Source organism: Dongia deserti, assembly GCF_003574735.1.
Taxonomy (GTDB): domain Bacteria; phylum Pseudomonadota; class Alphaproteobacteria; order Dongiales; family Dongiaceae; genus Dongia_A; species Dongia_A deserti.
The window spans coordinates 57,672-104,900 of record NZ_QORW01000021.1; the positions used below are offsets into that span (position 1 = coordinate 57,672).

A 47,229-nucleotide genomic window follows, 5' to 3' on the forward strand; every position below is an offset into this window, starting at 1 on the left:
ATCAAGGTGATGTATTCGATGGGCGAGCCGCAGGTGCCGGCGCTCAAGAAGAAGGGCATCAACGCCGCGCTCACCATTCCGAGGGAAGGTGCGCCGGGCTGGCTCGATTGCTGGACCATGAGTGTGGGCGCCACCGACCCCGATTTGGCGCACCAGTGGATCAACAACTGCCTCGCCGCTGCGGTCGGCGATATCCTGACCAACAAGGCCGGCTACGGCAACACGACCAACACCGAAGTCAACAAGGCCGCGGGCTTCACCTACGGCGACAAGCTCTCCTGGCTGCAGCAGGCCGAGAACTACGAGAAGCGCGTCGCCGTCTGGAACGAGGTCAAGGCCGGTTAGCATCTGACATTATCACCGCCGGCTGGGGCGTAACCCGCTCCGGTCGGCTTCACGCCACGTCATCCGCGGTCACATCATGCCCTTCACAACCGTCTCGCCCCAGTTCAGCGGCCCGGCTCCCCGCCTGAAGATCACTGACGTCGAATGCCATGTCCTGCTGGCGCCCGACTACGATGCCAGCTTTACCTCCTCCGCTCAGGACAGCATTGTCGTCGTCATCCGCACCGATGGCGGTGTCGCCGGCATCGGGGAGTGCGATGCCAACCCATGGATGGCGAAGGCCTGCATCGAGGCACCGGGCACGCACACGATGGGCCTCTGCATCAGGGAGATGCTGATCGGCGCCGATCCATTCCAGATCGGCGCGCTGTGGAAGAAGATGTATCTCGGCACCGCCATGAACGGCCGCCGAGGCATGATTATCCACGCCATGAGCGCCGTGGACATGGCGCTCTGGGATCTGTGTGGAAAGGCACTGGGTAAGCCGGTGCACGAACTGCTCGGCGGGGCGACTCGGTCCCGCATCACGCCCTATGCCTCATTGCAACCGGCAGGCCACCGCTTCGAGGAATATCGTGATGCGCTCTGCGCTTCCGCAGAGAAGGCGAAGAGCCTCGGCTTCAAGGCGATGAAGACCGAGATCACCATGAACGGCCCCTATGCCCATGGCGGCATGCGCGAGAGTTACGAGCGCCACACCGAGGTCTTGGCCGCGGTGCGCAAAACGATCGGCCCCGACATCACCCTGATGGTCGACGTCCAGTATCTCTGGGAGGATGCGGCCACATGCCTGCAGACCGTCAAGGATTGGGCGGAATTCAACGTCTTCTTCCTGGAGACGCCGCTCTGGTCGGACAATGTGCGGGAGATGGCCAAGCTTGCCGAGCAGGCACCGATGCCGATCGCGTTCGGCGAATGGCTGGCCACCCGCTTCGAGTTCGAAGAGCTGCTGGACGTAGGCAAGGTGCAGGTCGCGCAGCCCGATGTGGGCCGGGTCGGCGGCATCGGAGAGGCGAAGATTGTTTGCGACATGGCCAAGGCGCGTGGCCGCATCATCGTGCCGCATTGCTGGAAGACCGGCATTTCCATTTCCGGCACCGCGCATCTGGCGTTCGTCACGGACCATTGTGCCTTCATCGAATACCTCCCACCGCAGCTCTGTCATGAGCGCCTGCGCCGCGAGCTGGCGCAGGAGGAGCTGGTACTCTTGCCTGACGGGACCATTCCCCTGCCGCAAAAGCCGGGGCTTGGCGTCGAGGTCGATTGGGACGTGGTCAAGCGCTACAGGGTCGCCTAGCCGGAGCACGCGATGAGCCTTGAGCTCCGGAAGGTCCGGAAGGTCTATGGGTCGATCGAGGTTCTGCCGTCTTTCTCGCTCGAGATTGCCGATGGAGAGTTCCTGACGCTGCTTGGTCCGTCCGGCTCCGGCAAGACCACCGTGCTGCGCCTGATCGGCGGCTTTGCCGCGGCGGATGGCGGCACCATCCTGTTCGAGGGCGCCGACATCACCCGCCTCCCCGCCAACAAGCGGCCATTCAATACCGTGTTCCAGGACTATGCCCTCTTTCCCCACATGACCGTAGCGCAGAATGCCGGCTACGGGCCGCTGGTCCAGCGGCGCGACCCGGTGAAGTCCAAGAAGCTGGTCGACGAGACCCTGGAGATCGTCGGGCTGACGGAGTTTCGTGATCGCTATCCGGCGCAACTCTCGGGTGGGCAGCGGCAGCGCGTTGCCCTGGCCCGAGCAATGGTCTGCGAGCCAAGAGTCATACTGCTGGACGAGCCGCTTGCGGCGCTCGACGCCGGATTGCGGCGGCAGATGCAGCTGTTCCTCAAGCAGACACAGCGGCGTATCCGCACCACGTTCGTCTTCGTCACGCACGACCAGGATGAAGCGATCACCATGTCCGACCGCATCGTGGTGATGGACCAGGGCAGGCTCGAGCAACTCGGGACTCCGAAGGAGCTCTACTACCAACCGCGCACGCGGTTCGTGGCGGGCTTCTTCGGCGACAACAATCTCATCGGCGGCACATTATCGGTCGCTGCACGGGTAGAGACGCCCTTGGGCTCGTTACCTGTCGCAGCAGCCGACGGGCTGTCACCCGGCACCAGCGTGCTGTTGGCAGTACGGCCGGAAGCACTGCGCCTCGGTAATGGCGAGGCAGCTATTGCCGCTGACGTGGAGGAAATCGTTTTCGGCGGTGCCTCCACGCGCCTGCTCCTGCGGGCGAGCGCCGCACCACATCTCCGCCTCGACGTGCGCCTGGCAAGCGACTTCCGCGCACAGATGCCGGAGGTCGGCCAGCGCGTCACCGTCACCTACGACCCGGCGGATGCCGTGGTCGTGCCGGCTTGACCATGCCGACGAGGGGCCTGCGCGGGCTGATCTTCGCCGCGGTCGCGGCGCTGCCCGCGGTCGTCATCCTGGTGCCGCTGGGCTCTTTCCTCGTGATGTCCGTGGCGCGTGCCGAGAAACACCGGATCATCTATGACTGGACGCTGCAGAACTATGTCAATTTCCTCGGCAACTGGACGTATCTCAGCACATTCCTCGGCACCCTGTGGCTGTGCCTGGAAGTCGTGCTGTTGTCGCTGATCGTCGGCTATCCCATCGCCTGGTACATCTGGCGGCAGAAGAGCTGGAAGCGCTACGCCCTGCTGCAACTTGCGGCGCTGCCCCTCTTCATGAGTTACATCGTAAAGCTCTACACGCTCCGCTCCATGCTGGGCCTCAATGGCCTGGTCAATCAGGCGCTCGTGTCACTTGGCATCCTGGAGCAGCCGAGCCAGGTATTCCTCTACAATCAGAGAGCCGTGCTGATCACCATGACGGTGATCTACCTCCCCTATGTCGTGCTGCCCATCTTCCTAAGCCTCGAGCGCATTCCACGCTCGCTGCTTCAGGCATCGACCGATCTTGGCGCCGGCGGATGGGATACCTTTCGCCGTGTGGTACTTCCGCTGTCGATGCCGGGCACCATCGCCGGCGCCCTGTTCGCCTTCGTCCTCGCGCTGGGCGATTTCATCACACCGCAGATGGTGGGCGGCACCACCGGTTTCACCATAGGCCGTGTCATCTTCTCCCAGTTCGGGCTTGCTTTCGACTGGCCGTTCGGCGCGTCGATGGCTGCGATCCTGCTGCTGGTAGCTCTTCTGCTCATCGTCGCGGCCGGCTACGCCGCCAGCAGGCGCCGGGTGTAGTCATGCTGCGTACGCGCGGAGACCGCATCGCCGAATATGCCACCTGCGCCGTCACGGTGCTGGTACTGCTGGTGCTTTACGCGCCCATCCTGGTCAGCGCCGTGTTTTCCGTGGTGGAGATCCGCCGGGGCGAGATCCTATGGGAGACTTTCACATTCCGGCATTATGTGACCCTCTGGTCGAACGCCAGCGTGATCGATGCGCTGGCGAACACCGCAATCGTGGCGATCTGCTCGGCGGGGATTGCTTCGATCCTGGCGGTCCTGCTGGCGCTCTACACCGAGTGGCATGGCGCGATTGCCCGCACCGCATTGACGCTGCTGATCTACCTGCCGTTCCTGTTGCCGCCGATCGTCACCGGGCTCGCCCTGCTCGTCGCCTCGGCCAATGCGGATATGGATCGCAGCGTGCTGACCATCATCATCGGCCACACGATCTTCGTGCTGGCGGTGGCGTATCGCCTCGTCCTGACGCGGCTGCAGGCCCTGCCGCCGACGCTCATCGAGGCCTCGTTCGATTTGGGGGCGAGCCGGTGGCAGACCCTGCGTTACGTGCTGCTGCCGCATCTGGCCTCCTCGATTTTGACCGGCGCGCTGCTGGCGCTGACCTTGTCGTTCGACGAAACGCTGATCAGCAGCTTCGTGGCCGGCAATGAGATGACCTTGCCATTGCGCCTGTGGGCCATGATGCGCGTCGGCTTCACGCCCGAAATCAACGCGCTGGTCACACTCGTTCTGCTGGTTTCGATGGCGCTGGCGCTGGCCGCCGCGTCCCTGCTGCGCCCCAAGGGAGAGCCTGAGGAGGATTAGACATGAATACGAACGCGGGACAGAGACTAAAAGGCCGGATCGCCGTGGTGACCGGCGGCGCGCAGGGGATCGGCTTTGCCATCGCCAGCCGCTTGGCACAAGAGGGTGCGACGGTCGTAATCGCGGATATCAACGAAGCGCTTGCGCGCGAGGTGGCACAGCGTATCGCACAGGCCGGCGGAACCGTCGCCGCCCACCGCGTCGATATCGGCGACGACACCAGCGTCGCCGCCCTGGCCGCCGCGATCGACGCGCAATACGGCCGGTGCGAGATCCTGGTCAACAATGCCGCCATCTCTGACGGGACGGGCATCGAGAGGATGACCATGGCGCGCTATCACGAGGTGATCCGCGTCAACCAGGACGGCGCCGTGCGCATGTGCCTCGCCTTTGTGCCGCTCCTCAAGAAGGCGAAGGACGGCAAGCGGATCGTCAACATCGCGTCGATCATGGGTGTGCGCGGCTGGCCCGACGCGATCCCTTATTCCACCGCCAAGGGCGCGATCGTCAATTTCACGCGCGCGCTCGCGGCCGATCTGGCGCCGCACGGCATCATGGTCAATTCACTCGCACCGGGTTTTGTCAACACACCAATGTCCATCCTGCCGGATGGCTCACATGAATACGATTCCGACTGGTTCCGCGATATCTACGTGAAATATGGCCGCATCCCCCTGCGGCGGTATGCGGAGCCGGAGGACATGGCAGGCCCGGCTTTCTTTCTCTGCTCCGATGATTCGCGCTATGTGACCGGGCAAATCCTCATGGTCGATGGCGGAACGTCTGCCACATTCTAGCGGCGGACCGCTGCCGCCGGCCCTTCCCTTGGTGAACTCTCGACAACGCCGCGGTGAACGGCGCGTTCTAAGCACGTGAACTAGCCGCAAGACAGTGAACCCTGATCTAAGATGCGTTTTGGTCGATGCGCTGGATGGCACCCAGCCGCGGAAACATTGTTCGAAGACGGCTGTAGCTCTCGCGCCACAGATCGAACTTCTCAGCAAGAATGCCTGCAGCACTTCGGTCCGGCTGGAAGACCCGACCGGCCGCGACGTAACGGCTCACATCCGACCAGTCTTTGAGAATGCCGGCGCCCATACCCGCCACGAAAGCGGCGCCCAGACTGGAGCCCGGATGTCGGTCGATGCGGGTTATCGGCCTTTGCAGGACATCGGCGGCAATCTGCAGCCACAAGTCGCTCGCAGCGCCGCCATCGGCAGCGAAGATCTGCCGCACCGTCAGCCCGCGCTCGGCGAATACCTCGACGTGATGCCGGAAGCCAAACACGACGCCTTCGAGCGCGGCACGCCAGACGTGCCGCAGGTCGTGGTGCAACCCCAGTCCCACCAGCGTTCCGCGCGCATGAGGGTCCATCAGCGGGGTCTTCTCGCCCAGCACGTAGGGTAGGAAGAGCAGCTCGCTCTCCGCCGGGACATCTGCTGCCTTTCGATCCAGCCACTGATGGATCCCGAGACCGGCGGCGCGCGCGGCTTCGAGCTCGCCGCCCGCCCAGCTTCGGACGATCCAGTTGAGGAATGTCCCACTCGCCGCCATGCAGCCGTTCGGGAAGTAGAGTCCCGGAACGATATGGTAGTCGATGAACAGCCGGCGATCCGAGATCGGCCGATCCGAAGACAGCAGGATGTCCCCTGCTCCCCCGAACTTGATCACCAGATCGCCGTTGCGTGCGGCTCCACAGACAAATGCCGACGCGACATGATCGGCGCAGCCCGCGACCACCGGCGTTCCGGCACGCAGCCCGGTGTGACGCGCCGCTTCCGGCGTCACGGCACCCACAACTTGGTGACTCTTGCGGATCGGCGGCAGCAGCTCGCGATCAAGCCCAGCGAGCTGGACCAGGCGATCATCATAGGCACCCGTTGCGATGTTGACGAAGCCCGACTCGAGTGCCCAGTTGTGCTCGACCTGCAAGCTGCCCGAGAGGCGATAAGTAATGTAGTCCGAAGCACCCAAGACATATCTGGCCTGCGCGAAACGCTCCGGCTCATGAGCCCGCAGCCACATCAGCTTCGGCCCGACGAGCTGCTGGCTGTATCCGGTCCCTGTCAAGGACAGGAACTCGGCTTCCTCCATCATATTGCGGCAGCGATCAAGTTCCGCGATCGCGCGCGCATCGTTCTGCTGGATGGAGCGCCGCAGGGGACGTCTATCCTGATCGAGCAGAATGACGGCGGGCAACATGCCCGTGACGCCCACTGCTGAGATGTCTCCGCTGCGGCCAATCCGGGCGGTCAGGGCGCGGCAGATCTCGCCGACATTACGCCACCACTCCTCCGGATCCTCTTCCGCCCAATTGGCCTGATCGGAATGGAAGGTAACCGGCCGGCTCTCGACCGCGCGCGTCCCACCCTCGTCGTCAATAATGATGCCGATCGTCGAGGTCGTCCCGATGTCGAGCCCGAGCAGCAGGGCCATGGCGGCTATCGCAGCTTACGCACTTTGTCCATGAAGCGCTCGACACGCGACCGATCCACCGCATTCCAGGTATTCCCATCAACCTTGAAATGCGTCCCGATAATCGCGCCGTCCGCGATCCTGAGCACGTCGGCCACGTTGTCGATATTGACGCCGGTATTGGCAAAAACCGGCGTCGTCGGGATGGCATCCTTGACGAGCTTGAGATCGGCCGTTTCTGCCGCCTGTCCCGTCATCGGGCCTGAGACCAGGATGATGTCCGCGAGCGATGAGAACACGGCGCTCTTCGCGCGCTGCGCAATGGGACGATCTCCGATCGGCGATGCGAACTCCGCATTGATATTGTACATCAGCACCAGATCCTGGCGATGGCAATCCGTGCGCAGGCGCAGCGCACTCGCGGCATCCGGCGCCCACAACCCCATGTCGGAATCATAGATGCCAGTGAAGATCTCGCGCGCGAACTTGGCACCACTGGCAACGGCAAGGGCGACGGTCGCAACCGGATCCCACAGATAGTTGACGCCAAACGGCATCTTGATGAGCCGCTTCAGCTCGCCGATCGCGAAAGCCATCGCAGCGAGGGTCGACGGCGAGGCCTTCAGAAGATAGGGGCGATCGCCCTCATTCCCGAACATGACCGCGTCGACTCCGCCCGTCTGCAGGGCTTCGAGATCCTTCGCGCAGGAATCCACGATCTTCTGCATGCCACCCTTCGGGTCATAGAGCGGCGAGCCCGGCAGCGGTGGCAGATGGACCATCGCGACAATCGGCTTGTCGTGGCCGAACACGGCCTTCAATTCCATGAGTCAGTCTCCAATCAGATGAGGCTCGGTCGGCTAAGGACCTTGCCCGTGGTCTTGTCGAACAGGTGAATCTGGCTGAGATCGTAATGCAGGGTGAGCGGCTGGCCGGGCGAGGCTGAGAAATCACGCGGGCAACGGACCATGACCTCGGGCCCGCCGTTCCCGCCCAACTCGCAGACCAGAATGACTTCAGGCCCCAGCACCTCCGTCGCGACCGTGGCGACAGGCACGGCTTGGGACAGCTTCACATTGCCGCGGGACAGATGGAAATCCTCCGGCCGCAGCCCGAGCGTAACCGCATTGCCGGACTGCGCGGCATAGCCATCGCGCAAGGCGGGCGGCAGGACGAACCGCGCAGTACCGGCAACCGCGGCGAGGCCGGCCTGATCGTGCTCGAGCCTGCCCGAAACCAGGTTCATCGGCGGGCTGGCGAGAAACCCTGCGACGAAGGTGTTGGCGGGGTTGCGATAGACCTCCATCGGCGCACCGACTTGCACGATCTCGCCATCCTTCATGATGCAGATACGCTGCCCCATGGTCATCGCTTCGACTTGGTCGTGGGTCACGTGGACGATGGTCGTGCCGAGCTTCTGATGCAGCTTGATGAGTTCGGTCCGCATTGATGCTCTGAGCTTGGCATCAAGGTTGGACAGTGGCTCGTCCAGAAGGAACGCCTTGGGATCGCGCACGAGCGCCCGTCCGAGGGCAACGCGTTGCCGCTGGCCGCCGGACAGCTGTGCCGGCTTCCGGCTCAGCAGCTCCGTGATGCCGAGCATCGTGGCAATGTCCTTGATGCGCCGGTCGATCTCGGCTTTGGGCACATGACGCAACTGCAGTCCGAAGCCGAGATTGCCAGCGACACTCATATGTGGATAAAGGGCATAGTTCTGGAAGACGATGGCGATGTTCCGGTCCGCAGGATCGACATCGTTCATCCGTTCTCCGCCGATCGATAGCTGTCCCGCCGAGATCGATTCGAGCCCGGCGATCATGCGCAGGGTCGTGGACTTGCCGCATCCGGACGGGCCCAGAAAGATCATGAACTCGCCATCCTTGATGTCGAGCGACACCTCGCGCACGGCCGGAACGCCGTTCGGATAGATCTTGCTCACGCGGTCTAGGACGATGTCGGCCATGAGACTTTCAGGTCAGTGAACGCATATAACGGTAGAGGTAGACGGTCAGGGCAAGAATGATGCCGAGTAGAATGATGGACATTGCCGAGGCTTCGCCGATATTCAGCGACACGAAGGCGGTCCGGTAGATGAAGTAGCTGATGAAGTCGGTGGAGATCCCCGGTCCGCCGCGCGTCATGATGTAGATGAGATCGTAGGTCTTGACAGCGAAAATGAGCCGGATCAGCAGCGTCACGATGATGACCGGCCGCATCAATGGAACGGTGATGCGCCAGAAGCACTGCAACGGGCTCGCGCCGTCGACGCGCGCCGCTTCATAAGGCTCCCTCGGCAGGGCCGACAGACCCGCGAGCAGCAGCACAATCATGAACGAAACCTGGTGCCAGATATCGACCATGATGACGGTCCAGATCGCGATCTTGGTACTGCCCAGCCAGTTGACCGGCGCGATCCCGACGACCGACAGCAGGTAGTTCACGATACCGAGATTCGGATGCAGGAACATGCGCCAGATGAGGCCCACGATGACGGGGTTCATCAGCAGCGGGCATAGCAAAATCGCGTAATAGATCGCCTTGAAGCGCTCCACTTTGTTGAGCGCGAGGGCCACCAGAAACCCAAGCAGGAATTCCAGCAGGACGACAGCGACGACGAAGAAAGTCGTCAGCCACAGCGAATGTCGGAATTGGCCATCCTCCGCGGCTTTGATGAAATTGGCTGAACCGGTAAAGGTGTCGAAATTGGGACTGATCAGCGTGTAATCGTGCAGGCTGGTGTAGAATGCCCAGAATACTGGAAAAAGAATCACCAGGAACAGCAGTGCGAGACTCGGCGAGGCCATCAGCCAACCGAACCGCCGGTCGCGGCGGTCGGTCAGCGTGAGGGCATGTGCGCTTTCAATCATGCGCGCTCCTCCTCGTCATGGCTGGCCCACAACGACGGGAGCGCGCGGATCTGGAGATCGCGGCTCGTCACTTCAGCTTGCCGTCCTTCTTGGCGAGGTCGACGAACTCCTTCTCAATCTGCGTCAAGGCATCCTGCGCGGATTTTTCGCCCGCGACGGCAAGGCTCAACTCGCGACCCAGGACTTCGACCAGTTGCGGCGTATAGGTGAAGACCGGGAAATTATGTGACGTCAGCAGCATGCTCTTCAGCGCCTGGGCGTAAGGGTATTTCTGGTTCAGCTCGGGATCTTCGAATACGTCGGTGCGGGTCGGCGAGCCTCCCAGCAATGCACGCTTCTTGGCGATTTCCGGGCTCTCGACCCACTTGATGAACTCCCAGGCGGCGTCGGGATTCGGCGAGGATTTGGGGATGGCCCAGCCCCAGGCGCCATTGAGGCTGCCGCCCGTGTCCGCCGTCGGCCCCGGCACCGGCATGATCTCCACCTTCCCCACCACGGAGGATTTCGAAGGGTCGTCATAGGCAGTCCGGAAGAAATTATAAGTGATGTAGCTGTAGGCCTTGCCCTGCGCCATAACGTTGAAAGCCTCGTCGAACGAGAAGCTGGCCGAGCCAACCGGGCCATACTTGTCGATCGCATCGGCATATTGCTGGACGGCCTTCACGCCCTTCTCGTTGTTGAAGGTCGGATTCCAGTTGGCGTCGTGGTACTCGGCGCCGTTCGCAAACAGGTAGTTGGACCATTCCATGGCGATCGGATCGGGGCGCAGGCCTTGATTGACCACGCCGTGCATGCCGTCCCTGGTGAAGAACTCCATCTGCTTTAGATATTCGTCCCAAGTCTTCGGCGGCTGCAGGTCCATGCCGTATTTGGCTTTGAAAGCCTCTTGGTTCTTCGGATCAGCCAAGAGGTCGGTGCGATAGGTGAGGCCCATCGCGTAGTTGTAGAAGGGCAGCATGTAGGTGACGCCGTCGACCTTGCCGACCAGATCCATGAGCGCGGGAATGTAGACCGACGTGTCAACGTTGTCGGCCTTGATCCGGTCATCGAGCGGCTGCAGCCAGCCGGCCTTGGTGAATTCGCCGACCCAGTAGAAGTCGACGACAATCACCGAATAGCTGCCCTTCGGCGCCACCAATTGCGGCACGAGCTTGGTGTGCATTTCGGCGTAATTCACGACTTCGAGATTCACCTTGTGACCGGTTGCAGCCTCGAACTCCGGCAGCACCTGCTTGACGAATTCTGTATCTGGCACGCCCTCCATCAGGACATTGAGCGTTTCGGCATAAGCCGGAAACGCAAAGCCGATAGCCAGCGCGCTGCCCAGCAGCACTCGACGCGTAATCATGGTCATGCCTCCTCTAGGTTGTTCGTTTTTTTTGATCACTTCAGAGCCCCCAGCGACAGCCCCTTGATCAGGTGCTTGCGCAGGAAGGGCAAAAGCAGAAACACTGGCAACAGCGATACGACCGTTGCCGCTGCCAGAGGCGCGATCTCCACGCCAGCATGCGTCTCCAGGCCAGCGAGACCGACCGGAAGGGTCTGCGTATCCGGGCCGCTCAAGACTAGGGCGAACAGGAACTCATTCCAGGAGAGGATGAAGCCCAGCAATCCGGCCGCGAGCAGGCCTGGCGCTGCTACCGGCACCGCAATCTTGATGAAGGCCTGCCAGCGCGTGGCGCCATCGACCCGCGCCGCCTCCTCCAATCGCGCGACATCGCCTTCGAAGAAGGAGACGAGCATCCAGGACAGAAACGGCAGACAAATCGTCAGATGCGCAATGATGAGGCTGATGCGGCTTTGCATGAGACCCGCCATCAGGAACATGGCAAACAGCGGCAGCACCAGGATGATCGGTGGCAGCATCTGGCTTGCCAGCACGCCAAGCCGCAGAGCCACGCCGCCCGTGTTCCATCGCGCAAACACATAGGCGAGCGCCGTCGCCAGAGGCAGCGCGATCATCGTGGTGATCAGCGCTACGATCAGGCTGTTGAAGAACCAGGTCGTAAAGGGATAGCTGGTGAAGATGGCGGAGTAGTTCATGGACCCGATCGAGCCGATTTCCGGGGGTATCTTGTAGGCGGTCAGCTTGTCTGTCAGGCTGACGCGTACCACCCAGAGGAGCGGCAGCACGATAATCGCCGAGAACACCACCAGCACGAGATGAGGGGCGATTGAACGGGCGAGGCGCTTCATAGGGTTCAATCCATCCTCACCCCTCCGGTGACATTCAGCGCTTCACCGGTGATAAATCCAGACAGATCGCTGCACAGAAACAGCACAGCCGCCGCGACGTCCTCAGGCTCCTCCAATCGCCCAAGCGGTGTCTGCCCAATATAGTCATCGATCACCTGCTGTGGCGCCATGTTGCGAAGCTTTGCTTCCCACTCAACTTCACGCGACTGCATGCCCGTCTTGACGAAGCCGGGGCAGACGCAGTTCACGCGGATGCCTTGGGCCGCGACTTCTCGTGCCAGAGCCTGCGTGAATCCCATCACCGCAAACTTGCTGGCCGAGTAGTGGGCAAGCCAGGGAGCGCCCCACTTCGCGGCGAGCGAAGCAGTATTGACGATCGCACCTTTCGTGCCTGTCTGCAGGAAATACCGGACGGCGCACTGATTTGTCAGAAACACACCGCGCGCATTGACGTCGAAATTGAAGTCCCACTCCTCGTCTGTCAGGTCGACGACCAGGTTCATGGTCGAGACGCCTGCATTGGCGCAGAGGATCTGATATCCGCCGAACCGTTCCACGACCGTCGCGAACGCCTTCTCGACACTCGCCCGCTGGCGCACATCGATAGGAATGCCGAATGCGCCACGACCGATCTCCGCCGCGGCCCGCTCCGCCCCGGCATGGTCGATATCCGCGATGGCGACCCTGGCACCCGCGCGCGTCAGCGCGCGTGCAATTCCCAGCCCGATGCCCGTTGCGCCTCCGGTCACGACCGCGCTCTTTCCGCGGAGGTCAATCAACTGCGCCTCCCTCTCGACCTTATGATCATTTTCGATCATTATGCTGAGCGCGCGATGTAGTGGCAAGCTAGAACATTGAGTAAACGGCGCGGAAAGGTCTCCGATCGAAAATGATCAAACCGGGTTCGAGTGGAGAGAGGTGATAGACCCCGTGGGACCCATTCATCAGCCTGGGCCCCGGCAAGCGCGCATTCTGGAGTTGCTCGCCAGCCGTGGTTTCTTGACGGTCCGCGAGATTGCGGCCGCCACTGGCGTATCCGAGATCACAGCACGTCGCGACCTCGTGGAACTGGAAGAGCGGAAGGCACTGAAGCGCACGCATGGCGGCGCAATGAGTCTGCGGAACGGACAGGCAGAGATCTTTGATGCCTATGAGCCTACCTTCGACGCGCGCCGTCGCCGCAATAGCAGGGCGAAGGTGGCAATCGCCCGCGCCGCTGCCAAGCTGGTGAGAAGCGGTGCCACAATTGCCTTGGATGTCGGCACTTCGGCATTGGAACTGGCGCGGTGTCTCATTGATGCGGGCGAGATCAAGATCGTGACGAACAACCTGCGTGCCGCAGGCTTGCTCGCCGACTCACCACACTCAGTGTACCTGCCAGGCGGGCGGGTACGCGGAAAGGAATTGTCGCTCTATGGCTCCGCGACTGCGAACCAAATCCGAAGCTACTGGTTCGATCTCGCCTTCATTGGCGTATCGGGTATCACTGAAAGCGGCCTGTTCGACTATTCGCCGGAGGACACGGAGATCAAGCGTATATACATGGAGCGTGCGAAGCGCGTTGTGGTGCTCTGTGATGCGCAGAAGTTTGGCCATCATTCCATGGTGCAGGTGGCGCCCCTCACGGCCGTCCATTTGCTCGTGATTGACCAGGCGCCGCCGCCAGCACTGGCTGCCGCGCTCGCTTCGGCTGGAGTGCAACTGCTGTACGCTTAGCATTCCGTGAACTTGCGATGACACGGTATGCCACGAACTGTCACGCACTCGTCCCGAAGTGATCGCCGTTTCCGTCCGCTGGGCACGCCGCCCGGGCGACGGGGGCTGCCGTGTCGGGTATTGGGCACTAACCGCTGGCGTGAAATGGTGCTGCCGGTGGCCAGCACCGTCGCCGAAACGCGCACTCCAATCTCGTTCCGCATCGCTTATCCCCGACGTTGCGAGGATACGTTCTTTAGTCGCGGAGTGCCAGATTCTCGCCATTGACCGTTAAGGCGATAGGTCGTCTAATTAGCCATTCGCGCATTTCAGTCGAAGTTGCGCCCTGCTGCTTGGGAGGGCTTCCATGAATTGGCGCAATCTCACCATTCTGCTCGTAGCCTTATTCGTCACGGCGTGCACCAACCATCACGTCGATTTCGAGGAACTTCCCGACGGAACTGCAGTACCCCAGTGGGGCGGCGGCTCCTTGTCACCCAGTGATCCTTGGGTAATCACGACCCAATACGCGTCCCGCGGCGTGACGATGTTTTCCTCCAATGGGCAGGATGGCGTCTTCGTGATCAACGACCCAATGACCGATACACCACCTAATGTCGTTTGTCCGATAGGCGTGCCGTTCGGTCCATCCAATTATACCGGACCAACCACCATCACCCTCCGCCAGTCCACCGACGACGTTTGGGTAACCCTTCCCCCTGGCTACGGCGCAGTAACGGTAACAGCCCATGATTCGAGTGGAAATGCTCTCCGCAGCGAATCGTCGTCTGGGCCAAACTCGAGTGGCAGCGCGACCGGTCGGCGTGTCCACGTCGAGGCGAACAACATAATGAGCGTTAGCATAGACAGCGCAACGCCAGGAGGTCGCTACTGCTTCGACAGTGTCACTTGGCAGGAGCTTTGGTACTAGTTGCTTTATACGGCTAGGCTCGGGCTCAGTATGGTATACGGCCTAGTCGAACAATCCGGCGGGCACGTGAGCATCTATTTGGCGATCGTCATTCGGAGCGATCGCATGTCATGCATCGGACTTTACGCGACAGCTCTGGTTAGATGGACTTACTGCGTCCGGATTGTAGTCCCATGGATGCAACCTGGGGAGGGACGTTCTGCGATCTCTTAACGGATGACACTGGCCGCCGATCCTGGCCTCGACTAACCGCCGGATATGGGTTGCAGAACAAAAGGAACGGCATGCCAGCGCCACATTCGGCGGCTAAAAGCGCTGTGGGACGGCTTCAAGATATAGCTGTCCTGCCCTCTGTGTCGTATAGTGGCCGAATTCCACCAGCGCCAACTCATAAGTCAGCGTCGTAAGCGGCGCGGGCGCGAGGGTTCGTCCCAGAACAGGGAGGCTTCGGACATGAACATCCGAGAGCCAGCGGCAACTGGATCGCAGGTCCTACGAGGGCCGAGCGCCTGTGTGTACGCCATCGCCTGTGCGGTAATCATCATGTCGTCACTGATTTTCGCCAGCCATACGCGGGCTGACGAGTCGGAGGAAGTGGCGATCGCCCTCAGCTTGGCGAAGATGCTTCAGGCCGGCAGAGAAGTGATTTCCAGAAACCAGGCGCTCATTAACGATCCCAACCGAGGAGACAAAGGACTGACCGGCGACGTCGTGCTGGAGGCGGCGGTGGAAAACTACAGAAAGGCGACCGGCATAGATCCGCGGTCGATCTCGCCGGCTTCGCGCCGAGGCCGCCTGCTGCAATCCGAGATGGCTGCCATCAAGGAAGTCGTCAACGAGAACCAAAACTTCATCAACGAGAAAGGAGTCGGTTTCAAGGGTTTCATCCCGGCGATTTTCGCGCGCTTGGTAACGGAGCGGCTGGAAGAGAAGATCGGCACCGAGGTGCTGATCAAGGTTACTGCACCTCCCAAGCTGGTAAGAAATCGCAAATCCAGGCCCGATGAGTGGGAGCAATCAGTCATCGAAGAAAAGTTCCTGGGTCCAAACTGGACCCGCGGTGAAGTTTTCTACCAGGCGCAGCCAAATCAAGGGCGCGATGCCATTAGGGTGATGGTGCCGGAGTATTACACGGCCTCATGCCTTTCCTGCCATGGGCAGGAAAAGGGCGAGGTCGATATCACCGGCTATCCGAAGGAAGGGGCGAGCGAAGGCGATCTCGGTGGAGTCATCAGCATCACGCTGTTCCGCCAGCAGCAATGACAACGTCCTGAATGTTTGGCGGTTTCGGCATGTCGCAACTCTCCATTCCCGCCCGTCTAATGCTGCTCTCGGCAGCCCTGATTGTCATACTCGTCGCCACCAGCATCTATCTGAACAGAGGGATCAAAGAAGGCGCGGACGCGCTTGTCGCCGAGGCCCGCTATGTCGAGGTTCTGCAGACCGCGAGCGCCGCCGAGAAATCGTTCGGTGATCTGAAATACTGGCTCACCGACCTGGCAGTCAGCCTGCTCAATCTGTCTGAGCAGAAAGCGCGGGATGCGAGGCGTCAGTTCGATGCCCACCTGACTACATTGGAGCCGTACGATCCCACGGCCGTCGCAGCTATTCGCCGGGAGGTGGACGGCCTTATGACACGCGCCTTCGAAGCAGTAGACGCTTACACGGATGATCGTCGCGTGATCGGCAACATGCTCATGGCCGATGCGCGCGTGCATGTCACGGCAGTGGATGACCAGCTGGAACGAATGGTTGCCCGGTTGCGCGCCGACGCAGCTCGGGCAAGCGAGGCGGCTCAATTACGGTCAGCCCAGGCCGTTCGGGTGTCCTGGGTGATCGTCGTTGCGGCCGGTCTTTTCGCGCTCGGGCTAACGATTCTCATCCTGCGCTCCATAGTGCTGCCGCTTAGACGGATAGGCCAAGCGATGGCAGCTCTTACGAGCGGGCGCACCGATATCGAGGTATCGCTGCCCGGCCGTGACGAGCTGGCGGCAATGGCCCGCACTTTGGCGCTGTTCCGCGAGAGCCTGGTCGAGCGGAATCGCCTGGCAGACGAGCGCGAGCAGGCATTGAGGCGGCTCGAAGCGGCCCGTGATGAGGTGACCGCGGCGAACCAGATCCTCCAGGTGACGTTCAATCATATGGCCCAGGGCGTCTCGATGTTCGACGGCGACGCAAAACTGGTGGCGTGGAACCAACAGTTCAGAAACCTCCTCGACCTTCCGGACGCGCTGCTCACGCAGGCCACGACTTTCGCCGATTTCATCCGCTATCTTGCGGTGCGCGGAGACTTTGGATCCGGAGATCCGGAAGACCAGGTGCGCAGGCGGCTTGCGAGCCTGGGCGAGCCCTATGTGGGCGCCCGCACCTTGCCCGATGGCCGCGTGCTGGAGGTCCGCCGAAATCCAGTCCCCGCAGGCGGCTTCGTCTCGATGTACACAGACATCACTCAGCAGAGGCAGGCCCAGGCGGAGATCGAGCTGGCGCGAAACCGATTGAGCGATGCGATCCAGAGCATCTCCGATGGCTTTGCCCTGTGGGACCAGGAGGACCGGCTCATCATGTTCAATGAGCGTCTCGGCAAGCTCTTGAAGCTCGAGAATCAAGTTGCGGTGGGCGTGACATCCGAAACGTTGATCAGGGTGTTGGCAGGCCGACGGGCGCGATCATCTGACGCAAGCGATGATGACGACACCTGGATCTCGCATCGGCTCGCTTCGCACCGCAGCGGAGTCGCCGACGAAGATTTGCAGCTCGACGATGACACTTGGCTGCGGGTCGGTTCTCATCGTACGCACGAGGGAGGGATCGTCACGACATGGGCCGATATTAGTACCTTGAAGCATCGCGAACTCGAGCTGGCCGACCTCGTCGCGAGACTCGAGGTCGCCCGCGATCAGGCGACTGAAGCCAACCGTACCAAGAGCGCATTCCTGGCCAATATGAGCCATGAACTCAGAACGCCGCTCAACGCCATCATCGGCTATAGCGAAATCCTGGACGAGGAGGCCAGAGACAAGGGCCTCCAGGACTTGCTGCCGGACATCGATAGGATCGAGACGGCTGGCCGGCATCTGCTCGGCGTGATCAACGACATACTCGATCTGTCCAAGATCGAGGCCGGGCGCATGGACATCTATCTCGAAGATATCGACGTGGCTGCTTTGATCGGAGAGATCCAGTCAATGATTCTGCCGCTGGCGGCCAAGAACGGCAATGCGCTGGAGGTGATTTGTCCGGCGGACATCGGCCGGATGCGATCGGATGTGACCAAGGTCAAGCAGAGCATACTGAATCTATTGGGGAACAGCAGCAAGTTCACCACCGGCGGCCGGATTACCCTGGTGGTCTCGCGACAGCCTACCGCAGTGGGCTCGAACATCAGTTTCCGCGTGTCGGACACAGGGATCGGCATGAGCGCCGCGGAAACCACCAAGCTGTTCCGGGCTTTCACGCAAGTCGACACCACGACCACAAAGCGGTTCGGTGGGACCGGCCTTGGCCTCGCGATCACGAAGCATTTCTGCGACATGCTTGGCGGGAGCATTGCCGTCGAAAGCGAGCCGGGCAAGGGTTCGACATTCACCATCACGCTCCCTGACCGGGGAACCGTCGAGAGCGGGGTGCCGCCCGAACCGCGGGTCGCGAGGGTCGCTGATGGCGCAGGCACCGTCCTCGTGGTCGACGACGATCCGGTGTGCCTTGATCTCCTGAGCATGACTCTGGGGCGAGAAGGCTACCGGGTGATCCATGCCCGCACCGGCGAGGAAGCCCTGAAGCAGGCGCGCGCGCATCATCCCCAGGCGATCACGCTCGATGTGCTGATGCCCAGAATGGATGGCTGGTCGACCCTGGTCGCGCTGAAGGCGGACCCCATCCTGCGCGAGATTCCGGTCATCATGCTGACGGTCCTGAAAGACCGCGGCTTGGCGTTCTCGCTCGGTGCTTCGGATTTCATGACCAAGCCGGTTGACCGCTTTGCCCTGACGTCCATGCTCCGGCAATACAGGACAAACAGCGATGATCTTGTCCTGATCGTCGAAGATGACTCGGGCACCCGGCATGCCACACGGCGCCTGCTGGAGAAACTCGGCCTTAGGGTTGCCGAGGCGAGCAACGGGCGTGAGGGATTGCGGTGGCTCGATGGCCATCGTGCTCCGGCGCTGATTCTGCTCGATCTGATGATGCCGGTCATGGATGGATTCGAATTTCTGGAAGAGCTGCAGCGGAGGCCCAACCTCGGCACCGTACCGGTCGTGGTGCTGACAGCCAAGCAGCTGTCGCAGGAGGAAATTACGGTCCTGACCGGCCGGACAAAACGGATCATGGCGAAACAGGGAACTTCGAATGACGAACTCGTGGCCGCAATCCGCAAGTGCGTACAGCGCCATTTGGATGAACAGACGATACCGCGCCCGCAGGATCAAATAACACCCGGTGGGCGTCAAGCAGGGTAAGGTAGCTATGATGAAGATTCTGTTGGTCGAAGATAACGAGATGAACCGGGACATGCTTTCTCGCCGGCTTGTCCGCAAAGGCTACGAAGTCGTGATGGCGCTCGACGGCCGCCAGGCCGTGGAGATGGCCTCTGGAGAGCACCCTGATCTGATAATCATGGACATGAGTCTCCCGGTCATCGACGGCTGGGAGGCGACGCGGCAAGTGAAGGCGTCGGAGGCAACCCGATCAATCCCGGTCATCGCCTTGACCGCCCACGCCATGGCCGGCGATCGCGAGAAGGCGATCGAAGCGGGATGCGACGATTACGACACCAAGCCCATTGAGTTGCCGCGCCTGCTCGGGAAGATCGCCATGTTGCTAGAGCGAAAGCAACCATAGCAAAGCGTACGGAACTGTTGAGGCCGGAACGAACGATGCTCGACGCGCCAGACCGACGCTCCGACGACTTCCTCAAGGTCGCGCTCCTGGCACATGTCCGTCAGGATTTCAGCGCTCCGGTCAGCGCCATCGTGGGCTATGCGGAGATTCTGATCGAGGATGCGCCCCGTTGCGGCCTGGAGCACTGCGCGGCCGATCTCCGAAAGATGTGCCAGGCGGGGCTCGACCTTCAGAGGCTGGTTCATGATCTGCTCGATCCGGACGCCCTGGGCAAGCGAGCCGGAGGTTCCGACTACGACGAGTTCAAGAGCAAGCTGCGCCACGATCTGCGGACTCCCCTCACCGCCCTCAAAGGCTACGGCGAAATGCTGCTGGAGGACGCACTGGAGGCCCCGGCGGCCGCATTCGCCGACGACCTCCAGAAGTTGCTGAACGCAGCAAAGCGGCTGCTCACCCGCCTTGACGGCCTCGTCGAATTCGCCAGCGGAGAGAGTAAAGAGGTCTCGATCGCCGAGTCTGAGACGTCGCTGTTCCCCGCACTGGGTCGGATCGTCCGCCCGCGCAGCGGTGAACTCATCGCGGACAAGCCGGATGCCTATCGAATCCTGGTTGTCGACGATCATGAATCGAACCGAGATCTGCTCTCGCGGCGATTAACGCGCGACGCGCATCACGTCGTCACGGCGGCAACCGGGGAGAGCGCCCTTGCGCTCATCGAGCAGGAACCCTTCGACCTCATCCTCCTGGACCTCCTGATGCCCGGGATGAGCGGCTACGAGGTGCTCGAGCGCCTTAAATGCGATCCGCGCCACAACGAGATCCCGGTGCTGATGATCTCCGCTCTCAAGGAAATCGAGAGTGCTGTCCGTTGCATCGAGGCGGGTGCGGAGGATTATCTGGCCAAGCCGTTCGACCCCGTTTTGCTTCGCGCACGCGTCAATGCGTGCCTTGAGAAGAAGCGGCTCCGCGACCGCGAGAAGATCATGCTGCAGCAGCTCCGGTTCGAGCGAGATCGATCCGATGCACTGCTTCTAAGCATATTGCCGGCACCGATCGTTGCCCGGCTCAACCTAGGCGAAAGCGTGATCGCCGATCATGTTGCGGACGCCACGATACTGTTTGCTGATCTTGTCGGCTTCACCAATCTGTCCGCGCGGCTCTCCGCGACCAGCCTTGTGCATCTCCTGAATGTGCTGTTCTCTGATTTTGATAGGCTCTCCGTCCAATTCGGATTGGAGAAGATCAAGACGATCGGGGACGCATACATGCTGGCCGGCGGCCTTCTTGCGCCCTGTTCCGATCACGCCGAAGCGGTCGCCGATATGGCTCTGGCTATGCGCGATACCCTGCAAGCGGCGAGCCAACGGATTGGCGAACCGCTCCAGTTGAGAATCGGCATACATACCGGTTCGGTCGTGTCTGGCATCATCGGAACGCATAAGTTCATCTTCGATGTTTGGGGCGACACGGTGAACACGGCGAGCCGCATGGAATCCCACGGCACGCCCAATGAAATCAGTGTCTCTGCAGCCACCTACGCGAGACTCCGCGAGAAGTTCACTTTCGAAGCTTGCGGCACACTCGATCTGAAAGGTAAGGGACCAGTCGAGGCATATTTCCTTCGAGGGCGCCGTGACTCGCACGGCCGGCCGCTCGACTTCTGGTACGGCGGAAGCAGGATGCCCTAGGCAAATCCGAGGTAACCCCACACAAGAGCCGTCATGCTCGGATGCAGAGCCAGGATGAAAGGACAGGTTCAGAAATGACTAGAACGAAATTAGCGGCTCTGAGTCTTGGCTTTCTCTGTGCCTCAAGTGCGGCTGTGGCCCAGACGCCCCAACAACAGGCAGTGGCGACTTTCTTCAACCCGCAGGGCCAAGAGATCGGCAAAGCGATACTCACACAGACAACGAGCGGTGTCTTGATTGACATCGATGTATCGCGCATTCCCAACGGAGAGCATGGATTCCACATCCACGAAACCGGTATCTGCGACAGCGCCGACGGTTTCAAATCGGCGGGTGGCCACTTCGATCCAGCCCAGCAGCAACATGGCTATATGGCTGAACACGGCTCGCACGCCGGGGACATGCCAAACCAGTTCGTTGGTGCCGACGGCAAGCTCCGGGCACAGGTCCTGAACCCCAATGTCACGTTGACCACCGGTCCGACGAACGTTTTGGATGCCGACGGCTCGGCACTAATTATTCACGCCGACCCAGATGACTACAGCACACAGCCGGCCGGCAATGCCGGCGATCGTATCGTCTGTGCCGTGGTCAAGAAGTGACTTAGGTACCGGTGCATCGCAACGCTTCAGCTCGCAAATTAGACACTACAGATCAGCAGCTCCAAAAGCCGACACGCAGCCGATAGGACGATTGCCAATGTGCTGCTTGCCAAGCCGCGCCATCGCGCAGGCTGATGAAATAATCCGGACCGCCCATCTGGCCGCCTTTGCGACGCCGCCGCCCCGAACGGTGCGCGCGCGTCTCGAACTCGACCCTGTCAGAGCTTCCACGTGGCGCGCACACGTCCGATGAGCGCACGAACTGCCAAGAGATCAGCTGAGCTTAGCCATTGCATCGTCGACATGGATATAACGGCGGTCCGCAAGGCAGTCCTTTGAACAAATGATCACGTCGGAAACTATTTTCCGCCGGGCAAGAATCTTCTCTATTTGGATCCATTAGATCGATATGCGTTTCGAGCGAGCCGTTGCACAACTGAGGTTTCAAAAATGTTTCTGGACGGCTGGATGGCGCACTGCATCTAATCCGCTCTTCAGTTGGGAGGCTGAATCTATGAGTGAAATGCTTGCGTATCGCGCTTATTTCCTGACAGTCAGCGACCACATTAGGCATGTGATTGGCTTTAAGTCGGCAGATGATGCATCTGCTCGCGAAGAAGCAGAACGCATGTTGGAGCAATCAGAATATGCAGCAATCGAGATCTATGAAGGATGGCGGCTGGTGTTCCGCAAGGAGAGATTGCAAATAGCTGCATGACGGGCGTTGGATTCCAACCCGCGCAAGTGGGCTTTGGCATGAGGCGACGCAGTCTGCGACCGCGTTGCTTTTGCTTTTTATGAAGAGCGTGTTTTTTGCACGAAAGTTATCCGTCACTGCTTGACGCTGTCTCGCAGGGTTCGTTGCCAGACTCAGCGGTCGGCCAAGTCAGTTCGCCGGCTCAGTTTGCTCGTGGACGTGACCGTGACGGGTTCACACGTGAAGCAGCGCCTCACGTATGAGTTTTGCCGGCGGCGAGCCGATGGGCGGTCGCCACGATCGGAGAGAGCCCATCTTGCATGCGACCGAGGTTCAGTAGCCCTGCCCCAAGCATGGACGCAGGGCTACCCGGACGCTAGCTAACCGACAATGCTACTTGAGACCGGCTTTTATCTTGCCAACTTCTTCGGCGCTCATCTCACCGACAGTCGTCACCTCGCCGTCCTTGATCCGCCAGAGCCGGAACGGGCCCGTAATATCGCCGTACTGATCGAACGCGATCGGGCCGATCACGCCTTCGTACCGGATCTTCTTGCCTTCCTTGAGCAACGCCAGAGCCCTTGCAAATTCATCCTTGCCCGCATGGACCGGCGTGCCGTCGGGCGCAACCACTTCGGGGATCGCGGCCTTGATGGCAGCGGCATCGCGCTTGCCGGCTTTGGCCACTGCGAGCGCGACGATCGCCCCGGCATCGTACGAGCGATCGGCCGCCGGTGCATCGGGCTTGATGCCGCCGGAGAAGGCTTCGTAGTTGGCGTTGAAGTACTCGGTGGATGCCGTCGGATTGGTACCGGAGGAAGTGCCGAACGCCTCATTAAGATATTGCGCGCCAACGCTGTTAATGAAGTCGGTCGAGTTCATGCCGTCGTTCAGCAGGAACTTCTGCGGGCCGCCGCCGGAGATCCACGCGCGTGCGATGGTGGCGCCATCCACCGGATAGCTGACCAGATAAAGCGCCTCGGGATCGCCCTTCATGGCCGCGCTGGCTTCGGAGGCGTAGCTCGACTGTTTTTCGTTATAGGGGGTGACCGAGGTGACCGTTCCGCCCAGCTTCTCGTAAGCAGCCCGGAACTCGCGGACCATGTTCACGCCGAAATCATTGTTGACGTGAATGATGGCGAGCTTCTTCAGTCCCTGATCCAGCGCGTACTTCGCTGCCGCCGTTCCCTGCAGCGCATCGGACGTAATGGTCCGGAAGAAGATGCCATTCGTCTTGCCCTCCCGCCCCAGCGCCGTCAGCGTCGGCGAGGAAGATGCCGGCGACACCTGCACCACGCCGGCAGGCGCGGTAACCGACGTCAGGATCGGGATGGAGATTGAGGAGATGATGCCGCCGATGATGACCGGCACCTTCTTGATGTTGACCAGCTGAGTCGCCTGATCGACCGCAACATTGCCCTGGCTCTGGCTGTCGCGGGTATCCGTTACCAGCTTGCAGCCATTGACGCCGCCCGCTTCGTTGAAGTCGCGGAACGCCATCTCCACAGATTTGGCGCCGGCTTGGCCGTACTCGCCGGCCGGTCCGGTCAGTTCCATCACCACGCCTATGGTGATATCGCAATCCGCCGCGAGCGCCGGCGCCAGAGGCGCAGCCAACGCTGCGAGCAACGTACTCAGCAGTAGCGTCTTTTTCATGTTCCAGTCCCTCCCTGTCCTGGCCGCTTCTCGATGGCCCTTGATTACTACCGTGCGAGCTTTGTCACGCCGCTCCCTTGTTGAGATTGTATTTCATGATGCTGCCGTGGCGCCCCGTCGTGTCGCGCTCGAGCCCGAAGACATCGCCGTCGAGCTCTCTGGCTTCGGCGAGCACCTCATCGATACCTGAGCGATCCTCGGCCCTGAGGGTCAGATCCGAGATCGCAAGGTTGGAAGCCAGGTGCGCGCGATTGCGCGCGCCGACGATGACTGCAGCAACGCTGGGCCATTCCAGCACAGCCGCGGCCGCCACCGTGGCGATATCGCTCTGATGACGCCGCGCAATGTCTCGCAGAACTCGGAGCAAAGCCTGGAAAAGGTCCCAGCCCCCGAACTCCTCGATGATCAGCCGGTATTTGGTGAGCGAGCGGTTTTCCATCACTCCGGTCGGCTCGGGCGCTCCCAGCCATTTCTCGCTCAGGAAGCCGCCGGCGACCGTGCCGTAGCAGAACAAGGCGACGCCCCGTTCGAGCGCCACCTGCACCATGCTCTTCGCCGGCCGACGATCCAGCAGCGAATACTGCACCTGCATGGAGGCGACGGGAACTCCGCTATCAATCATCTCCGTCATGCGCCGCGTGTCGAAGTTGGTCCCGCCGATCTTGTCGATCTTGCCGGCGCGCCGCAGCCCCTCGAGCCAATGCGCCGTCTCGAGCCAGCGCGGCACATCGTAGTTCCACCAATGGAACTGCACGAGATCGAGCCGCTCCATCTCCAGCCGGCGCAGCGAGGTGTCGATGACCTTCTCGACATAGGACTTGCTGATGTGCGGCAGGACGTCGAGGTCAGGCACGAATTTGGTGTGAATCTTGATCCGGTTCAACGCCACTTGGCCGCGCAGATCACGGTAGCGCGCGCGGAACCGGCCGATCAGTTCCTCCACGCCGGTGTAGATGTCGGCGCAGTCGAAGGTGGTGATGCCCGCTTCGGCAAAGGCGATCATGTCGCCGACGGGATCGTCGCTGATGACCGGGCTATGGCTGCCCGAAAGCTGCCACCCGCCGCGGACCACGCGCGAGATTTCATAGCCGGGCGAGAGCTTGAAGCGCTGCACGGCCTTCACGCCTTCGGCCGTGGAACAGCCGTCGTCGCTGCGTGATTGAACCTGCGCAGGCCGAGGCGCTGGATGCGGAAACGTGTCGAGCAATTGGGATCGGGACACGCCACCTCGGCATCGCTGGTCATCCAGTCGTTCGCATGGGTCGGGCGTTGCTTGGCGGGCAGCAGCGGCAACAGTGCAGCCAGCGAATAGATCGAGAAGCCCTGACCCGGCGGCAGATGCAGCATCTCGCCGCGCAGTTCGAAGTAATCGCCGGGCTTGGCGCCGCAATAGATCGCCCCGCCTACCGGTGCCGTCACCTCGACGCGCAGATCATAGAGCTCAAAAGAATCGTCCTGCTTGTCAGTCATCGTTCGCCGCCATTCTCTCAGCCTCCTCCGCATCGAGGCGCTGGCGCACGAGGTTGAAGGAACGCGAGATGTCGTCCCTGAGCGCGCTTATCGCGCCCTGTTCATCGCCGCGTTCCATGGCCTCGATGAGCGCCCAATGGTGGTGCGCACCGGGCAGGTCGCGCTGCTCCTCATGCAAGGCCGCGGCCGCCTGTACATAGGGCCCGGACTGCAGCCAGAGACTTTCGATGATCGGGATCAGCACCGCCGAGCGCGCGGCCCGGTAGATGTAATAGTGGAAGGCGTGGTTGAACTCGGAGGTGATGCGCGCACGGTCGCTCTCCTGCGAGCGGAAGGCCGCTTCGCATTGCCCGGCCAGCTGGCGCAGGTGCGCGAAGTCCGTTGGCTTCAGATTCGGCAGAGCCAAGGCAACGATCTGTCCCTCGATCAGTGTGCGCGCCCGCGCCAGATCCTCCAGCCGTTCGCGCGTGATGACCGGGACGCGCACCGAGCGGTTCGGCAACGCCTCCAGCGCCTGCTCGGAAACCAGACGCGCGAGTGCTTCGCGCACAGGCATGGTGCTGGTCTGCAGTCTCTCCGCCAGTTCCTGGATGCGCAGCGTTTCGCCGGTGGCGAAGACGCCATGGATCAGAGAGCGCCGCAGTTCCGCATAGACCCGATCATGAAGCGTCTCGCGCGGGATCGGCGACAAGGAACGCCGGCGGCCCATCCCGACCACCTTGGGCGTCTCCTCTTCCTGCTCTTGCAGAATGCGGTCTTCGGAGTCAGTCATGGAAACTAAATTTCCTAGACTCAGCTGAATTGCGGAACTTTCTTACTTGCAATTCCGAATGCTGTAAAGTTCTATCAGATATCTTTGATCAAAGTTCGTCTCGATGCAGTCAGCCAACCGCTCCGCGACCACTCAGACTGACGCTTCGGTGGTCGAGGCCCGCGACGTTACCATGCGGTTCGGCGGCCTCACTGCCGTCGGCGGCATGTCGATCGCCCTTCGTCGCGGCGAGATTCTGGGACTGATCGGACCGAACGGCGCCGGCAAGACCACCTTGTTCAATCTGCTCGCGGGCAGCCTGAAGCCGACCGCGGGCGCAATCAGGCTCGGCGGTGCGGATATATCGCACGAAGGGCCGGAACGCCGCATCGCGCGCGGCCTCGGGCGCACCTTTCAGATTCCACGTCCCTTCTCGGAAATGACGGTGCTGGAGAATGTGCTGACCGGCGGCCAAGCCCAGGCCGGCGAACAGATCTGGTCGAACTTCCTGCGCCCCGGCCGGGTGGCGGCGCAAGAAACGGCCGCGGTCGACAAGGCGCGCGCCCTGCTCGACTTCGTCACGCTTTCGGCGCTGGAGGGCGAACCGGCGCGGGTGCTATCCGGCGGCCAGCGCAAGCTGCTCGAGCTCGCGCGCGTCCTGATGGCAGACCCGGACATCTTGCTTCTGGATGAGCCAGCGGCGGGGGTCAATCCTACCTTGCTTGAATTCATTATCGCGCGGGTGATGGATCTCAATGCCAGCGGCAAGTCCATCCTCCTCATCGAGCACAATATGGATGTGGTGGCGCGCCTGTGCAGCCGCGTGGTGGTGATGGCGGCCGGCAAGCATCTGGCCGAGGGCGCGCCGGCTGCGGTCGCGCGCGATCCCGCAGTCATCGAAGCCTATCTGGGAGATGTGGCGTGAGTGTCCCTGCGCTTTCGACGGACGCGCTGGTCGCGGGCTATGAGCGCGATCTACCGATCGTGCGCGGGATCGATTTCTCGGTCGGCATCGGAGAGTTGGTGGTCGTGCTGGGCCCCAACGGCGCCGGGAAATCGACACTGGTCAAGGCGATCGCGGGACTGGTGACCATCCATTCCGGCGCGATCCGCCTTGGCGATCGCGACATCACGTCCGCGCCGGCGCACGAAAAGGTCCATCAGGGCCTCGCTTTCGTGCCGCAGACGGAGAACATCTTCACCACGCTGACAGTCCACGAAAATCTGCTCGTGGCGGCCAATATCCTGGCCAAGGAGACACGGAGCCGGCGCATTTCCGAGCTCTATGCACTTTTCCCCGATCTTGCTGCGCGCCCGTCGCTGAAAGCCGGACAGCTGTCGGGCGGACAGCGACAGATGCTGGCGGTGGCACGCGCACTGATCGTCGCGCCGTCGGTCCTCATCCTGGACGAGCCGTCGGCTGGACTGTCGCCGAAAGTAGCGGCGGACGTATTCCGTACCCTCAAGAGCATCAACGAGACCGGCGTGACCATCATACTGGTCGAACAGAACGTGAAGGCCGCGCTAGCCATCGCGCATCGCGGGGTGATCCTGGTCGATGGCAAGCGTCGCCACGAAGGACCGGCCGCGACCCTCGCCGGCGATCCGATCGTGGCCGAGCTCTATCTCGGCGCGCATCGCGCTCCACCGGCGGTCGGCGCATGATCGCCCAGGCGATCATGGACGGGTTGATCGCGGGTGCCATGATCGGGCTCGGCGCCATCGGCATAACGCTGACCTATTCCATCCTGCGCTTCGCCAACTTCGCCCATGGAGAGCTGCTCAGCTGGGGCGCCTATATCGCGCTCGCGCTGAGCGACGGGCTCGGCTATCTCTCCGCCAGCCTCATGCTACCGGTCGGCCCGTTCTCCTTCGGCTGGTCGCTCCCGCTCGCCGCCATTCTCGCCGTCGCGCTCACCGGCACGCTCGCGTTGCTCGCCGATGCGCTGCTGTTCGGCCGGTTGCGGGCCAAGGGCGGAACGATCATCATTATGGTGATGGCGAGCTTCGGCGCGGCGCTGACGCTGCGCAGCCTGCTCGAATTCCTCTTCTCGACCAAGCCAGCGTATTACAGCAAGGCCTTGCAGATCGCTCTGCCGCTGGGCGGCGAGATGCGCGCGACGCCGGACCAACTCCTGACCCTCGGCCTCGCGGCGGTGCTGGTGATCGCGATCCATCTGCTGCTGACGCGCAGCGCGACCGGTCGATCGATGCGGGCGGTCAGCGAGAACCAGCAGCTGGCCGGGATCGTCGGCATCGATGTCCGCAGGATCATCCGCATCGTCTGGCTGCTGGGGGCTGGCCTTGCCTGTGTTGCCGGCATCATGGCCGGGCTGGTCGTCCAGATCCGTCCGCATATGGGGCACGATCTGTTGCTGCCCCTGTTTGCCGCCGCGATCCTGGGCGGGATCGGTAGCGTGCCGGGTGCCATGCTGGCCGGACTCATCGTCGGGCTCAGCGAGGCCATTGCCGTCCAGGTGATCGGCGCCGAATGGCGCGCCGCTGTCGCCTTTGTCATCCTGGTTGCGGTCCTACTGACGCGTCCGCAAGGCCTGCTCGGGAGGGCGGCATGAGCGTGGAGCTGGTCAGCTATGGCGCCTTCTTCCTTACCATCGCGCTGACCTACGCCATCATGTGCCTCGGCCTCAACGTGCAATGGGGCCAGACGGGCTTGTTCAATGTCGGTGTCGCCGGCTTCGTTGCCATCGGCGCCTACGTCTCTGCCATCCTGACGACGCCCGCCACCGAAAGTCACCTGGGTGGCTATGGCATGCCGATCGTGATCGGTTGGCTGGGCGGCGCGCTGGCCGCCGCTCTCATCTCCTTCCTGATCGGCGCCCTGACCATCCGGCTGCGCGCCGATTATCTCGCCATCGCCACCTTTGGCGTCGCGGTGGTCGTGCAGCTCTGCGCGCTCAATCTCGAGCCGGTGACCGGCGGTCCGTTCGGGATTGGCTTCATCCCGCGGCCGTTTGCCGGCCTGGCGGGCAGCCCCCTGGCTTTCAGCCTGCTCAACCTCGGCGTCCTGATCGCTGTTGTCGCGGCGGTTTATCTGTCGCTGGAGCGACTGGTGCGCAGCCCCTGGGGCCGCGTGCTGCGCGCCATCCGCGAAGACGAGACCGCCGCGTTCGCCCTCGGCAAAAACGCCGTGCGGTTCCGTTTGCAAGCATTTGCCATTGGCGGCGGCGTCATGGGTTTGGCGGGCGCCGTGCATGCGCATTTCATTGGCTTCGTCGCACCGGACAATTACGTACCCATTCTCACATTCCAGGTTTGGGCGATGCTGATCGTCGGCGGTTCCGGCAACAACCGCGGCGCGATCCTGGGCGCGGTGCTGGTGTGGGGCGTGTGGACGGCCTCGGCCGCTGCGATCTCGGTCCTGTTCCCGCCGGAACAGCAGGCGCGCGCCGCAGCGCTACAGATCGTCATGGTCGGCCTCGCCCTGTGCGCCGTGCTGCTGCTGCGGCCACGCGGCCTGCTCGGCGAAGTGCGCGTGGTGTCCCGTTACCTGGATCCTTCTGCCCGCAGATTTCCAGCCCAAGAGATTGCGACCGATGCCCGCAAACCCTGAGCGCACCCTCCTTTGCGGCGGACTCGAAATAAGCCGCCTAGTCTGCGGCCTCTGGCAAGTCGCGGACATGGAAAAGAACGGGCAGCCGCTCGATCCCGTGCGCGCGGCCGACGCGCTCGAAGACTATGCCAAAGCGGGCTTCGATACCTTCGACATGGCGGATCACTATGGCAGTGCGGAACTGATCACCGGGCGCCTGCTGCAGCGTTACGCCGGAGCGAACAAACGCCCCGTCGCCTTCACCAAGTGGTGCCCCGAGCCGGATTCGATGACTGCCGAGGTCGTGCGCAAAGGCATCACTGAGAGGCTCGAGCGGCTTGGCGTCAGCAAGGTCGATTTGCTTCAGTTCCATTGGTGGACGTTCGAGCATCCGGCTTGGCTCGACGCGTTGCACGAGATGGCCGCGCTGCGAAAGGAAGGATTGATCGCCTCGATCGGCGTTACCAACTTCGATGCCGCGCACCTGGCGCTGGCGCTCGCCGACGGCATACCCATCGTCAGCAACCAGGTCTCCTTTTCGCTGATCGACCGGCGCGCGGCCGGTGCGCTATCTGAACTCTGCCGGCTAAAGAACGTGACGCTTCTCGCCTATGGCACGCTCTGCGGCGGCTTCCTGTCCGAGAAATGGCTCGGCAAGCCGGAGCCGACCGAAATCCGGGATTGGAGCCGCTCCAAGTACAAACGCTTCATCGATGCTGCGGGTGGTTGGCAAGCGTTCCAATGTGTGCTCGCCGCCGCTGATCGCGTGGCGCGCAAGCATAAGGTCTCGATCGCCAACGTAGCCACCCGCTGGGTGCTCGATCACGAAGCCGTCGCCGCCTGCATCATCGGCGCAAGGCTGGGCGAAAGTGAGCATCGGGTTGATAATCTCAAGGTCTTCAGTTTCGCGCTGGACGCCGAGGATAGGGCGTTGCTCGCTGATAGCTTCGCCGGCACCAAGCCCGTTCCTGGCGACTGCGGGGACGAATACCGCAAGCCGCCCTATCTCACCGCCTCCGGCGATCTCAGCCATCATCTGAGCGCGATTCCATCGATCTTCGCCGGCACCCCGGTGCCGCAACGGCCCGGCCGGCAACGCGTCTCATCCGGCAGCGTATGGGAGCCGATCGCCGGCTACAGCCGCGCGGTACGGGTGAAGAACGTGATTCATGTCTCCGGAACGACGGCGACTCATGGTGCCAACCACTGCGTGGCGCCGGGCGACGCCGGCGCGCAGACGACTTATATCCTGGACAAGATCGCCGCTGCGATCGCCGCGCTGGGCGGCACGATGAACGACGTTGTGCGCACCCGCATCTATCTGCGGGATGGAGCGAAGTGGGAGCCTGTGTCTCGCGCCCACGGGCGCGTGTTCGGGCAAGTCATGCCGGCCAACACGCTGATCGAGGCCGGCAACCTGATCGGCGACTACGAGGTCGAGATCGAAGCGGAAGCGATCGTTGACTGATGCCGCTCGCCGCTTGAAACGCTAGAGGCGATAGCCAAGCCGCCTGCAGAATGATCGGCGTCGTCACTCTATGGTGACCTGATACCGGCAACAGGAGGTCAGGTAGAGGTACTCGTACTCTGTCCGCTCCGAGACGCTGCGCTTTCGAAAAATGCTGCCGCAATCCGAGCCCCAATCCCTCCAGCGATAGCAGATAAGTCCATCCTCAAGATAACTGATCGTGGCCGAATCCATACCATAATCACCCGCTGTCTGAGCGCTTCCATCGCGCGCGATCGTGTCTACATAAGATTTGCCGGTATCCAGATCACGAGCATGCACCTTGTGCCCGAACGTCAGCGCCTTTAGATCTGCAGTCGTCAACCGCTCGTAACCTGACGCGCTGGCCAAGAATCCAAACTCAGGGAACCCCGCGCTCGCTAGGTCCTTCAGCCATCGCTCGAGAACCGCATGGTCTTTGTAGGGCCAGTCCAACCACCAGGCCCTTTCTGTAGCAAGCGACCAATTCGGCTTCTGCTCTCGAAGCGTGTCCAGCGCCAGGCGGGCCGCATCCATGCGACCCAGCCGCACGTTGTCCGCGGCGATATAGAGATATACTTCGGCCGGAAATTCGCGGCTCAGTTTGATATGCCGTTCGGCCTGCGCGATCGACTTCTCATACTCGCCCGTCAAATAATACGCCCACGCCAATATCCGAGTGTTGCGATATAGATCGGGGGCAAGCGCCAGTGTGCTTTGAACCCACTCGATGGCTCGTTCTGGATTGCCTGCGGCGATCTGTACGCGCGCGAGGAACGACCTCATATTTGCGTCATGAGGATTGAGCGCGACCGCGATTTCCGCATCCCGGATGGCGTGCACGAAGTTTCCCTCGTGCCAGTGGATGTATGCCATCAGCCAATGCCCCAGCCACTGAACCACGGGAGGCGCGTTTTCCGAGGCAAGGGCTGCGCGCGCATACTCGCCCGCCATGCGCCGCTCGAAGGCAGGCTTGCCGGCCTCATACTGCCATGGTCGCATGAAGTGATACCAGCCAAGTTGGACCTTCAGCAGGCTTGAATCCGGGAATTTTTCGAGGCCTTCCCGCCAGATCGCACCGGCACGATCGTGCTCCTCGATGCTTGCCCATCGGGCAAAGAGCTCGTGGCCTTTCAAATAATAATCGTACTCGGTCAGCCGGGCCGCCGGCTTGCCCTTCAGCCGCTCATATTCAGCCTGCTTGATCGCTCCCTTCTCGCCGGTCAGGGAGACGATGATCTTTCGGACCGACTGATCCTGCAGCGCCGCAGGATCGGTTCCTTCGTATCCATCCGCCCAGATATGCCGCCCCGTGTCCGCATCGACCAGCTGGGCATTGACGCGCAAGCCGCTGCCCTTTCTTTGCACGCTGCCGAGCAGGACATAGTTGGCGCCGATTTCCCGCGCGGCCTCCGCCGGATCCTCGAACTCACCGCTTACCTTGCGGGACACCACATGAAAATCTGGAAAACGTGAGGCCATCGTTATGGCCTGATCGGTGATGCCATCGGCAAGAACCTTTAACGCCGGATCGGCGCCGAGATTTCCGAATGGCATGACGGCCAACGATGGGAATCCATCATCAGTCGATGACCGCAAATAGAATTGCAATGTCGCCGCGCCAATAAGCAGGACGGCTAGGCCCACCAGTGCGAGATGCCAGGGCTTGAGGACCCGCTTGCGCCCTCGCGCCCGATCGGGAGCCGACATGCCCGCAGAAGCGATCGCTGCGCCACCAATCGACCGCGGCAAATGCTTATCCGTGCCGTTCGCAGTTCGCTGAATCTCCTTCAATAGCAGGTCCGTTTCTGGCTCCGGATCGACATCGAGTTCGCGCCGAAGCGCTTCGCGGCAGACCTGGTACTGGCGGAGTGCTCGATCACGCTGGCCGGCGGCGGTATAGAGGCGCATCAGGACCCGATGGCTTTCCTCGCGTAGCGGATCGATCTCGATCATCCGCTGGGCGGCTGCGACCGCGCGCTCGCCATCCTGGCATTCGGTAAGCTTCGTCAGGACGTCGATCGCGAGATCCCGAAGTCGCGTCCGCTCAATGGCAATCAAGCCGGCAAATTCCGGATCCGACAGGCTCTGTCCGTCCAGCAGATCACCACGATAGAGCGCCGCTGCCTCTTCGAGCGCGCCGGCCGAAGCCAGTCGCTGGAACTCTACGACATCGATCGTGACCGCCGTTTTGTCCATCCCGACGGTTTCGCGGTCTGCCCGGAGCGGGTTCCCATCCCCAAGCAGCTTACGTAAATCAGCCAATGCCTGACGGAGGCTGGCCCTCGCCTGCTCCTCGCCCCTGTCGCCCCACAGCAGCCCTGACAGCTTCTCCCGCGCCCATGCCTTTCCACTCGAGAGCGCAAGGCACGCCAGCAAGGTGCGCAGCTTCTTTCCGGGCGGCGTCACGTCGCGCCCGTCCGCGGCCCGCACGTCGATAGGGCCAAGAAGCCGGATCGTTAGCTGTCCCTGAGCCTTCATGAGCCGCGTCCGTGCCGGCAAGCAAGAGGCGATGCGAATTTTACGCGCATCTGACGCTCTCGGCAATTCATGCGCGCCGCCTTCTTACGGTCACCTCACGCACGTCTGCTTCAATCGAACTTGGTCCGAGCGACGAAGGACCTCCGGAAATGCCACATTCATGGGGTCAGGGATCCATGTTTCAGATCATGATGCTTGTCTGCTCGATCAGCATCCCGCCTGCAGATTGTCAGACCGATACCGCCATCAAAATTATCCTCGGCCCAGAAGCCGCAAACGAGGTGCAGTGCGGGCTGTACGGTCAAGCCTATTTTGCCGAAATGGGACAGTACAAGTTGACCGGTGGCGAATATTTGAAGGTAACGTGCACCCGCACATCCATTGGCAAGACCGCCGGCTAAGCCTCATCATTACGGTAGTCGGGCTGAACTGCGACCTAAGCTGAGCCGCTCGTACCAGCCAGAGATACCCTGGGGCATGTTGGAACTGCTTCCGATCCGAGCGGCTGACATTCAAAGAAGCCTGCAGTCGCGACGTATTGCGAAGCCAGCGTCCAGGCCAGGCCGCGGTGGGGTTCTTAGAGATACCCCGTTCATCGCGAAGTTGTTTTGACTCTCTGGACCAGAATTGGTTTAATTGGCTCTGAAATGGCACAGAAGCGGTCTAGCGGCTTGCCGTTACCGGTCGCCACCGTGGTCCGGCCGCCGGGAAATGGCTAGGATGGACCTTCTGTGGCGTCCGGCCGGTCAGGGAGCGCGCCGGCAGCGATTCCGATGTCAACGCCAAAGCAAGGGAGAGCGGAGGGATGAGCGACATCAAGATGTGGGGCAAGGAACCGTTCTGGGGCCTCGGCTACGAGTTCGATCCGCAATGGCTTTTGACCGACGAGCAGAAGCAGCTGCAGAAGACGCTGATCGAGCTCTGCCAGACCGTGATGCGCGAAAATGCGGTGGAGAGCGACCGCAAGCTGCTCTACCCGCGCAAGAACTTCCAGGCGCTCGCCAAGCATGGCTTCCTCGGCCTGATCGCGCCCAAGGAACTGGGCGGCCTGGGCCAGAACCACGTGGCCGCAGCAATGGCCGTGGAGACCATCGCGCGCTACGGCTGCCCCTCGACCGCCATGTGCTACACCATGCATCTGGGCGCGGTCGCAGCCGCCCTCTTCCGCCATCACGACAATCCGGCGCTCAAGGACATCCTGAGCCGCCTCGACAAGGACTGCCTGGTCGGCACCTTGTCGTACTCCGATCCTGAGACCGGCAGCCACTTCTGGTATCCGGTCTCCTCCAGCGCCAAGAAGGTGGCCGGCGGCTGGCAGGTGACCAAGAAGGCGTCCTGGACCACCTCCGGCGGTTTCGCCGATTGGTACATCGTCCAAACCACCTCGCCCGATTTCGGCGGCAACTACGCCAATCTCTCCTGCTTCCTCATCATGGGCAACGAGGTGGAAGCCGATCCCGCCAACTGGGACGGCCTCGGCCTGCGCGGCAACCAGTCCGGCCCGCTCGTCGTCAACAACAAGACGATCCCCGAGGAACGCCTGGTCGGCCCGATCAATGACGGTGCCAATTCCAACGACGAGTGCGTGGATCCGTTCTTCCTGCTGTGCTCCTCGGCCTGCTGGAACGGCATCTCCATGGCGATGATCGATATCGCCAAGTCGCACACCACCAAGAAGAAGCACGTCGACGTCGGCCTGCGCGTGTGTGACTACCCGACCATCCAGGACTATGTGGGCGAGGCGATCATCGACACCAATGCCTGCCGCCTGATGGACTTCTCCATGGCCCAGGCGATGGATGCGGCGACCAACGACTGCGACTGGTCGATCCACAAGGATCTGAGCGTGCTGCCGCGCGCGCAATATCTCTCCTGGATGTGGCAGGTGAAGTTCGCCGCCGCCAAGAACGTGGCCCACGTCACCGATAAGATGCTGCATGCCTGCGGCGGCACCGGCTACAAGCCCGGCCTCGGCATCGAGCGCTACCTGCGCGACGGCAAGGCCGGCTGGGTCATGGGCCCCACCAACGAGGTGCTGCGCCAGTTCGTCGGCAAATACGCGCTGCTGGGCATCGAATCGCTCGACTACTGGAACCAGGCGATCAACGAGCGCGCCATTCAGAATGAAGTGAAGAAGATGACACCCGAGCAGAAGAAGACGCTCGCCCAACAGCTGATGTCCGACGCCGCCAAGGCAGCGGAGTAGTTTTCGACGATCCTGTCCAAAGGGCCGAGCGGTTGCTCGGCCCTTTTGCTTTGGGGCATCGGGTGCCGGGAAGGGATCCTGCTCTAATCCCAGGTTAAGAGATCATTCCGCCCTTAACCCGGACTTAACGCTGAATTTCGGCGCCCCTCGGGCCCGTGGTTCAGGGCGGGTTCACCGCACATGGAGTTCAATTGCCCAAGCGCATTCTGTGTGTCTTGGGGTCACAGCATGAACCAGATGGTGGTTGCCGCCGCGCAGCGGCAGATGAGTGAACTCGAACGGCTGATCGCCCAGCATTGGGCTCAGGTGGAACGGCTTGTCGCCGCCAACCGCGATGCCACCCAGGCAACGCGCACGGTCCGCTCACTGGAGCAAACGCTCTTGCTGACGAAGGAGCACGTGCGCTTCCTGCTGCGGCACGAGGAGCCACCTGAAAGAGGGCCATGTGAAGATCATCAGCGAGGTTGAGATCTGGAAGTCCGCCCGGCTGACGGTCGCGCTGTTCGGTGATCGTGCAACAGACCGCGCACAGAGGCGCGCGGAAGAGCGCGAGTCACGTGCCGATATCGACGGCTGGGTCAAGTGGATGCGCATTGCGGAAACGATTCTCGAAATCGAGCGTGTCCGCCTCTAGGATGCGGGCATCGCTGCCGGCGGCATGCACGGCATTTGGGGTTCGTGCAGAGGCCGCCGGCCCGCGCATCCACTTGAGGGCAAAGGATGCTGCGGATCGGGCAGTCTCGCGTCCCCCGCCTGAACTGCCGCTGAATAGCGCTAGGCCCGGCTGCCTCGAATCGCGGCGACTCCGATCATTCCGATGATCTCTTTCCTGGAGCATCCGGACGCCTTCGTTCGTCTGCTGATCGGCGTCGGCAGGGCGATACGGTCGAGCGATGAAGAGAGCGCCCGCCCTTGGGCGTACGACGATCCGCTGCCCTTGATTGAAATAGGAAGAAGGCTGCGTCATCCCGACGCCATGGCCGTCACAAGACAGGCCTCGCCAGCACCTTCCGGCAGCGTCCTCGACTAAGCCCTGACCCGTGTCTTCTCAGGATCGTAGTGCGGGAAGCGCACGACCGTAGCGGGGATGCGCTTCATCTTGCCGTCGAGCTTGCCGACTTCGACATCCGTGCCGAGCGCGGCATGCACAACGTCGAGGCGCGCCAAGGCGATGGTCTTTTTGAGGATCGGCGAGCGCGTGCCGCTGGTCACGACGCCGACCTGGTTGCGGCCGATGAAGACGCCGTCGCCATGCACCGCAGCCTCGTTGTCCGCGACGTCGAGGCCGACCAGCACGCGCTGCGGATGCTCCTTGCGGCGCACTAGCGCCTCGCGGCCGATGAAGTCTTCGGTCTTGGTCTTGAGCGGGACCGTGAAACCGATGCCGGCTTCGAACGGGTCGGTCTGGTCGCAGAACTCGTAGCCGTAGAAGATGAGGCCCGCCTCGATGCGTAGCATGTCGAGCGCTTCCAGCCCGCACGGCGCGATGTCGTGCGGCTTGCCTGCCTCCGCAATCGCATCGAACACGGTCACGGCATCCTTGGGATGGCAGAACACCTCGTAGCCGAGCTCGCCGGTGTAGCCGGTACGCGAGACCACGACCGGCGCGCCGTTGAAATCGGCGATGCGCCCGATGGTGAAGCGGAACCATTGCAGCTCCTCGATCGACGTCTGCGCCGGCGGCGTCCACACGACGTGTCTCAGAATCTCGCGGCTCTTCGGCCCCTGCACTGAGAGATTGTGCAGCTGATCCGTCGAGGACCGCACCCACGCGCGCAGGCTCAGCTTCTGCCCCAACTCGCGCAGTGCGAGGCCACTCGCCTCGTCGCCGCCGATGAAGCGGAAATTGTCCTTGCCCAGCCGGAAGATCGTGCAATCGTCGAGCATGCCGCCGGTCTCGTGGCACATCGCGGAATAGACCACCTGCCCTTCCGACAGCTTGCGCACATCGCGGGTCACCGCCCGCTGCAGCAAGGTCTCTGCATCCGGCCCGGTCACCTCGAACTTGCGCAAGGGCGAGAGGTCGATCATCACCGCGCGCTCTCTGGCCGCCCAGTATTCGCCGATCGGTCCCTCGTTGTTGAAGCGGCTGGGCAGCCAATAGCCGCGATACTCCGCGAAGTTGCGCGTGAGCTGCGACGTGCGTGGATGGAACGCGGTTTCCTTGGTCATCTGGGGCTCGGCATCTGGAGTCTTGCGGAAGGCCACCGCGCGCGAGAAGCGCTCCTTGGCCGGATAGGTGCGGATGTGCACGGGCGTCGGGTTCCAGCCGTTGGCGGCGTCGATGTCGTCCGGACAGGCCGATGACACGCACACCAGGTCGGTCAGCGCGCGGAACAGCACGAAGTCGCCCGGCCGCGACCACGGCTCGTCGAGATAGAGCACGTTGTTGTGGTCGATCGCCGTGTTGTAGAAGAGATTGAGCGCCGCCCAGCCGCGCCGCTTTTTCACACCGTACGGCGCCAGCGCGTTGCTGAAATTGTCCGAGCAGTTCGCGTGTCCGGGATAACCCATGTCCTCGTAGTATTTCGCCGTGCAGGCGAGCGCGAAATTGTCGTGCCGCCCGCAGGTGTCCTGCACCACTTCCACCAGCGGCTGGAAATCCTGGTCGAACACCTTGGCGAACAGCCCCGGCCCCGGATAGCCGCGCCCCAGCAGCGTGCGCGTCACCGTATTGTCGAGGTCGCGCTCAATGCCCGTCTGCAAGGCGCGCGCATTGAAGCAATGGAAGTCGGAGCATTGCTGGCCGAAGAGGTCGATGATCTGGATGTAGTCGCCTTCCTTGACCTCATAGGCGCGCGCGGAGGCACGCGGCACTTCGAAGTCCAGCTTCGCGTCGGCCAGCGGCTCTGGCAGCAGCGCGAACTCCTCCGAGCGAGGCGCCGCGCGTGCGATGCGCACCTCGATCTCCGTCGCGGTATCCTGCTTCTCCGGCGGCACCGCGTCGCCCGGCGCCGCGACGATCAGCACACCCGCGCCTTGCGCGGTGAATTCCGCCTGCGCGCCCGCCGCGCTGTCGCCGCCGAACAAGCGCACCGCCTTTGCCTCGCCGAGCGCGATGTTCCGCCGGCTGAGGCCGCTCAGCACGGTGCGCGCGCTCTCCGACTCCCTCGCCAGGATCGCGCACAGGCCATCGGCGACGCCGCAGATCCCGCCGCCGATCAAGCCCGGATCCAGGCGGCCCGCCGCGTCGGCCGCCAGCACTTCGCATGGCTGCCGCCCTTCGACGTCGATGATGGTGATCCCGTCGCCGGGCGCGATCGCCATGATGGAGGCGCCGCCGCCCGGCACGCGATAGCGTTCGACCTCGCTGGGCAGATTGGGAATGCGGCGATCGATCAGCATGGCTGTTTCCCCATCAGGAAAGGCTTTTCCAGCGGTGCGTCCGCACTACTGTGACGGCCGAAGAAATGCTAAAAGATGCGGTCAATCCGATCAACGACCAAACTGGAGGTCGGTCGGTAATTGGTTCGAATTGGTTGGGACGAAAAGGCTTCGATGCAGCAGGATACAGGGCTTCAGAATGCGGGAATCGACCCGCGCGAGTTCCGCAACGCGCTGGGCTGCTTCCCGACCGGCGTCACCGTCATCACGACGCTGGACCCACGCGGCCAAACCATCGGCATCACGGCGAACTCCTTCAACTCGGTGTCGATGGACCCGCCGTTGATCCTGTTCAGCCTCAGCCGTGGCGCCTATTCCATCCGCGCGTTCCTTTCCACCGACCATTTCGCGGTCAACGTGCTGAGCCTTGGGCAGGCCCAGCTCTCCACCCGCTTTGCCAAGGCCTCCGCCGACAAGTGGGCGGAGATCCAGTTCGAGATCTGGGATTCCGGCTGCCCCATCCTGCCGGGCTGCGCCGCCAATTTCGAATGCCGCACCGAGCATACCTACGACGGCGGCGATCACGTGATTTTCGTCGGCCGCGTCATCCGCATGCGCCACGACCCCGCCATCAAGCCGCTCCTGTTCCATCAGGGCAAGTACCGCTCGGTTGACGCCCTCGTGTGATGGCTCATCCGGACAACAACATCGTCCTGACCGACGTCGCCGCCCAGCAGCTGCGCGACGACTTCCTGGGCTGGCAATGCCGCCTGCGCCAGCTCTCGGCGCGGCAAATGGGCGGCCGCCCGCTGCAAGGCATGCGCCCGAAGGTGCTCTCGCCCACGGGCGACGAACTCTCGTCCGGCATCATCGTGCTGATCATCGAGCAGGACCCCGTCAACACCACGCAGATGCTGCGCTTCCAGTGCCAGAAGACGCACGACCCGATCGAGCGCTACGACAAGGCGCTGGAGCTCCTCTCCGCCGCCTACTACCAGTATCCGAAGAACTTCAGCGACGAGCTGACCGCCTTGTTCGGCCCCGCTTCGGACCTGCCCGCGACCCTGCTGCATCTCGGCCGCTGCGTGCTGGAATTCGAGCAGTTCACCGAATGCTACCGCATTCCCTGCATGGTCGCGGAGCTGCCGGAGTCACACGACTTCTTCCAGGCCACCTACTGGCACAACCACATGTTCAACCCGAACATGCCCCCACAAATCCGCGTGTTGAGCTTCAAGCCCGACTGGCCCCACGCCAGCACCTGGCGCACGGAAGTCTAGCTGTCTCGCGGTGGGAGGGCAGCTACGACCTCAGCCGCCTCCCACAATCCTGCATATGCTTCCTCTTTGACGGCATTGAGACGTTCTACTGATTCCTGGTCCATTACACATCGGAAAACCCGGCCATCCTCATGTGTGGTCTGGAATGCATTTTGAACTATCGCGCCGCGCAAGGTTCGTATGGGGCCCGGCTGCAGTTCGTTTGCAAACACGAAAGGGAGCACCTGCTCGCCGGCATGGCTAATGGCGTGGCGTTGGTCTTCAGCGTTCGGAAATCTGCCCCTAAATAGCTTTCGAGCTTGCTTAAGTCGATCGAGCCTTATTCTGTCTGACACTGAATTGCATCGACGCGCTGCCGGACCGATTCGGGCCAGAAGGCAGCTGAAATGATAGGCAGTCATAACTCCGTCCTGCGCAGCAATAACTGCCACCGCAAGTACCTATCGAAGTTGCTTCGGTCTCCTCTTTTCACGACCGCTTTGAGTTCGAGTCCGCAGAAGGCAAATAGGTCAACGGCGTACTGAAATAGCCTAACATGTCCCCCTAAGTCCCAAACGCATAGTTCAGCTGTCGCGCGGCTTCTTCTTCGTTCGCTGGGACGCGCTTCTCGTCAAAATGTGGCACAGGCGGGAGTTCGCCGACTGCTTTCAGTCTTGTTGGATCTAACGCCATGATTAGCTCGACGACGTATTAGATGACGTTCCTCTAGGGGAGTGACGCCGGACGATCGTGCGAGATGGTAGATTACGCTTTTTCGTAGAAAAGGAAAATGCGGTAATAACGTTGAAACGCAGCAGATTCGCCCGAATGAGATCAGCCAACGAACGGACAGCCGCTGGCGCGGCTGTCCGGGATGACATTCATGGAAGCGCGTTGGAGAATGTCGAAAGTTGCGCTTTCAGAACTTCTTATACGCCCGCTTCAAATCCCACAGCGGGTGCTTCTTCGACATCTGGAACTTGATCAGCAGTTCGCGCGCGAGCATGTCGCGGCCTTGCTGGTCCTCGGGCAGCTTCAACTCCGGCGGGATGGTGACCCAGCCGTTGCAGTTACGGTCGAAGATCGCGGGGCGGCCTTCCTCGTAGCCCATGTGGACGTCCTCCAGCCAGTTGAGGTCGTCCCAGCCCATCATCTCGATATACTGCTCGAGGAACGGCGTGATACGCGAATAGTCCGGCACTAGGTTCACATCGTAGCGGTAGCCGATGTGCTGGCCGATCTCCTGCTCGCGCTTGGTGTCGAGGCCGGCGGCATCCTTGATGAACTTGTCGACGTCTTGCGTCTTGGTGGACATGCGTTCGTCCTCCCTCTAGTAGCGCGTCATGTCGGGCCGGCCGACGGTGTGCTGCGTGCCGGCCAGCGGCACCATCGCCATCGCCGAGGCTTCCATGGTGAGCGCCGCGAGGTCCTCCGGCTCCAGCGAGTGCACGTCGGTCTTGCCGCAGGCGCGCGCCATCATCTGCGCTTCGATGGTCAGCGTGTGCAGGAAGTTGTAGACGCGCTCCGCCGCCGCATCGGGATCGAGCCGCTTGCGCAGCACCGGATCTTGCGTCGCGACGCCGACCGGGCAACGGCCGGTGTGGCAGTGATAGCAATAGCCCGCCTCGACGCCCATCTCCTTCTCGTAATCGGCTTCGGGTACGTCCTTGTTGCAGTTCAAGGCCATCAGCGCCGAGTGGCCGATCGCGATCGCGTCGGCGCCCAGCGCCAGCGCCTTCGCGACATCGGAGCCGTTGCGGATGCCGCCGGCATAGACCAGCGAGATCTCGCCCGACTTGCCGAGATCGTCCAGCGCCTTGCGCGCCTGGCGGATCGCCGCGATGCCGGGCACACCGGTATCCTCGGTCGCGAGGTGCGGGCCGGCACCCGTGCTCCCCTCCATGCCGTCGATATAGATCGAGTCGGGTCCGCACTTGATCGCCATGCGCACGTCGTCATAGACGCGCGCGGCGCCCAATTTGAGCTGGATCGGAATCTGATGGTCGGTCGCCTCGCGGATCTCCTGGATCTTGAGCGCGAGATCGTCGGGCCCTAGCCAGTCCGGATGGCGCGCCGGCGAGCGCTGGTCGATGCCGGCCGGCAGCGAGCGCATCTCCGCCACCTGGTCCGTCACCTTCTGGCCCATCAAATGTCCGCCCAGGCCCACCTTGCAGCCCTGGCCGATGAAGAACTCGCACGCATCCGCCAGCTGCAGGTGGTGCGGGTTGAAGCCGTAGCGCGACTGGATGCACTGATAGAACCACTTCGAGGAATAGCGTCGCTCATCGGGGATCATGCCGCCTTCGCCGGAGCAGGTCGCCGTCCCCGCCATCGTGGCACCGCGTGCCAGCGCGATCTTCGCCTCGAACGACAAGGCGCCGAAGCTCATGCCGGTGATATAGACCGGGATGTCGAGCTCCAGCGGCCGCTTGGCCTTCGGGCCGATGATGGTCTTGGTCAGGCACTTCTCGCGATAGCCTTCGATCACGAAGCGCGTCAGCGTGCCGGGCAGGAAGGTCAGGTCATCCCAATGCGGGATCTTCTTGAAGAGCGAGAAGCCGCGCATGCGATAGCGGCCCAGCTCCGATTTGATATGGATGTCGTCGATAACCTCCGGCGTGAAAATCCGGCTTTGGCCGAGTCGGCTGGTATCGCGCTGCGCCTTCTTCACAGGCTGAACCTGCGGCGCGACTTTTTCCTGCGACATGGTGCGGTTCCTCCTATGAACTCTTACAGAACGATCTTCTTCTCGGTCGGCTCGAGATTGTCGTAGTTCCACAGCTGCTTGCCGGCGACAATCTTGGTGAGGTTCTTGACCCCGTTCGGCGCCTCGAGCCCGTACATCTTCAGCTTGCGCTCCAGCCACTGCACCTCGAGGTCGGTCATCTCGCCTTCGACCGCGTCGACGCCGAGGCCGGCGATCTTGCCGCCGACATAGATCGTGCCGTCATACATGGAATCGCCGAGGTTCTTGCCGGCATCACCCAGGATGATCATGCGCCCGCGCTGCATCATGAAGCCGCAGAAGGCGCCGGCCCGCCCGCCGATCAGGATGGTGCCGCCTTTCTGGTCGATGCCGACGCGCGCGCCGACATCGCCCTTGCAGACCAGGTCGCCACCGCGGATCGCCGCGCCGAAGGTCGAGCCCGCGTTCTTCTCGATCACCACACGCCCGCTCAGCATGTTCTCGGCACAGGACCAGCCGACGCGACCGGAGATGCTGATGTTCGGTCCATCGATGAGGCCACAGCCGAAATAGCCCAGGCTGCCCTTGATGTGCAGGTTGAGCCGCTGCAGCAGGCCGACCGCGACGCTGTGCTTGGCGCCGGGATTGTGCATCACGATGGTGCCGTTGCCCTGGCCCATCAGCTCGCGGAGCTTGAGGTTGATCTCCTGCGGAGAGAGCGGCCCGGCATCGAACTCGGCGCGCTTGTTGAAATCGACGTCATAGCCGTCGGGATAGAGGAAGTTCTCCTCCTCCGTCGGCGAGAAGAAACGCTGCTGGGTCTTGCCCGACAGCTTTTCGGTGTGCATGCCCATCTGCATTGAACGCTGAGCCATGGGTCGTCTGTCTCCCGGAACTTGGGTATGCCTGAAAATCGCGCGGACTGCTTAAGCCCGCCCCTCCGCTTTCCACACCCGCACTTCGCCTTCGTACGGATCCCAGGTATCGATCTCGTGCGGGAACACGCTGCGGATCGCCACCTCCTCCGAAGCGAGCGCGATGAAATCGTCGCTCTCGTAGAGCACCATCGGCTTGGCCGCCATCACGTCCTTGGCCATGCCGAGGGAGTCCGCCGTCGCGACGATGTAGGTGAAGACGCCATCGAGTTCGTGAATCGAATCCTTCATCGCCTCGTCGAGCTTGGCGCCCTGCTGCATCTTGTCGGCGAGATAGACCGCGATCAGCTCGGAGTCGCAGTTCGACATGAAGCGGTGCCCGCGATGCTCCAGCGCGCGGCGCCCCTTCCAGTAGTTGGTGAGCTGCCCGTTATGCACCACCGAAACGTCGGCGAACGGATACGCCCAATAGGGATGCGCCGAACGGATGTCCACGTCGGACTCCGTCGCCATGCGGGTGTGGCCGATCCCATGGGTGCCGATGAAGCCGCTCAGGTGATACTGGTTCGACACGCGCTCCGCATCGCCCAGATCCTTGATCAGCTCGAGCCCGAGGCCGAGTGAGAGGATCTCGGCGCCTTCCACGTCCTCGATATAGTCGGCCAGCTTGCGCCGGTCGCCATCGAAGGCGATGCGATAACGGAAGGCATATTCCGTCGCTTCTTCCTCCTTGACGATCTTGGCGCCGAGTTCCTGCAGCCGCTTGTCGACCTCGGCGCGCCGCTCCTTCACCTCGCGGCGGATGTCGAAGCCCTTCAACATCTCGTCCTGCTCGGCGACCTTGAAGCGTAGCACCAGCTCGTTGCCCTTCGGCTGGCCGTAGAGCGCGAAGCCGGTGGAATCCGGGCCGCGATGCTTCAGCGACTTCAGCATGCTGGTCATCTCGGTGCCGACGTCCCCGGTCTTGCGCCGGTGAATCAACCCAGCAATTCCGCACATGGCGTTTTCTCCTTATTGAATAGTCCCCCTCTCCCGAAGGAGAGTCCCCTTCTCCCCTTGCGGGAGAAGGATACGGAGGCTTGGCGAGGCGTAGCCGAGCCTAGCCGGAGTTGGATGAGGGGTGGCGCACCGACAGGTGCGCGCGCTCGCAAGAGCGCCCTTGCAGCGCTATGTGCAGCGCTTGCGCGCTGTGCGCCTACAGCGCGCCCCCTCACCCAGCTTCGGCTAAGCTCACTACGTTCGCTAAGCCTTCGCATCCCTCTCCCGCGAGGGGAGAGGGGGTGTTTGTTTGGGCTCGCGATGATCGCCAGCGCCCGCATCACGGCAGGTAGTCCCAATACTGCTCGAGGTCCCAGCGCGTGACGGTGGCGTTGAACTTCTCCCATTCGTCGCGCTTGTAGTGCATGAAGACGCGATACATCTCGTCGGGCATCGCGCGTTTCACCACTTCGTTCTGTTCGAGCGCGTCGAGCGCCTCGCCCAGCGACATCGGCAGCTTCTGCACCTTCTTGCCGGCAGCCATCGCCGCGTAGATGTTGCGCTCCTCCGGCTCGCCCGGGTCTATGTTGTTGGCGATGCCGTCATCGAACGCTTGCAGCAGGGCCGCGGCCATCAAGTACGGATTGACCGCCGAATCCACCGAGCGGTATTCGAACCGGCCGGGCGCCGAGATGCGCAGCGCGCAGGTGCGGTTCTGGTAGCCCCAGTCGGCATAGACCGGCGCCCAGAAGCCGGTGTCCCACAGCCGGCGATAGGAGTTGACGGTGGAGGAGCCGATCGCGGTCAGCGCGCGCACGTTCTTGACCACGCCGCCGATGCAATTGAGACCGACTGGGCCCGGCTTGGCATCGCCCGGCAGCGGCAGGAAGGTGTTCTCGCCGCCCTTGCGATAGCTGAAGACCTCCGGCATGCCGGGCAGCGACTCGCCATTGCCCAGCACGTTCACTTTGTCCTCGCCACCTTTCCAGAGCGAGAGGTTGTGGTGGCAGCCGCTCGCCGACACGCCCATAAAAGGCTTCGGCATGAAGCAGGCGATGATGTTGAACTCGCGCGCCACCTGCGCGCAGATCTGGCGATAGGTGGTGAGGCGGTCCGCGGTGCGCAGCGCGTCATCGAACATGAAGTTGAGCTCGAGTTGGCCCGGCGCGTCCTCGTGATCGCCCTGGATCATGTCGAGGCCCATGGCGCGGCCATACTCGATGACCTTGAGGAACACCGGCCGCAACATCTCGAACTGGTCGATGTGATAGCAGTTGGGCTTGGTGTAGCCGCCGTGCGGCAGCCCATCCTCGCCCTTCTTCAGCCACATCATCTCCGGCTCGCAGCCGTGGCGCAGATGCAGGCCGCCATGCTTCTTGCGGAACTCGTCATGCAGGATGCGCAGGTTGCCGCGGCAGTCCGATGTCAGATGGCCGCCGGGATTTACCCTCTCCTCGCGATTGCGGAAGCAGGTGCAGAACACGCGCGCGACCCTCTTGTCCCACGGCAGCTGCACGAAGGTCTCGGGATCGGGAATGCCGACCAGTTCGGAGGCCTCCGGGCCGTAGCCGATATAATTTCTGTGGCGGTCGACGAACAGGTTGGCAGTGGAACCATAGACCAGCTGGAAGCCGCGCTCCGCGGTCGCTTCCCAGTGATCGGCGGGGATGCCCTTGCCGACGATGCGGCCAGTCACCGAGACGAACTGGTAATAGATATAGGTGATGCCCAGCTCGTTGATCTTCTCTCGAACCTTCTTCACCAGCTCGGCGCGGCCAGGCTGATTGACATGGGCTTCCAAATCGGTCATCGCGGTCCTCCTCTCCCTATCTGCATTCACGTCGCCCCACGCGCGGCGCGCAAGACGTGCTCCCTGCCAGCAGTTCAATGCGTCTTCAGTCGATCTCCCCAAAAACCGTCATCCCGGCCAAGCCGCGCAGCGGCGTAGAGCCGGGACCCATGCGATCCATCGACGCCACGGCAATGCTCCATAGGCCCCGGATCACGCCACGCGATCGCTGCGCTCCGCGTGGCTGTCCGGGGTGACAGTGGAGCGGGCGCAAGCATCCCTCAACTCCACGGGAACGGCGAGTGCGAGGTCGGATGCAGCTTGCCTTCGGCGAAGCGGGAGAAGCGGAACGGGCTGAGCAGGTCGCTCTCGTTGCCGCAGAGATCGTCCGCCACCAGCTTGCCGACGCCGATCATCTTGTAGCCGTGGT

At 62.2% G+C, this 47,229-nt stretch carries 44 protein-coding genes (1 of these 44 cut by a window edge); 26 read left to right on the plus strand and 18 right to left on the minus strand.

What is annotated here, in order from left to right:
* The 6 genes from DTX69_RS25125 to DTX69_RS25150 all read left to right on the plus strand — a co-directional run.
* A protein-coding gene (locus DTX69_RS25125; protein ID WP_162917546.1) for an ABC transporter substrate-binding protein crosses the window boundary here: on the plus strand, window positions 1-345 show its end. It extends 699 nt beyond the left edge of the window; 345 of the gene's 1,044 nt are visible here — the last part of the coding sequence; the start codon falls outside the window, past its left edge; its stop codon occupies window positions 343-345.
* Window positions 346-421: 76 nt separating this feature from the next.
* Window positions 422-1,642, plus strand: coding sequence for a mandelate racemase/muconate lactonizing enzyme family protein (locus DTX69_RS25130; protein ID WP_119304339.1), 1,221 nt, complete (start codon window positions 422-424; stop codon window positions 1,640-1,642).
* 12 nt (window positions 1,643-1,654) lie between these two features.
* Window positions 1,655-2,704, plus strand: coding sequence for an ABC transporter ATP-binding protein (locus DTX69_RS25135; protein ID WP_119304340.1), 1,050 nt, complete (start codon window positions 1,655-1,657; stop codon window positions 2,702-2,704).
* 2 nt (window positions 2,705-2,706) lie between these two features.
* Window positions 2,707-3,549, plus strand: coding sequence for an ABC transporter permease (locus DTX69_RS25140; RefSeq protein ID WP_119304341.1), 843 nt, complete (start codon window positions 2,707-2,709; stop codon window positions 3,547-3,549).
* Between the two features lie 2 nt (window positions 3,550-3,551).
* Window positions 3,552-4,358 carry an ABC transporter permease gene (locus tag DTX69_RS25145; RefSeq protein WP_119304342.1) on the plus strand — a complete coding sequence of 269 codons (807 nt, stop codon included), beginning with the start codon at window positions 3,552-3,554 and terminating at the stop codon, window positions 4,356-4,358.
* Window positions 4,359-4,360: 2 nt separating this feature from the next.
* The gene (locus DTX69_RS25150) at window positions 4,361-5,155 is read left to right on the plus strand and encodes an SDR family NAD(P)-dependent oxidoreductase (protein WP_119304343.1); all 795 of its coding nucleotides are present in this window, start codon (window positions 4,361-4,363) and stop codon (window positions 5,153-5,155) included.
* Between the two features lie 106 nt (window positions 5,156-5,261).
* Here the strand turns inward: DTX69_RS25150 and DTX69_RS25155 are convergent, their stop codons facing one another.
* The 7 genes from DTX69_RS25155 to DTX69_RS25185 all read right to left on the minus strand — a co-directional run bounded on the left by DTX69_RS25155 (window position 5,262) and on the right by DTX69_RS25185 (window position 12,615).
* Window positions 5,262-6,794, minus strand: a complete 1,533-nt coding sequence (locus tag DTX69_RS25155) for an FGGY-family carbohydrate kinase (RefSeq protein ID WP_119304344.1) — start codon at window positions 6,792-6,794, stop codon at window positions 5,262-5,264.
* 5 nt (window positions 6,795-6,799) lie between these two features.
* Entirely contained in the window at window positions 6,800-7,600 is an 801-nt protein-coding gene (locus DTX69_RS25160) for a BtpA/SgcQ family protein (protein ID WP_119304345.1), read from the minus strand.
* A gap of 14 nt (window positions 7,601-7,614) precedes the next feature.
* Window positions 7,615-8,736: an ABC transporter ATP-binding protein gene (locus tag DTX69_RS25165; RefSeq protein WP_119304346.1), complete on the minus strand. Its 1,122-nt coding sequence runs from the start codon at window positions 8,734-8,736 to the stop codon at window positions 7,615-7,617.
* A gap of 7 nt (window positions 8,737-8,743) precedes the next feature.
* A complete protein-coding gene (locus DTX69_RS25170) occupies window positions 8,744-9,640 on the minus strand; it encodes a carbohydrate ABC transporter permease (RefSeq protein WP_119304347.1) in 897 nt (298 codons plus the stop codon).
* A gap of 67 nt (window positions 9,641-9,707) precedes the next feature.
* Entirely contained in the window at window positions 9,708-10,988 is a 1,281-nt protein-coding gene (locus DTX69_RS25175; RefSeq protein ID WP_284736057.1) for an ABC transporter substrate-binding protein, read from the minus strand.
* A gap of 35 nt (window positions 10,989-11,023) precedes the next feature.
* A complete protein-coding gene (locus tag DTX69_RS25180) occupies window positions 11,024-11,836 on the minus strand; it encodes a carbohydrate ABC transporter permease (protein ID WP_119304348.1) in 813 nt (270 codons plus the stop codon).
* 5 nt (window positions 11,837-11,841) lie between these two features.
* A complete protein-coding gene (locus DTX69_RS25185; RefSeq protein ID WP_284736058.1) occupies window positions 11,842-12,615 on the minus strand; it encodes an SDR family NAD(P)-dependent oxidoreductase in 774 nt (257 codons plus the stop codon).
* Window positions 12,616-12,766: 151 nt separating this feature from the next.
* Between DTX69_RS25185 and DTX69_RS25190 the strand changes: the two genes are divergently transcribed.
* The 8 genes from DTX69_RS25190 to DTX69_RS25220 all read left to right on the plus strand — a co-directional run bounded on the left by DTX69_RS25190 (window position 12,767) and on the right by DTX69_RS25220 (window position 22,309).
* The gene (locus DTX69_RS25190; protein WP_284736059.1) at window positions 12,767-13,552 is read left to right on the plus strand and encodes a DeoR/GlpR family DNA-binding transcription regulator; all 786 of its coding nucleotides are present in this window, start codon (window positions 12,767-12,769) and stop codon (window positions 13,550-13,552) included.
* 346 nt (window positions 13,553-13,898) lie between these two features.
* Entirely contained in the window at window positions 13,899-14,462 is a 564-nt protein-coding gene (locus DTX69_RS30395; RefSeq protein ID WP_162917548.1) for a hypothetical protein, read from the plus strand.
* A 453-nt stretch (window positions 14,463-14,915) separates the two neighbouring features.
* Window positions 14,916-15,725 carry a Tll0287-like domain-containing protein gene (locus DTX69_RS25195; RefSeq protein ID WP_284736060.1) on the plus strand — a complete coding sequence of 270 codons (810 nt, stop codon included), beginning with the start codon at window positions 14,916-14,918 and terminating at the stop codon, window positions 15,723-15,725.
* Window positions 15,726-15,736: 11 nt separating this feature from the next.
* A complete protein-coding gene (locus DTX69_RS25200) occupies window positions 15,737-18,919 on the plus strand; it encodes a PAS-domain containing protein (RefSeq protein WP_119304352.1) in 3,183 nt (1,060 codons plus the stop codon).
* Window positions 18,900-19,301, plus strand: a complete 402-nt coding sequence (locus DTX69_RS25205; RefSeq protein WP_284736061.1) for a response regulator — start codon at window positions 18,900-18,902, stop codon at window positions 19,299-19,301. Before DTX69_RS25200 ends, DTX69_RS25205 begins: the two co-directional genes overlap by 20 nt.
* Window positions 19,302-19,432: 131 nt before the next feature.
* Entirely contained in the window at window positions 19,433-20,989 is a 1,557-nt protein-coding gene (locus tag DTX69_RS25210) for an adenylate/guanylate cyclase domain-containing protein (protein ID WP_284736062.1), read from the plus strand.
* Window positions 20,990-21,063: 74 nt separating this feature from the next.
* On the plus strand, window positions 21,064-21,591 hold the full coding sequence (locus tag DTX69_RS25215; RefSeq protein WP_119304380.1) for a superoxide dismutase family protein: 528 nt from the start codon (window positions 21,064-21,066) through the stop codon (window positions 21,589-21,591).
* A 514-nt stretch (window positions 21,592-22,105) separates the two neighbouring features.
* Complete coding sequence (locus tag DTX69_RS25220; RefSeq protein WP_162917549.1) at window positions 22,106-22,309, plus strand: hypothetical protein; 204 nt, start codon at window positions 22,106-22,108, stop codon at window positions 22,307-22,309.
* Between the two features lie 372 nt (window positions 22,310-22,681).
* Here the strand turns inward: DTX69_RS25220 and DTX69_RS25225 are convergent, their stop codons facing one another.
* The 4 genes from DTX69_RS25225 to DTX69_RS25240 form a co-directional block, all read right to left on the minus strand.
* Window positions 22,682-23,944, minus strand: a complete 1,263-nt coding sequence (locus tag DTX69_RS25225) for an ABC transporter substrate-binding protein (protein ID WP_119304355.1) — start codon at window positions 23,942-23,944, stop codon at window positions 22,682-22,684.
* A gap of 64 nt (window positions 23,945-24,008) precedes the next feature.
* Complete coding sequence (locus DTX69_RS25230) at window positions 24,009-25,058, minus strand: aldo/keto reductase (protein WP_119304381.1); 1,050 nt, start codon at window positions 25,056-25,058, stop codon at window positions 24,009-24,011.
* A 5-nt stretch (window positions 25,059-25,063) separates the two neighbouring features.
* On the minus strand, window positions 25,064-25,414 hold the full coding sequence (locus tag DTX69_RS25235; protein ID WP_119304356.1) for a TIGR04076 family protein: 351 nt from the start codon (window positions 25,412-25,414) through the stop codon (window positions 25,064-25,066).
* Window positions 25,407-26,186 carry a GntR family transcriptional regulator gene (locus tag DTX69_RS25240; protein ID WP_284736063.1) on the minus strand — a complete coding sequence of 260 codons (780 nt, stop codon included), beginning with the start codon at window positions 26,184-26,186 and terminating at the stop codon, window positions 25,407-25,409. The genes DTX69_RS25235 and DTX69_RS25240 overlap by 8 nt, the downstream gene beginning before the upstream one ends.
* A gap of 103 nt (window positions 26,187-26,289) precedes the next feature.
* Between DTX69_RS25240 and DTX69_RS25245 the strand changes: the two genes are divergently transcribed.
* From DTX69_RS25245 to DTX69_RS25265, 5 genes are read left to right on the plus strand one after another with little or no spacing between them, the layout of a single operon-like run.
* Window positions 26,290-27,090 carry an ABC transporter ATP-binding protein gene (locus tag DTX69_RS25245; protein ID WP_119304357.1) on the plus strand — a complete coding sequence of 267 codons (801 nt, stop codon included), beginning with the start codon at window positions 26,290-26,292 and terminating at the stop codon, window positions 27,088-27,090.
* On the plus strand, window positions 27,087-27,830 hold the full coding sequence (locus DTX69_RS25250; protein WP_119304358.1) for an ABC transporter ATP-binding protein: 744 nt from the start codon (window positions 27,087-27,089) through the stop codon (window positions 27,828-27,830). The genes DTX69_RS25245 and DTX69_RS25250 overlap by 4 nt, the downstream gene beginning before the upstream one ends.
* Window positions 27,827-28,738 (plus strand): branched-chain amino acid ABC transporter permease, encoded by a 912-nt coding sequence (locus DTX69_RS25255; protein WP_119304359.1) that lies wholly within the window; start codon window positions 27,827-27,829, stop codon window positions 28,736-28,738. The genes DTX69_RS25250 and DTX69_RS25255 overlap by 4 nt, the downstream gene beginning before the upstream one ends.
* Window positions 28,735-29,736 carry a branched-chain amino acid ABC transporter permease gene (locus DTX69_RS25260; protein WP_119304360.1) on the plus strand — a complete coding sequence of 334 codons (1,002 nt, stop codon included), beginning with the start codon at window positions 28,735-28,737 and terminating at the stop codon, window positions 29,734-29,736. The genes DTX69_RS25255 and DTX69_RS25260 overlap by 4 nt, the downstream gene beginning before the upstream one ends.
* Window positions 29,720-31,183, plus strand: coding sequence for an aldo/keto reductase (locus DTX69_RS25265; RefSeq protein ID WP_119304361.1), 1,464 nt, complete (start codon window positions 29,720-29,722; stop codon window positions 31,181-31,183). The genes DTX69_RS25260 and DTX69_RS25265 overlap by 17 nt, the downstream gene beginning before the upstream one ends.
* 63 nt (window positions 31,184-31,246) lie before the next feature.
* On the opposite strand, the gene DTX69_RS25270 is transcribed toward DTX69_RS25265, so the two are convergent.
* Complete coding sequence (locus DTX69_RS25270) at window positions 31,247-33,682, minus strand: BTAD domain-containing putative transcriptional regulator (protein ID WP_162917550.1); 2,436 nt, start codon at window positions 33,680-33,682, stop codon at window positions 31,247-31,249.
* Window positions 33,683-33,858: 176 nt separating this feature from the next.
* On the opposite strand from DTX69_RS25270, the gene DTX69_RS25275 reads away from it, so the two are divergent.
* The 5 genes from DTX69_RS25275 (at window position 33,859) to DTX69_RS25295 (ending at window position 36,918) form a co-directional block, all read left to right on the plus strand.
* Window positions 33,859-34,083, plus strand: coding sequence for a hypothetical protein (locus DTX69_RS25275; protein WP_119304363.1), 225 nt, complete (start codon window positions 33,859-33,861; stop codon window positions 34,081-34,083).
* A gap of 404 nt (window positions 34,084-34,487) precedes the next feature.
* Window positions 34,488-35,888, plus strand: a complete 1,401-nt coding sequence (locus DTX69_RS25280) for an acyl-CoA dehydrogenase family protein (RefSeq protein ID WP_119304364.1) — start codon at window positions 34,488-34,490, stop codon at window positions 35,886-35,888.
* Window positions 35,889-36,116: 228 nt separating this feature from the next.
* On the plus strand, window positions 36,117-36,356 hold the full coding sequence (locus DTX69_RS25285) for a hypothetical protein (protein WP_119304365.1): 240 nt from the start codon (window positions 36,117-36,119) through the stop codon (window positions 36,354-36,356).
* The gene (locus DTX69_RS25290; protein ID WP_119304366.1) at window positions 36,334-36,522 is read left to right on the plus strand and encodes a hypothetical protein; all 189 of its coding nucleotides are present in this window, start codon (window positions 36,334-36,336) and stop codon (window positions 36,520-36,522) included. Before DTX69_RS25285 ends, DTX69_RS25290 begins: the two co-directional genes overlap by 23 nt.
* Window positions 36,523-36,705: 183 nt before the next feature.
* Window positions 36,706-36,918 carry a hypothetical protein gene (locus DTX69_RS25295; RefSeq protein ID WP_119304367.1) on the plus strand — a complete coding sequence of 71 codons (213 nt, stop codon included), beginning with the start codon at window positions 36,706-36,708 and terminating at the stop codon, window positions 36,916-36,918.
* On the opposite strand, the gene DTX69_RS25300 is transcribed toward DTX69_RS25295, so the two are convergent.
* On the minus strand, window positions 36,915-39,233 hold the full coding sequence (locus DTX69_RS25300) for a DUF1989 domain-containing protein (RefSeq protein WP_119304368.1): 2,319 nt from the start codon (window positions 39,231-39,233) through the stop codon (window positions 36,915-36,917). The genes DTX69_RS25295 and DTX69_RS25300 overlap by 4 nt on opposite strands.
* 153 nt (window positions 39,234-39,386) lie before the next feature.
* Between DTX69_RS25300 and DTX69_RS25305 the strand changes: the two genes are divergently transcribed.
* Window positions 39,387-39,899 (plus strand): flavin reductase family protein, encoded by a 513-nt coding sequence (locus tag DTX69_RS25305; RefSeq protein ID WP_119304369.1) that lies wholly within the window; start codon window positions 39,387-39,389, stop codon window positions 39,897-39,899.
* Window positions 39,899-40,492, plus strand: coding sequence for a hypothetical protein (locus DTX69_RS25310; RefSeq protein ID WP_119304370.1), 594 nt, complete (start codon window positions 39,899-39,901; stop codon window positions 40,490-40,492). Before DTX69_RS25305 ends, DTX69_RS25310 begins: the two co-directional genes overlap by 1 nt.
* A gap of 898 nt (window positions 40,493-41,390) precedes the next feature.
* Here the strand turns inward: DTX69_RS25310 and DTX69_RS25315 are convergent.
* The 5 genes from DTX69_RS25315 to DTX69_RS25335 form a co-directional block, all read right to left on the minus strand.
* The gene (locus DTX69_RS25315; protein ID WP_119304371.1) at window positions 41,391-41,786 is read right to left on the minus strand and encodes a hypothetical protein; all 396 of its coding nucleotides are present in this window, start codon (window positions 41,784-41,786) and stop codon (window positions 41,391-41,393) included.
* 15 nt (window positions 41,787-41,801) lie between these two features.
* Entirely contained in the window at window positions 41,802-43,178 is a 1,377-nt protein-coding gene (locus DTX69_RS25320; protein WP_284736064.1) for an FMN-binding glutamate synthase family protein, read from the minus strand.
* Window positions 43,179-43,201: 23 nt separating this feature from the next.
* Window positions 43,202-44,032 carry a GltB/FmdC/FwdC-like GXGXG domain-containing protein gene (locus tag DTX69_RS25325; RefSeq protein ID WP_119304372.1) on the minus strand — a complete coding sequence of 277 codons (831 nt, stop codon included), beginning with the start codon at window positions 44,030-44,032 and terminating at the stop codon, window positions 43,202-43,204.
* Between the two features lie 51 nt (window positions 44,033-44,083).
* Window positions 44,084-45,031: a class II glutamine amidotransferase domain-containing protein gene (locus DTX69_RS25330; protein ID WP_119304373.1), complete on the minus strand. Its 948-nt coding sequence runs from the start codon at window positions 45,029-45,031 to the stop codon at window positions 44,084-44,086.
* 319 nt (window positions 45,032-45,350) lie between these two features.
* Window positions 45,351-46,820, minus strand: coding sequence for a glutamine synthetase family protein (locus DTX69_RS25335; RefSeq protein ID WP_119304374.1), 1,470 nt, complete (start codon window positions 46,818-46,820; stop codon window positions 45,351-45,353).
* Window positions 46,821-47,229: the final 409 nt, after the last annotated feature.

Coding starts and splice junctions, on each gene's coding strand:
- DTX69_RS25300 (WP_119304368.1), bottom strand. CDS start 39,233: ATGCTGATCGATCGCCGCATTCCCAATCTGCCCAGCGAGGTCGAACGC.
- DTX69_RS25215 (WP_119304380.1), top strand. CDS start 21,064: ATGACTAGAACGAAATTAGCGGCTCTGAGTCTTGGCTTTCTCTGTGCC.
- DTX69_RS25225 (WP_119304355.1), bottom strand. CDS start 23,944: ATGAAAAAGACGCTACTGCTGAGTACGTTGCTCGCAGCGTTGGCTGCG.
- DTX69_RS25260 (WP_119304360.1), top strand. CDS start 28,735: ATGAGCGTGGAGCTGGTCAGCTATGGCGCCTTCTTCCTTACCATCGCG.
- DTX69_RS25255 (WP_119304359.1), top strand. CDS start 27,827: ATGATCGCCCAGGCGATCATGGACGGGTTGATCGCGGGTGCCATGATC.
- DTX69_RS25275 (WP_119304363.1), top strand. CDS start 33,859: ATGTTTCAGATCATGATGCTTGTCTGCTCGATCAGCATCCCGCCTGCA.
- DTX69_RS25280 (WP_119304364.1), top strand. CDS start 34,488: ATGAGCGACATCAAGATGTGGGGCAAGGAACCGTTCTGGGGCCTCGGC.
- DTX69_RS25325 (WP_119304372.1), bottom strand. CDS start 44,032: ATGGCTCAGCGTTCAATGCAGATGGGCATGCACACCGAAAAGCTGTCG.
- DTX69_RS25245 (WP_119304357.1), top strand. CDS start 26,290: ATGCAGTCAGCCAACCGCTCCGCGACCACTCAGACTGACGCTTCGGTG.
- DTX69_RS25170 (WP_119304347.1), bottom strand. CDS start 9,640: ATGATTGAAAGCGCACATGCCCTCACGCTGACCGACCGCCGCGACCGG.
- DTX69_RS25195 (WP_284736060.1), top strand. CDS start 14,916: ATGAACATCCGAGAGCCAGCGGCAACTGGATCGCAGGTCCTACGAGGG.
- DTX69_RS25285 (WP_119304365.1), top strand. CDS start 36,117: ATGAACCAGATGGTGGTTGCCGCCGCGCAGCGGCAGATGAGTGAACTC.
- DTX69_RS25320 (WP_284736064.1), bottom strand. CDS start 43,178: ATGTCGCAGGAAAAAGTCGCGCCGCAGGTTCAGCCTGTGAAGAAGGCG.
- DTX69_RS25200 (WP_119304352.1), top strand. CDS start 15,737: ATGTTTGGCGGTTTCGGCATGTCGCAACTCTCCATTCCCGCCCGTCTA.
- DTX69_RS30395 (WP_162917548.1), top strand. CDS start 13,899: ATGAATTGGCGCAATCTCACCATTCTGCTCGTAGCCTTATTCGTCACG.
- DTX69_RS25305 (WP_119304369.1), top strand. CDS start 39,387: ATGCAGCAGGATACAGGGCTTCAGAATGCGGGAATCGACCCGCGCGAG.
- DTX69_RS25175 (WP_284736057.1), bottom strand. CDS start 10,988: ATGATTACGCGTCGAGTGCTGCTGGGCAGCGCGCTGGCTATCGGCTTT.
- DTX69_RS25240 (WP_284736063.1), bottom strand. CDS start 26,186: ATGACTGACTCCGAAGACCGCATTCTGCAAGAGCAGGAAGAGGAGACG.
- DTX69_RS25155 (WP_119304344.1), bottom strand. CDS start 6,794: ATGGCCCTGCTGCTCGGGCTCGACATCGGGACGACCTCGACGATCGGC.
- DTX69_RS25265 (WP_119304361.1), top strand. CDS start 29,720: ATGCCCGCAAACCCTGAGCGCACCCTCCTTTGCGGCGGACTCGAAATA.
- DTX69_RS25295 (WP_119304367.1), top strand. CDS start 36,706: ATGATCTCTTTCCTGGAGCATCCGGACGCCTTCGTTCGTCTGCTGATC.
- DTX69_RS25145 (WP_119304342.1), top strand. CDS start 3,552: ATGCTGCGTACGCGCGGAGACCGCATCGCCGAATATGCCACCTGCGCC.
- DTX69_RS25330 (WP_119304373.1), bottom strand. CDS start 45,031: ATGTGCGGAATTGCTGGGTTGATTCACCGGCGCAAGACCGGGGACGTC.
- DTX69_RS25150 (WP_119304343.1), top strand. CDS start 4,361: ATGAATACGAACGCGGGACAGAGACTAAAAGGCCGGATCGCCGTGGTG.
- DTX69_RS25315 (WP_119304371.1), bottom strand. CDS start 41,786: ATGTCCACCAAGACGCAAGACGTCGACAAGTTCATCAAGGATGCCGCC.
- DTX69_RS25235 (WP_119304356.1), bottom strand. CDS start 25,414: ATGACTGACAAGCAGGACGATTCTTTTGAGCTCTATGATCTGCGCGTC.
- DTX69_RS25160 (WP_119304345.1), bottom strand. CDS start 7,600: ATGGAATTGAAGGCCGTGTTCGGCCACGACAAGCCGATTGTCGCGATG.
- DTX69_RS25335 (WP_119304374.1), bottom strand. CDS start 46,820: ATGACCGATTTGGAAGCCCATGTCAATCAGCCTGGCCGCGCCGAGCTG.
- DTX69_RS25165 (WP_119304346.1), bottom strand. CDS start 8,736: ATGGCCGACATCGTCCTAGACCGCGTGAGCAAGATCTATCCGAACGGC.
- DTX69_RS25270 (WP_162917550.1), bottom strand. CDS start 33,682: ATGAAGGCTCAGGGACAGCTAACGATCCGGCTTCTTGGCCCTATCGAC.
- DTX69_RS25140 (WP_119304341.1), top strand. CDS start 2,707: ATGCCGACGAGGGGCCTGCGCGGGCTGATCTTCGCCGCGGTCGCGGCG.
- DTX69_RS25220 (WP_162917549.1), top strand. CDS start 22,106: ATGAGTGAAATGCTTGCGTATCGCGCTTATTTCCTGACAGTCAGCGAC.
- DTX69_RS25135 (WP_119304340.1), top strand. CDS start 1,655: ATGAGCCTTGAGCTCCGGAAGGTCCGGAAGGTCTATGGGTCGATCGAG.
- DTX69_RS25180 (WP_119304348.1), bottom strand. CDS start 11,836: ATGAAGCGCCTCGCCCGTTCAATCGCCCCTCATCTCGTGCTGGTGGTG.
- DTX69_RS25310 (WP_119304370.1), top strand. CDS start 39,899: ATGGCTCATCCGGACAACAACATCGTCCTGACCGACGTCGCCGCCCAG.
- DTX69_RS25130 (WP_119304339.1), top strand. CDS start 422: ATGCCCTTCACAACCGTCTCGCCCCAGTTCAGCGGCCCGGCTCCCCGC.